Source organism: Plantactinospora sp. B24E8 (assembly GCF_039871735.1).
Classification (GTDB): domain Bacteria; phylum Actinomycetota; class Actinomycetes; order Mycobacteriales; family Micromonosporaceae; genus Plantactinospora.
The window spans coordinates 56,855-114,525 of sequence record NZ_JBDPMH010000021.1 but is presented as its reverse complement, the minus strand read 5'-3'; the positions used below and the strand labels follow the sequence as shown (position 1 = coordinate 114,525).

The 57,671-nt window shown below is 72.7% G+C and carries 47 protein-coding genes and 1 pseudogene (2 of these 48 running past the window's edge); 34 read left to right on the top strand and 14 right to left on the bottom strand.

Annotated features, from left to right (window positions below):
* The 3 genes in view from ABGB21_RS25405 to ABGB21_RS25395 are tightly spaced (at most 55 nt apart) and all read right to left on the bottom strand, a layout consistent with a single transcriptional unit that may run on beyond the window.
* Positions 1 to 280, bottom strand: the beginning of a protein-coding gene (locus ABGB21_RS25405; protein WP_347679874.1) for a DUF3488 and transglutaminase-like domain-containing protein. 2,207 nt of this gene lie to the left of the window's left edge; 280 of the gene's 2,487 nt are visible here — the first part of the coding sequence; the start codon lies at positions 278 to 280; its stop codon lies beyond the left edge, outside the window.
* Positions 281 to 335: 55 nt separating this feature from the next.
* On the bottom strand, positions 336 to 1,634 hold the full coding sequence (locus ABGB21_RS25400; RefSeq protein WP_347656997.1) for a DUF58 domain-containing protein: 1,299 nt from the start codon (positions 1,632 to 1,634) through the stop codon (positions 336 to 338).
* A gap of 2 nt (positions 1,635 to 1,636) precedes the next feature.
* Positions 1,637 to 2,701, bottom strand: coding sequence for a MoxR family ATPase (locus tag ABGB21_RS25395; protein ID WP_347656986.1), 1,065 nt, complete (start codon positions 2,699 to 2,701; stop codon positions 1,637 to 1,639).
* Between the two features lie 416 nt (positions 2,702 to 3,117).
* Here ABGB21_RS25395 and leuS point away from each other — a divergent pair, with 416 nt between their 5' ends.
* On the top strand, positions 3,118 to 5,958 hold the full coding sequence (gene leuS / locus ABGB21_RS25390; protein WP_347679872.1) for a leucine--tRNA ligase: 2,841 nt from the start codon (positions 3,118 to 3,120) through the stop codon (positions 5,956 to 5,958).
* Positions 5,959 to 6,044: 86 nt separating this feature from the next.
* Here leuS and ABGB21_RS25385 read toward each other — a convergent pair whose 3' ends face one another.
* The 3 genes from ABGB21_RS25385 to ABGB21_RS25375 all read right to left on the bottom strand — a co-directional run bounded on the left by ABGB21_RS25385 (position 6,045) and on the right by ABGB21_RS25375 (position 8,146).
* On the bottom strand, positions 6,045 to 6,362 hold the full coding sequence (locus ABGB21_RS25385) for a helix-turn-helix transcriptional regulator (RefSeq protein ID WP_347679870.1): 318 nt from the start codon (positions 6,360 to 6,362) through the stop codon (positions 6,045 to 6,047).
* Positions 6,359 to 6,724 (bottom strand): type II toxin-antitoxin system RelE/ParE family toxin, encoded by a 366-nt coding sequence (locus tag ABGB21_RS25380; RefSeq protein ID WP_347679868.1) that lies wholly within the window; start codon positions 6,722 to 6,724, stop codon positions 6,359 to 6,361. The genes ABGB21_RS25385 and ABGB21_RS25380 overlap by 4 nt, the downstream gene beginning before the upstream one ends.
* 117 nt (positions 6,725 to 6,841) lie before the next feature.
* Positions 6,842 to 8,146 (bottom strand): ThuA domain-containing protein, encoded by a 1,305-nt coding sequence (locus ABGB21_RS25375; RefSeq protein ID WP_347679866.1) that lies wholly within the window; start codon positions 8,144 to 8,146, stop codon positions 6,842 to 6,844.
* Positions 8,147 to 8,507: 361 nt separating this feature from the next.
* Here ABGB21_RS25375 and ABGB21_RS25370 point away from each other — a divergent pair, with 361 nt between their 5' ends.
* Positions 8,508 to 12,377: a S8 family serine peptidase gene (locus tag ABGB21_RS25370; RefSeq protein WP_347679864.1), complete on the top strand. Its 3,870-nt coding sequence runs from the start codon at positions 8,508 to 8,510 to the stop codon at positions 12,375 to 12,377.
* Positions 12,378 to 12,443: 66 nt separating this feature from the next.
* On the opposite strand, the gene ABGB21_RS25365 is transcribed toward ABGB21_RS25370, so the two are convergent.
* The 7 genes and pseudogenes from ABGB21_RS25365 to ABGB21_RS25335 all read right to left on the bottom strand — a co-directional run bounded on the left by ABGB21_RS25365 (position 12,444) and on the right by ABGB21_RS25335 (position 20,335).
* Positions 12,444 to 13,478, bottom strand: a complete 1,035-nt coding sequence (locus tag ABGB21_RS25365; RefSeq protein ID WP_347656981.1) for a helix-turn-helix domain-containing protein — start codon at positions 13,476 to 13,478, stop codon at positions 12,444 to 12,446.
* Positions 13,479 to 13,619: 141 nt separating this feature from the next.
* Positions 13,620 to 15,863: a xanthine dehydrogenase family protein molybdopterin-binding subunit gene (locus tag ABGB21_RS25360; protein WP_347656980.1), complete on the bottom strand. Its 2,244-nt coding sequence runs from the start codon at positions 15,861 to 15,863 to the stop codon at positions 13,620 to 13,622.
* Positions 15,860 to 16,903 carry a xanthine dehydrogenase family protein subunit M gene (locus ABGB21_RS25355; RefSeq protein ID WP_347656979.1) on the bottom strand — a complete coding sequence of 348 codons (1,044 nt, stop codon included), beginning with the start codon at positions 16,901 to 16,903 and terminating at the stop codon, positions 15,860 to 15,862. Before ABGB21_RS25355 ends, ABGB21_RS25360 begins: the two co-directional genes overlap by 4 nt.
* 116 nt (positions 16,904 to 17,019) lie before the next feature.
* Positions 17,020 to 17,472: pseudogene (locus ABGB21_RS25350) on the bottom strand ((2Fe-2S)-binding protein); the annotation flags it as partial.
* A 178-nt stretch (positions 17,473 to 17,650) separates the two neighbouring features.
* Positions 17,651 to 18,349, bottom strand: coding sequence for a VTT domain-containing protein (locus tag ABGB21_RS25345; protein WP_347656978.1), 699 nt, complete (start codon positions 18,347 to 18,349; stop codon positions 17,651 to 17,653).
* Positions 18,346 to 19,074 carry a glutamine amidotransferase gene (locus tag ABGB21_RS25340; protein ID WP_347656996.1) on the bottom strand — a complete coding sequence of 243 codons (729 nt, stop codon included), beginning with the start codon at positions 19,072 to 19,074 and terminating at the stop codon, positions 18,346 to 18,348. The genes ABGB21_RS25345 and ABGB21_RS25340 overlap by 4 nt, the downstream gene beginning before the upstream one ends.
* Positions 19,075 to 19,087: 13 nt before the next feature.
* The gene (locus tag ABGB21_RS25335; protein WP_347656995.1) at positions 19,088 to 20,335 is read right to left on the bottom strand and encodes a MurT ligase domain-containing protein; all 1,248 of its coding nucleotides are present in this window, start codon (positions 20,333 to 20,335) and stop codon (positions 19,088 to 19,090) included.
* Between the two features lie 507 nt (positions 20,336 to 20,842).
* Between ABGB21_RS25335 and mraZ the strand changes: the two genes are divergently transcribed.
* The 26 genes from mraZ (at position 20,843) to ABGB21_RS25205 (ending at position 52,638) form a co-directional block, all read left to right on the top strand.
* Positions 20,843 to 21,274, top strand: coding sequence for a division/cell wall cluster transcriptional repressor MraZ (mraZ, locus tag ABGB21_RS25330; protein ID WP_331215757.1), 432 nt, complete (start codon positions 20,843 to 20,845; stop codon positions 21,272 to 21,274).
* Positions 21,275 to 21,479: 205 nt separating this feature from the next.
* Complete coding sequence (gene rsmH / locus ABGB21_RS25325) at positions 21,480 to 22,601, top strand: 16S rRNA (cytosine(1402)-N(4))-methyltransferase RsmH (RefSeq protein ID WP_347679862.1); 1,122 nt, start codon at positions 21,480 to 21,482, stop codon at positions 22,599 to 22,601.
* Positions 22,598 to 23,281 (top strand): hypothetical protein, encoded by a 684-nt coding sequence (locus tag ABGB21_RS25320; RefSeq protein WP_347656976.1) that lies wholly within the window; start codon positions 22,598 to 22,600, stop codon positions 23,279 to 23,281. The genes rsmH and ABGB21_RS25320 overlap by 4 nt, the downstream gene beginning before the upstream one ends.
* 3 nt (positions 23,282 to 23,284) lie before the next feature.
* Positions 23,285 to 25,555, top strand: coding sequence for a penicillin-binding protein 2 (locus tag ABGB21_RS25315; protein ID WP_347656975.1), 2,271 nt, complete (start codon positions 23,285 to 23,287; stop codon positions 25,553 to 25,555).
* A 52-nt stretch (positions 25,556 to 25,607) separates the two neighbouring features.
* Positions 25,608 to 27,209 (top strand): UDP-N-acetylmuramoyl-L-alanyl-D-glutamate--2,6-diaminopimelate ligase, encoded by a 1,602-nt coding sequence (locus tag ABGB21_RS25310; RefSeq protein WP_347656974.1) that lies wholly within the window; start codon positions 25,608 to 25,610, stop codon positions 27,207 to 27,209.
* Positions 27,206 to 28,612, top strand: coding sequence for a UDP-N-acetylmuramoyl-tripeptide--D-alanyl-D-alanine ligase (gene murF, locus ABGB21_RS25305; RefSeq protein ID WP_347679860.1), 1,407 nt, complete (start codon positions 27,206 to 27,208; stop codon positions 28,610 to 28,612). The genes ABGB21_RS25310 and murF overlap by 4 nt, the downstream gene beginning before the upstream one ends.
* Before the next feature lie 43 nt (positions 28,613 to 28,655).
* Positions 28,656 to 29,759 carry a phospho-N-acetylmuramoyl-pentapeptide-transferase gene (mraY, locus tag ABGB21_RS25300; RefSeq protein ID WP_347656972.1) on the top strand — a complete coding sequence of 368 codons (1,104 nt, stop codon included), beginning with the start codon at positions 28,656 to 28,658 and terminating at the stop codon, positions 29,757 to 29,759.
* A gap of 458 nt (positions 29,760 to 30,217) precedes the next feature.
* Positions 30,218 to 31,627 carry a putative peptidoglycan glycosyltransferase FtsW gene (locus ABGB21_RS25295; RefSeq protein WP_347679882.1) on the top strand — a complete coding sequence of 470 codons (1,410 nt, stop codon included), beginning with the start codon at positions 30,218 to 30,220 and terminating at the stop codon, positions 31,625 to 31,627.
* Positions 31,627 to 32,733, top strand: a complete 1,107-nt coding sequence (gene murG / locus ABGB21_RS25290; protein WP_347656971.1) for an undecaprenyldiphospho-muramoylpentapeptide beta-N-acetylglucosaminyltransferase — start codon at positions 31,627 to 31,629, stop codon at positions 32,731 to 32,733. Before ABGB21_RS25295 ends, murG begins: the two co-directional genes overlap by 1 nt.
* 94 nt (positions 32,734 to 32,827) lie before the next feature.
* Positions 32,828 to 34,288 (top strand): UDP-N-acetylmuramate--L-alanine ligase, encoded by a 1,461-nt coding sequence (murC, locus tag ABGB21_RS25285; RefSeq protein ID WP_347656970.1) that lies wholly within the window; start codon positions 32,828 to 32,830, stop codon positions 34,286 to 34,288.
* A complete protein-coding gene (locus tag ABGB21_RS25280) occupies positions 34,285 to 35,202 on the top strand; it encodes an FtsQ-type POTRA domain-containing protein (protein ID WP_347679858.1) in 918 nt (305 codons plus the stop codon). The genes murC and ABGB21_RS25280 overlap by 4 nt, the downstream gene beginning before the upstream one ends.
* 255 nt (positions 35,203 to 35,457) lie before the next feature.
* Entirely contained in the window at positions 35,458 to 36,570 is a 1,113-nt protein-coding gene (gene ftsZ / locus ABGB21_RS25275; RefSeq protein WP_347656968.1) for a cell division protein FtsZ, read from the top strand.
* A 9-nt stretch (positions 36,571 to 36,579) separates the two neighbouring features.
* Entirely contained in the window at positions 36,580 to 37,332 is a 753-nt protein-coding gene (locus ABGB21_RS25270) for a YggS family pyridoxal phosphate-dependent enzyme (protein ID WP_347656967.1), read from the top strand.
* 192 nt (positions 37,333 to 37,524) lie between these two features.
* Positions 37,525 to 38,244: a cell division protein SepF gene (sepF, locus tag ABGB21_RS25265; protein ID WP_347679856.1), complete on the top strand. Its 720-nt coding sequence runs from the start codon at positions 37,525 to 37,527 to the stop codon at positions 38,242 to 38,244.
* Between the two features lie 18 nt (positions 38,245 to 38,262).
* Positions 38,263 to 38,568, top strand: coding sequence for a YggT family protein (locus ABGB21_RS25260; RefSeq protein WP_347656965.1), 306 nt, complete (start codon positions 38,263 to 38,265; stop codon positions 38,566 to 38,568).
* A gap of 40 nt (positions 38,569 to 38,608) precedes the next feature.
* Positions 38,609 to 39,415, top strand: coding sequence for a DivIVA domain-containing protein (locus tag ABGB21_RS25255; RefSeq protein ID WP_347656964.1), 807 nt, complete (start codon positions 38,609 to 38,611; stop codon positions 39,413 to 39,415).
* 87 nt (positions 39,416 to 39,502) lie between these two features.
* Complete coding sequence (locus ABGB21_RS25250; RefSeq protein ID WP_347679854.1) at positions 39,503 to 40,195, top strand: hypothetical protein; 693 nt, start codon at positions 39,503 to 39,505, stop codon at positions 40,193 to 40,195.
* A 60-nt stretch (positions 40,196 to 40,255) separates the two neighbouring features.
* Positions 40,256 to 40,561, top strand: coding sequence for a DUF167 domain-containing protein (locus tag ABGB21_RS25245; protein WP_347656962.1), 306 nt, complete (start codon positions 40,256 to 40,258; stop codon positions 40,559 to 40,561).
* 25 nt (positions 40,562 to 40,586) lie between these two features.
* Complete coding sequence (locus tag ABGB21_RS25240; protein WP_347679852.1) at positions 40,587 to 42,089, top strand: potassium/proton antiporter; 1,503 nt, start codon at positions 40,587 to 40,589, stop codon at positions 42,087 to 42,089.
* 469 nt (positions 42,090 to 42,558) lie between these two features.
* Positions 42,559 to 42,978: a TraR/DksA C4-type zinc finger protein gene (locus ABGB21_RS25235; protein ID WP_347656960.1), complete on the top strand. Its 420-nt coding sequence runs from the start codon at positions 42,559 to 42,561 to the stop codon at positions 42,976 to 42,978.
* Between the two features lie 42 nt (positions 42,979 to 43,020).
* Positions 43,021 to 43,671, top strand: coding sequence for a signal peptidase II (gene lspA / locus ABGB21_RS25230; RefSeq protein WP_347656993.1), 651 nt, complete (start codon positions 43,021 to 43,023; stop codon positions 43,669 to 43,671).
* Positions 43,668 to 44,627 (top strand): RluA family pseudouridine synthase, encoded by a 960-nt coding sequence (locus tag ABGB21_RS25225; RefSeq protein WP_347679850.1) that lies wholly within the window; start codon positions 43,668 to 43,670, stop codon positions 44,625 to 44,627. Before lspA ends, ABGB21_RS25225 begins: the two co-directional genes overlap by 4 nt.
* 33 nt (positions 44,628 to 44,660) lie before the next feature.
* Positions 44,661 to 45,887, top strand: coding sequence for a hypothetical protein (locus ABGB21_RS25220; RefSeq protein ID WP_347679848.1), 1,227 nt, complete (start codon positions 44,661 to 44,663; stop codon positions 45,885 to 45,887).
* Between the two features lie 131 nt (positions 45,888 to 46,018).
* Positions 46,019 to 47,833, top strand: coding sequence for an AAA family ATPase (locus tag ABGB21_RS25215; protein ID WP_347679846.1), 1,815 nt, complete (start codon positions 46,019 to 46,021; stop codon positions 47,831 to 47,833).
* Positions 47,834 to 48,143: 310 nt separating this feature from the next.
* Positions 48,144 to 51,683, top strand: a complete 3,540-nt coding sequence (gene dnaE / locus ABGB21_RS25210; RefSeq protein ID WP_347679844.1) for a DNA polymerase III subunit alpha — start codon at positions 48,144 to 48,146, stop codon at positions 51,681 to 51,683.
* 112 nt (positions 51,684 to 51,795) lie between these two features.
* Entirely contained in the window at positions 51,796 to 52,638 is an 843-nt protein-coding gene (locus tag ABGB21_RS25205; RefSeq protein ID WP_347656955.1) for a DUF2567 domain-containing protein, read from the top strand.
* Here the strand turns inward: ABGB21_RS25205 and ABGB21_RS25200 are convergent.
* On the bottom strand, positions 52,553 to 53,347 hold the full coding sequence (locus ABGB21_RS25200; RefSeq protein WP_347679842.1) for an LON peptidase substrate-binding domain-containing protein: 795 nt from the start codon (positions 53,345 to 53,347) through the stop codon (positions 52,553 to 52,555). The two genes, ABGB21_RS25205 and ABGB21_RS25200, sit on opposite strands and share 86 nt — an antisense overlap.
* 173 nt (positions 53,348 to 53,520) lie before the next feature.
* Here ABGB21_RS25200 and hisD point away from each other — a divergent pair, with 173 nt between their 5' ends.
* The 6 genes in view from hisD to ABGB21_RS25170 are tightly spaced (at most 60 nt apart) and all read left to right on the top strand, a layout consistent with a single transcriptional unit that may run on beyond the window.
* Positions 53,521 to 54,864 carry a histidinol dehydrogenase gene (hisD, locus tag ABGB21_RS25195; protein ID WP_347679840.1) on the top strand — a complete coding sequence of 448 codons (1,344 nt, stop codon included), beginning with the start codon at positions 53,521 to 53,523 and terminating at the stop codon, positions 54,862 to 54,864.
* A complete protein-coding gene (locus ABGB21_RS25190; RefSeq protein ID WP_347656953.1) occupies positions 54,861 to 55,982 on the top strand; it encodes a histidinol-phosphate transaminase in 1,122 nt (373 codons plus the stop codon). Before hisD ends, ABGB21_RS25190 begins: the two co-directional genes overlap by 4 nt.
* 60 nt (positions 55,983 to 56,042) lie before the next feature.
* Entirely contained in the window at positions 56,043 to 56,654 is a 612-nt protein-coding gene (gene hisB / locus ABGB21_RS25185) for an imidazoleglycerol-phosphate dehydratase HisB (RefSeq protein ID WP_331215783.1), read from the top strand.
* Complete coding sequence (locus ABGB21_RS25180) at positions 56,654 to 56,824, top strand: hypothetical protein (RefSeq protein ID WP_347656952.1); 171 nt, start codon at positions 56,654 to 56,656, stop codon at positions 56,822 to 56,824. Before hisB ends, ABGB21_RS25180 begins: the two co-directional genes overlap by 1 nt.
* Complete coding sequence (gene hisH, locus ABGB21_RS25175; RefSeq protein WP_347656991.1) at positions 56,824 to 57,453, top strand: imidazole glycerol phosphate synthase subunit HisH; 630 nt, start codon at positions 56,824 to 56,826, stop codon at positions 57,451 to 57,453. The genes ABGB21_RS25180 and hisH overlap by 1 nt, the downstream gene beginning before the upstream one ends.
* On the top strand, positions 57,450 to 57,671 hold the 5' portion of the coding sequence (locus ABGB21_RS25170; RefSeq protein WP_347656951.1) for a hypothetical protein. 105 nt of this gene lie beyond the right edge of the window; 222 of the gene's 327 nt are visible here — the first part of the coding sequence; its start codon is at positions 57,450 to 57,452; its stop codon lies beyond the right edge, outside the window. Before hisH ends, ABGB21_RS25170 begins: the two co-directional genes overlap by 4 nt.

Below are 57,671 nucleotides of genomic sequence, written 5' to 3'. Positions count from 1 at the left end.
AGTGCCGCAGCGTGCCCGGGGTGGGGAGCAGGCCGAGCAGCTCGTCGCCGCTCGGGAAGATCCAGGTGAGGCCGAACAGCAGCGCGCCGGCCATGCTGACCGCCTGCGCCCAGATCGGCGCCCGCCACCACCGGGCCAGCGTCGCCGCTCCGGCGACCAGACCCACCAGTACGACGCACTGCACCAGCCAGGTCCACCGCTCGTAGATCGCCGAGAGTGGGGCGGCGGCGAGCAGGGTCGCCACCGCGGCGACGAACCCCAGGTGACGGCGTCCTCTCATGACGTACTCCCGTCCTGGCCGGTTGCTGCCGTGCCGTCGTGTCGGCCCGCCACGGTCACCGGACACCTCCGGTGACCGTCTCGGCCGAGACCGCCCGCCAGGCGAATCCCTGCGAGCCCCGGGCCGCCTGCGGCCAGAGCGCCGGCAGCTTGCTGCCGTGCTCGACGCCGACCACCCGCCAACCGCTCTGCATCAGGCCGAGGGCGGCGGCGCCGTGCGCGTGGTTCGCCTCCTCGCGGGCCTGCGGGGTGAGGTTCAGCCAGGTGGAGCTGTCCACCAGGAAGGCGATGCAGGTCGCCCCGTTGCCGCGCAGTCCGGCCAGCAACTCCGCCTCGGTGCCGGTCAGGGTGCCGAGCAGGGCGATCACCAGCCCGCCGTCGGAGCGCTGCCGGACCCGTTCGACCAGGGTCGCCACGTCGCCGCGCTGGCTGAGCCGCACCTCGGCCAGGTAGTCGAGCAGCAGGCCCTCGCCGCCGGCCTCGTTGGCGTTCACGTCGATCCCGGAGTCGCTGACCAGCCGCAGCTTGTAGCCGGCGGCCCGTAGGTGCACCGCGATGCTGGCGGCCGCCGAGACGGCCCACTCGAAGCTCGCGGTCGGACCCTCGCCCCGGTGGGCGAAGGCGCGGGTGTCCAGCACCACCGTCGCCCGGCTCTCCCAGGGCTGCTCCTCCCGGCGGACCATCAGCTCGCCGGTCCGGGCGGTGGACTTCCAGTGCACCCGGCGCAGGTCGTCGCCGCGCCGGTACTCCCGGGTCGCCGCGTCGTCCTCGCCGTGCACCGCGACCGACCGGGCCCGGCTCTCGCCGGTGCCGGCGTACTCGCCGGTGAGCCGGACCCCGGGCAGCGCGGTGACCTGAGGGATGACGGTGAGCGGGTCGACGCTGGGGAAGGCCCGGGTCAGTTCGCAGAGCCCGAACGGGTCGGTGAGCCGGATCACCAGCGGACCGACCTCGTAGCGGCCCCGGACGTCGGCCCGCACCGTGTACGCCACCGAGCTGGCCTGGTGCGCGCCGAGCCGCTCCAGCACCACCCGGGGCCGGCTGCCGAGCGCGTACGGCAGCCGGTCCTCGAGCAGCAGTGTCCCGGTCGGCAGCCGGGACATGTTCTGCAGCCGCAGCACCACCCGTGAACTGGCGCCGACCGGCACCCGGTGCGGTTGCAGCGACCGGCTGCAGGCCAGCTTGTAGCGGCTGCGCCCGACGTAGAGCGCGGCCAGCAGCGGCAGCACACCGAGCAGGATCGCCACCCGCAGCAGGTCCTTCTCGCCCAGGATCAGGGCGGAGAGCGCGGCCGCGACGGCGGCGGCGAGGAAGGACCGGCCCCGGGTGGTGAGACCGCGCAGCGCCTCGCGCACGGTCATCGCCTCCGTGGCTCGTACTGGGATCGACCGTTGCCGTCGCCGGACTGCGGCCGGGTGTCGTACTCCGACCGCTGCCGCTGCCGTTCGTGCGGCAGGGGCAGCCGGTGCACCAGGTCGGAGATGATCGCGTCGGTGGTCCGGCGGGACAGCTGCGCGTCGGCGGTGGAGATCACCCGGTGGGCGAGCACCGGTACGGCGAGCGCCTGCAGGTCGTCGGGGAGCACGTAGTCCCGGCCCTCCAGGGCGGCGACCGCCCGCGCGGTGCGCAGCAGCTGCAGGGTCGCCCGGGGGGAGGCGCCGAGCCGCAGGTCGGGGGATTCCCGGGTGGCGGTGACCAGGTCGACGGCGTACTGCTTCACCGCGTCGGCGACGTGCACGTCCCGGACCGTCGCGATCAGCTTGCGTACGGTGGCCGCGTCGGCGACCGGCCGCAGCTCGTGCAGCGGGTCGACCCCGGCGTGCACGTCGAGCATCGCCAGCTCGGCACCGGCGTCCGGGTAGCCCATCGCGATCCGGGCGGTGAACCGGTCCCGCTGCGCCTCCGGCAGCGGATAGGTTCCCTCCATCTCGATCGGGTTCTGGGTGGCGATCACCATGAACGGCGTCTGCAGCTCGTAGGTGACCCCGTCGACGGTGACCTGCCGCTCCTCCATGCACTCCAGCAGGGCGGACTGGGTCTTCGGCGAGGCCCGGTTGATCTCGTCGCCGACCACCAGGTTGGCGAAGACCGCCCCGGGGCGGAACTCGAAGTCGTGGGTTTCCTGGTTGTAGACGCTGACCCCGGTGACGTCGCTCGGCAGCAGGTCGGGGGTGAACTGGATGCGGCGGACCGAGCAGTCGATCGAGCGGGCGAGCGCCTTGGCGAGTTTGGTCTTGCCGACCCCGGGTACGTCCTCGATCAGCAGGTGACCCTCGGCGAGGAGAACGGCGAGCGCGAGTCGGACCGTGGCGGTCTTGCCCTCGATGACCTCTTCGATGTTGGCCACGATCGCGTCGCTGGCGGCACGGAACTGGTCGTTCGGCAGTGCGCCGCCCAGCTCGTCCCAGGTCTGTTGTGTCACGGGCCTCCTCCTCGTCGTCCACGGCCGTGTACATAGAGAGTCGATGGGACGGCCGTATGGTTCGCGGGAGAACACGTCCGTCCGGAAATCCGGATCACCCGCATGCCTCAGGCTAGCCGCATTCGGCTGTGGAGCCGAACACACCGACGATGAGGGCACAGACGGGCAGGATTCGACACCGGGCGAATCGGGTACGACAGCCGGCCGGTCGAGGCGGTACAGTAACTCCATGTCCCGGGCCCACCTGCTTCTTAGCGAGCCGTGCTGACGCGACTGACGCGACCAGCACGGCCACCCCTCCTGCGTGAGGGGTTTTTTTGTGCCCGGAGAATGTTCCCCCGGGTCACCTTGACCTGGCCCGCGACAAGGGCGGCCGAAGACCTGTACGGAAGCGACGAACGTACCGAGGAGACGTCATGACCGAGGTGACCGAGCCGGCGGCGGACATTCCGCCGTTCCGCTACACCGCCGAGCTGGCCGGGGAGATCGAGCTCCGCTGGCAGGACCGGTGGGCCGAGCGCGGCACCTTCCGGGCCCCGAACCCGGTCGGCCCGCTGGCCGACCCGGACCACCCGCGGGCCGACGCGGAGAAGCTGTACGTGCTGGACATGTTCCCGTACCCGTCCGGGGCGGGGCTGCACGTCGGCCACCCGCTGGGCTACATCGGCACCGACTGCTTCGCCCGCTACCAGCGGATGGCCGGGCGCAACGTGCTGCACACCATGGGCTTCGACGCCTTCGGTCTGCCGGCCGAGCAGTACGCGGTGCAGACCGGCACCCACCCGCGGACCACCACCGAGGCGAACATCGGCTACTACCGCTCGCAGCTGCGTCGGCTGGGCCTGGGGCACGACGACCGCCGCTCGGTGGCCACCATCGACACCGACTACTACCGGTGGACCCAGTGGATCTTCCTGCAGGTCTTCAACTCCTGGTACGACACGACGGTGCAGAAGGCCCGGCCGATCGGTGAGCTGGTCGCCGAGTTCGAGGCGGGCAGCCGGGCCACCCCGGACGGCCGGGCCTGGGCCGAGCTGTCCGACACCGAGCGGCGGCGGATCGTCGACGACCACCGGCTGGCGTACGTCTCCGAGGCACCGGTGAACTGGTGTCCGGGGCTGGGCACCGTGCTGGCCAACGAGGAGGTCACCGCCGACGGCCGGTCGGAGCGGGGCAACTTCCCGGTCTTCAAGCGCAACCTGAAGCAGTGGATGATGCGGATCACCGCGTACGGTGACCGGCTGCTGGACGACCTGGCGGCGCTGGACTGGCCGGAGCCGATCAAGCTGATGCAGCGGAACTGGATCGGCCGCTCCACCGGCGCGCACATCACCTTCGGCACCGACGCCGAGCCGATCCAAGTTTTCACCACCCGGCCGGACACCGTCTTCGGCGCCACCTACATGGTGCTGGCCCCGGAGCACCCGCTGGTCGAGACGCTGGTGACCGAGGCCTGGCCGGCGGGGACGAAGCCGGTGTGGACCGGTGGGCAGGCGACCCCGCGGGCCGCGGTCGACGCCTACCGGAAGGCGGCCGGGGCCAAGACCGACGTGGAGCGGCAGGCGGAGAACCGGGAGAAGACCGGCGTTTTCATCGGCGCCTACGCCACCAACCCGGTCAACGGGGCACAGATCCCGATCTTCATCGCCGACTACGTCCTGGCCGGCTACGGCACCGGGGCGATCATGGCGGTGCCCGCCCAGGACGAGCGGGACTGGGAGTTCGCCGAGGTCTTCGAGCTGCCGATCGTGCGTACCGTGCAGCCGCCGGAGAACTTCGCCGGCAAGGCGTACACCGGGGAGGGGCCGGCGGTCAACAGCGCCCGGCCGGACAGCGACCTGGACCTGAACGGGCTGGGCGTCGCCGACGCCAAGGCGCGGATCATCGAGTGGCTGGAGGCGACCGGCAACGGCTCCGGCGCGGTCACCTACCGGCTGCGGGACTGGCTGTTCAGCCGGCAGCGGTACTGGGGAGAGCCGTTCCCGATCGTCTACGACGAGGCCGGCAACGCGATCGCGCTGCCGGAGTCGATGCTGCCGGTCGAACTGCCCGAGGTGGACGACTTCTCACCGCGCACCTTCGACCCCGAAGACGCCGACTCCGACCCGGAGACCCCGCTGTCGCGCCGCAAGGACTGGGTCGAGGTCGAGCTGGACCTGGGTGACGGGCCGAAGCGGTACACCCGGGAGACGAACGTGATGCCGCAGTGGGCCGGCTCCTGCTGGTACGAGCTGCGCTACCTGGACCCGACCAACTCGGAGCGGTTCGTCGACCCGGCCAACGAGCGGTACTGGATGGGGCCGCGCGGTGAGGGCGACTGCGGCGGCACCGACCTGTACGTCGGCGGCCAGGAGCACGCCGTGCTGCACCTGCTGTACGCCCGGTTCTGGCACAAGGTCCTGTTCGACCTGGGACACGTCTCGTCGTTCGAGCCGTTCCGGAAGCTGTTCAACCAGGGCATGATCCAGGCGTACGCCTTCACCGACGAGCGGGGTGCCTACGTCGAGGCGGCCGAGGTCGAGGAGGTCGACGGCGCGTACTACTTCGGTGAGCAGCAGGTCAACCGGGTGTACGGCAAGATGGGCAAGTCGCTGAAGAACGTGGTGACCCCGGACGAGATGTGCGCGGCGTACGGCGCGGACACGTTCCGGGTCTACGAGATGTCGATGGGCCCGCTGGAGGTCTCCCGGCCGTGGGAGACCCGGGCGGTGGTCGGGGCGTACCGGTTCCTGCAGCGGGTCTGGCGGGCGCTGGTCGACGAGCAGACCGGCGAGCTGCGGGTCGTCGACACCTCGGCCGACGAGCCGACCCGGCGGCTGCTGCACCGGGCGATCGACGGGATCCGGGCCGACCTGGACGGCATCCGGATGAACACCGCGATCGCCAAGCTGATCGAGCTGACCAACGGCATCACCCGACTGGAGGCGACGCCGCGCGAGGTGGCCGAGCCGCTGGTGCTGATGCTGTCGCCGTTCGCCCCGCACATCGCCGAGGAGCTGTGGCAGCGGCTGGGGCACGTCGGGTCGCTGGCGTACGAGCCGTTCCCGGTCGCCGACCCGAGCCTGCTGGTGGCCGAGTCGGTGACGTACCCGGTGCAGGTCAACGGCAAGGTCCGGGGTCGGGTCGAGGTGGCGGCGGACGCCGCCGAGGACGACGTACGGGCCGCCGCGCTGGCCGCGGTCGCCGACCAGCTGGGTGGTAGGGAGCCGCGGAAGGTGATCGTGATCCCGGGTCGGATGGTCAGCGTCGTCGCCTGACCCCACCCGGCGCGGGCGCCGGGCGGCGGACTGTTCCGCCGCCCGGCACCTCGGCTCGTGCCCGGAGCACCGGCCGGGTGGCGCTGCTACGCGATGGCGGCGATGTCCCCGTCGTCGAAGTAGATGGCCTGGTGGAGGCGGCCACCGAGCGCTGCCGCGTAGCGGGCCAGGACGTCCTGACCGGAGATCCTGCCCTGTTCGATCTGTGAGACGCGTCCCTTGGTGACGCCCATCCGGTCGGCGATCTGCTGTTGGGTCAGGTGGCGGGCCCGGCGGATCTCGGCGAGGCGGTGCCCGATGACGGTGGCGAGCAGTTCCTGCTTACCCGCTTCGACGGCCTCCTCGCCACCGGCCCGCTCGACCTGCTGGCTGCGGATGTCTCCCCATCGCGAGTAGCTGCTCATTGCCGCCCGCCCTCCTCCTCGGCGCGTTCTTTCAGATAGATCTCGTAGCGTTGCTCCGCCAGCGGGATGGCTTCCTGGTACCACTCGTGCCACCGTCCCGCCTTGTCGCCGGCGACGAGCAGAATGCTCGACCGCCACGGGTCGAAGGCGAAGAGGATCCGTACGGTGCTGGGGCGTAGTTCCTTGAGGTTGGCGACCGACGAGCCGTGGATCGTGTCCACGAGCGGTCGGCCGAGCCCCGGCCCGGTTTCGGCCAGCAGATCGATGGCCTGCACGACACGAGCGTGGGTGGGCGCATCGAGGTCGTCGATCCAGTCCCGGACCTCGTCGACGAGGTAGATCTCCCACTCGGCGCCGCTCACAGGCAGAGTATAGCGGACGGTAAACCCCGGTTGCGTGAGCCGGAACGGCAGTCAGGTCGGGCGCCGGGCGGCGGACTGTTCCGCCGCCCGGCGACCCGGCTGCCGCGACCGCCCGTCCTACTGCTGTTGGACGAGGCGGAAGGACTGCGCGGCGGTGCCGTTGCAGGCGTACTGGACGAGTTGGACGCTGTCGGCGGTGGCGGCGCCGGGCACGTCCAGGCACTTGCCGCTGAGCCGGTTGACCAGCCGGTAGTAGCCGCCGCCCTCGGCGACCGCCTGCCACTGCTGGTTGTTCCCGCCGCTGTAGGTCCAGAGCTGGATCGGCGCGTTGTCGGCGGTGGAGACGTTCGTGACGTCGAGGACCCGGGTGCTGTTGTTGCGGTTGTTCACCCGGACGAAGCCGCCGCTGGTCGGCTGGAGCTGGTACTGCTGGGCGAGGCTGCCGTTGCAGGCGTACTGCTGGACGGCGGTGCCGTTGGCGGTGCCGGCGGCGCGGGCGTCCACGCACTTGCCGCTGCCCCGGTTGACCAGGGTGTACCAGGCGGTCGGGGAGACCGGCGGGTCGGTGGGCGGGGGAGTGGTGCCACCGCCGCCGCCGAGCCAGAGCAGCCCGTCGATCAGGAACCGGTTCTGGACCTCGCTGGCGAAGGTGGACGACAGCGGGACGTTGTTGGCGTAGTCCATCGCGTTGTGCCCGAAGTTGGTGTAGAGCATCTTGTAGCTGGTGTTCGTCCAGATGATCGGGTAGTAGCCGCCGTACCAGGTCTGGTTCGGGTCGGTGCCGAGCGGGAAGCTGCTCGGGTCGACCGAGGCCAGGATGTTGATGTTCGGGTTGGTCCGCAGGTCGCGACTCCAGCTGTACCACTCGCTCACCGACGAGGTGAAGGTGGCGGGCAGGCGTCCGGTCGACGGGTGGTCAGGGCCCTCGACCCGAAGTACGGCGGTGGTCGGTCCCCAGGTGTTCGACTGGAACGCGCCGGTGCCGAGGAACTGGTTGTGGTACCAGTCCCAGGCGCCCGGGTTGTCGTTCCACGCCGAGACGTGGAAGCCGAGCCAGCCGCCGCCGCCCCGCATGTACTGCTCGAACGCGGGGCGCTGGGCGGCTGGCGGCAGGTCGTCCAGGAAGATCACCACCTGGTACTGGGCCAGGTTCGCGGTGTTCAGCCGGCTCCAGTCGGTGGTCGCGGTGTAGCTGAAGTTGTGTTGGGCGGCGATCTGCGGGAACCACTGGTTGGCTTCCCGGACGAAGCTGATGTGGGCCGCGTCCCAGGTGCCGTTGTAGAAGGCGATCACGTTGAAGGCCGGGGCGGCGGCCCGGGCCGGGCCGTGGGTGGGTGCGGCGAGGGCGGCCACCAGCGCCAGGCAGAGCGCGAGGAACTGGGCCACCTTCCGGGTCACGGTGGGGCGGGTACGGGCGATCATGGCGCGTCCTCTCGGCTGTCGCCGCGCCGGTGGGGGTGTGGGGATGGCGCGGCGATCGATGACACGCTATGGCGTACCGGACCTTGCGTCAATATCGGACTTAACCGAAGTGTGCAAGTTGCGAACTGTGTGGTAATCCCCGGACTAACTGTAACGAATGTTTACTGATGCTCGCACCGTACCCGTCCGGACCGCAACCCGCGGTGACACGTGGGTGTCCGGCAGGCCGACCGGAGGTGGCGAAGATCCGCCATGTCCGTGCTCCGCCACCGGTCACGGCGGTCAACCGGCCGCCCGGCCGCCGAGAATCTCCGACGGCGGCGCCGGCCTCTCGGCGATCGCCCGGAGGAAGGACTCGTTCATGCTCAGACCCATACCCGGGACATCCCGCGCGGCGGCCGCGGCCGCCGTGGTCCTGGCCGCGCTGCTCGCCGTGCCCGTCGGCGCGGCCACGGCGGCGCCGGTGCCGGACGGCGGCACCACCGATCCACTGCGCAAGGTGGACCCGGGCGTGCTCGCCGCGGCGCGCTCCGGGACAGCCGCCAGCTTCTTCGTCGAGTTGGCCGACGAGGCCAGGCTCGACGACGCGGAGCTGGACCGCGTCGAGCGATCCGCCGCCGGCCGGGCCGGCCGGATCGCCCGCACCACCCGGGTCTACCAGACCAAGGTGGCGCACGCCGAACAGACCCAGCGCGGCCTGCGTACGCTGCTGCGCGACCGGCACGCCGACTTCACCCCGTTCTGGATCACGAACGTCATCGAGGTGACCGGCAACCTGGACCTGCTCACCGAACTGGCCGGCCGTGCGGACGTCGCCCGGATCACGGCGGTCGGCGTGACGAAGCTGACGGAGCCGGTCCGGACCGCTGGCGCGGAGACCGACAGCGACGAACCCCTGCTCTGGAACCTCACCGCGACCGGCGCCGACAAGGTGTGGCGCGAGTACGGCACCCGGGGCGAGGGCGTTGTCGTCGGCAGTGTCGACTCCGGAGTGCAGTACGACCACCCGTCGCTGGTCCGGCAGTACCGGGGCAACAATCGCGACGGCACCTTCACCCACGACTACAACTGGTTCGACCCGACCGGATGGTGCCTGCCCGAGACGCCCTGCGACAACCAGGGGCACGGTACGCACACCGTCGGCTCGATGGTCGGCGACGACGGCGCCGGACACGTCACCGGCGTGGCACCCGGCGCCACCTGGATCGCCGCGAAGGGCTGCGAGGCCAACTACTGCACCAACCCGTCGCTGCTCGCCGCCGGCCAGTGGATGATCGCCCCGACCGACCACAACGGGGAGAACCCCCGCCCGGAGATGTCGCCGGACATCATCAACAACTCCTGGGGCGGTCACGAGGGTGACCCGCACTTCTACGACACGATCATCGACTCCTGGGTCGCCGCCGGCATCTTCCCGGTCTTCGCCGTCGGCAACGAGGCCGAGGACTACCCCGACCCGTGCGGTACGGCCGGCCACCCGGCCACCAACCCGCGGGCGTACGCCGTCGGCGCGACCGACCCGGACGGCGTGATCGCCGACTTCTCCAGCCGTGGCCCCGGCCCGGACGGCGGAGTGCGGCCGGACATCACCGCTCCCGGGGTACGGATTCTCTCCACCCTGCCGGGCAGCACGTACGGATACATGGACGGCACCTCGATGGCGGCCCCGCAGGTCGCCGGCGCGGTCGCGTTGGCCTGGTCGGCGGTGCCGAACCTGCGCCGGGACGTGGCGACCACCCGCGAGTTGCTGGACCGTACCGCGCACGACGTCGACGACCTGCGGTGCGGTGGTACGCCGGCCGACAACAACGTCTACGGCGAGGGCCGGCTGGACGCGTACGACCTGGTGACCGAGGCGTCGACGGCGCAGCTCGGCGGGATCGTGGTGCACGCGGAACGGGACGGTAACCCGCTGGCCGGCTCCCGGGTCACCGTGACCTCCAACCTGGTCACCCGGACGGCGCGCACCGACCCGCGTGGCACCGTCCAGTTGGGTCGCGTCCCGGCCGGGGAGTACACCCTGACCGCGACGTTCTTCGGGCAGCGGACCCAGCGGCGCACCATCACCGTGGCGCAGACCGGCACGGTCAACCTGACCGTCGACCTCTCCGAGGCCGCCCCGTGGCAGCCGGTGCAGGGCCGGGTCACCGACCCGGCCGGCAGGCCGGTCGCCGGCGCCCGGATCACCCTCGCCGACGAGACCTTCCCGGGTTTTGTCACCGACGCCAAGGGCCGCTACACCGGGATGCTGCCCGAGGCCGACTACAACCTGCTTGTCGACTACGGGCGCTGGCTCGCTCCGAAAACGGTCGGGCTGACCGTGGACGGGCCGGAGACGGTGGACGTGACGCTCGCCGCCAAGACCGACAGGTACGGCTACGCCGCCGGGGTCACCGCCGGGAAGTGGGAGAACGGCGGCGCGGTGCTGGCCCTCACCGGCGACACCGCGAGCCGGCAGATCGACCTGCCCTTCCCGATGACCTTCTACGGCACCACGTACGACCAGATCACCGTGCACACCGACGGCTACCTCACCCTCGGCGCCGACAGCGCCGCGTCGGTCGGCGCCAACGGTCCGCTGCCCGCCCCGGCGGTGTCCGCCCCGGCCGTCTACGCCTTCTGGGACGACCTGGTGCTCGACCACGCCGCCACGGTGCGGACGAAGTCCACCGGGTCGGGGACGAACCGGCAACTGGTGGTCAGCTGGACCCGGGCCGCCCTGAAGAGCGACCCGAAGCAGCGGGTCGACGTCCAGGTGCTGCTCGGCGAGCGGGGCACCGTCACCGTCCGGTACCGCAAGCTCGGCACCGGTACGGTGGCGGCCGGCGGCTCCGCGACGGTCGGCATCGAGGACGCCACGGGACAGCACGCGCTGACGTACTCCCGGGACGAGGCGGTGCTCGACGAGGCGACCGCGGTCACCTTCACGGTTCCCGGCCGGGGTTTGCTGCGCGGCACCGTACGGGACGCCAACGACCGTCAGCCGCTGGCCGGCGCGACGGTGCAGGTCGAGTCGCCCGGCGCCCGGCAGCCGGCCACCGCGACCACCGACGCCGACGGCTTCTACCAGCTGGAGGCGCCGGCCGGGGCGGCCACGGTGACCGTGCTGCAGCCCGGGTACGACCTGCCGCCGGCCGCCGTCACGGTGGTCGAGGGCAGGGTGGTCAGACACGACGCGGCACTGCGTACGCCGCTGCTGCTGGCCAACCGGAGCGCGGTGTCGGTGAGTGTCCGGCCCGGACAGACCCGGACCGCGACGGTGACCCTGACCAACAAGGGGGACCTGCCGGCCAGCTGGCTGGCCCGCGAGATCAACTCGGCCACCCCGCCCGCCGGGGTACCCGGCAGGGTGCTGGGCTCCTTCCCGGTGAAGGACTTCTACTACGCATTCGGCGTCGGGTACCGCAACGGTGAGCTGATCGTCTCCAACTCGTACCTCTTCGGTCAGCTGCAGCGCTTCTCCACCGACGGCCGGGTGCTCGGCACGGGGGTACTGGACATCGGCGGCTGGCCCTCGGACATGGCGTACGTGCCGGGGCGGGACCTGATGTGCGCGCCGACGATGTCCTTCGTCGGGGAACTGCCGATCGCCTGCTTCGATCCGGACACCCTGGAGGTCGAGGAGACCGTCACCGGGTCGTGGGCCGGCAAGCTCTACTACGGGCTCGCCTACCGCGCTGCCGACGACACCTTCTATCTCAGCGGGGACGGGGTGATCCGGCACCTCGCCGGCCTGTCGCACCCGCAGCCCGGCGCGGTGCTGGGCGAGTGCACGCCGCCGGTGCCGTGGATGACCGGGCTGGCGCTCAACGAGAAGGAGAACGTGCTCTGGGGCATCAACCAGGACAGCAAGGAGTCGATCTGGGCGATGGACCCGGAGAACTGCCGGGCGCTCGCCTCGGTGCCGGACCCCGACCCGCGCCCGCTGACCGGTGCCGGGCTCGACCTCGACGACCAGGGCAACCTGTGGGTGCTCGGCAGCGGCACCGGCCGCCCCTACGCCAGCTCCGTCTACCACGTCGACGGCTCGCTGCCCGCGTACAGCGACGTGCCGTGGCTCTCCGTCGACGGCTCCGGTGAGGTGGCGGCGGGGGCCAGGCAGGCCCTGACCGTCACGGTCGACTCCACCGGCCTGGCGCCGGGCAGCTACGTCGGCACCGTGCTGGTGAGCAACAACGGTGCCAAGAGCCCGGCCACCCCGATCACCGTCTCGGTGACGGTCACCGGGTGAGTGTCACCACGACGCGGTGAGGACGGGGGGCGTCCGCCGAAACGGCGGGCGCCCCCGCACCGACGCTCAGAGCCAGTCGTGCCGGGCGACGAACCAGCCGAGCTGCATCCGGGTGGCGCTGCCGGTCACGTCCATCAGCTGGCGCAGCCGCCGCTGCACGGTCCGTACCGAGATGCCCAACTGGGAGGCGACCGCCTTGTCCGGCAGTCCGGTCATCATCAGCGACAGGATCCGCCGGTCGGTCGCGGTCGGCACCGTCCACCGGTCGACATCGTCGAGCACCGTGCTGGCCGGGGCGAGCCGCAGCGGCGTGGCCCGGTCCCACACCTCGCCGAAGAGCGCCACCAGCACCTCGACCCAGGTGGCGCCGTGCACCACCAACGCCCACGGCTCGGTGCTCTCGCTCCGGCCGGGAAAGGAGAGCAGAGCCATCCGGCGGTCGGCGACGGCGAGCTTGCCAGGTACGTTCACCGCGACCCGGGCCTGCTCGCCCGCGGCGATGAACTGGCCGATGTGCGCGGAGGCGCCGTCCCGGTCGAGTGCCCGTCGGTCGTAGACCACCCGGAACCGTACGCCCCGGCCCAGCAGTTCCCGCTCGGTCGGGTTGTCGTTGATCCTGGCCGCGTACGGCGGACACTCGAAGCCGAGCACCTCCTCCTGCGCGCCGCGCAGGAACTGCTCGAACGTCTCCATGATCGCGGCGACCCCGACCACCATCCGGACACCCTGGTCGGCCGGCTCCGCCGCGCGTCGCTGTCGCAACCAGTCCCGCAGGCCGGTCCGGGCCTCCTCCAGTTCGCGCACCCGCTGGGTGAGCAGCGCGTCGATCGCCAGGTCGGGCGGGGCGGCGTCGACCCGGTCGCCGGCCCGGCGGACCAGCCCGGCCCGGACCAGTTCGGCGAGCGCCGTCTCGACCTCGTCGACCCCGGTGTCGAGCCGCCGGGCGAGCGCGGCCGTGCTGCCCGGGCTGCCGCCGACCAACTCGAGGTAGACCTTCTCCTCCGGCTCGGTCAGACCGAACGCGCGCAGCACCGTGCCCACCACCCTCGAGGAGCCGGCCGTGACCCGGCCGGGTGGCGCGCCGACCGGGCGTCCGACCACGCCTGAACCACGGCCAAGCAGGGTAACCGGGCAGCCGGAAGCCAGCTCGGCCGGCCCACTGGGTGGTGACGGTCGTCTGGTCGGGTCGCGACGGGTGCGCCCGGCCCCGGGCTGGTCGGCGGCGGTGGCGGCTCCGTTCGTTCAGAGCAGGTCTTCGAGCAGGATCGGGAGTTTGCGGATCCGCCGGCCGGTCGCGTGGTGGATCGCGTTGGCGATCGCGGCCGAGACGCCGACGATGCCGATCTCGCCGACCCCCTTCACCCCGAGCGGGTTCACCACCGCGTCCGGCACCTCGATCATGTCGACGACCACGTCCGGCACGTCGGCGTTGGTCGGTACCAGGTAGTCGGCGAGGTTCTGGTTGGCGTACCGGCCGGTGTGCGGGTCCATCCGGGTCGCCTCCAGCAACGCCTGGCCGACCCCCCAGAGCATGCCGCCCATCAGCTGGCTGTGCGCCGTCCGGCGGTTCAGCACCCGGCCGGGGGCGAAGACACCGACGAGTCGGCGTACCTGGATCCGGCCCAGGTCGGCGTCGACCGCGACCTCGGCGAACTGCGCCCCGAAGGTGTGCATCGCGTGGTCGCTGGTCATCGGCGACACCGGCATCCAGGTGCCGATGGCCTCGACGTCCGGCATGTGGTTGCGGTCCAGCAGCTGGTGGTAGGTCTCGCCGACCTCGGGCCGGTCCCGCCGGCAGAGCCGACCGTCCCGGACCACCACCTCCGCCGGGTCGGCGCCGTGCAGCGGTGAGCCCTGGTCGGCCACCGCCTGGCCGATCAGCTGGTCGCGCAGCTGGGTGCAGGCCAGGTGTACGGCGGCACTGGTCGCGCCGGCCCCGGCCGAGCCGACGGCGGCGGCGATGTTCGGCAGGTCGCTGCTGCCGCCGACGAACCGGACCCGGTCCACCGGCAGGCCGAGCGCGTCCGCGGCGACCTGGGTCATCGCGGTCAGCGCCCCGGTGCCGAACTCGGAGATGCCGGCCTCGACCACGCTGCTGCCGTCGCCGTACATCCGGGCCCGGGCCCGTTGCGGGCTGATCGGCGCGGCGACCGGGTAGGCGGCGGTGGCCACGCCGGTGCCGACCAGCCACTGCCCGTCGCGTCGGACACCGGGCCGCGGGTCGCGGTCGGCCCAGCCGAACAGTTGGGCACCGCGCTGGTAGCACTCCTTCAGGCCCTTGCTCGACCACGGTTTGCCGGTCTCCGGGTCGACGTCGGCGTGGTTGCGCAGCCGCAGCTCCAGCGGGTCGAGACCGACCGCGTACGCCAGCTCGTCCATCGCGGACTCCAGGGCGAACATCCCGGTCGCCTCGCCGGGTGCCCGGGTGAATGTCGGAGTGATGATGTTGCCCCGGACCAGCCGGTATCCACCGGCGTAGTTCGGGCAGGCGTAGGTGACCGCGGCCGACTCCAGGGACATCTCGGCCCAGTCGTCGAAGTGTGAGGTCAGCGAGATCTTGTCGTGGGTGAACGCGGTCAGCCGACCGTCCCGGCCGGCGCCGAGCCGGATCCGCTGCTCCTGCTCCTCCCGGTGCCCGCAGGAGTGGAACTCCTGCTCGCGGCTGAGTGCGAGCCGGACCGGGCGGCCGACCACCCGGGCGGCGAGCGCGGCCACCGTGACGTGCGGCCAGATCAGCGCCTTGGAGCCGAAGCTGCCGCCGACGTAGTGGCTGACCACCCGGACGTCGGTCGGTGGCAGGCCGAGCAGTTCGGCGACGCTGAGCTGGGTCGCCTTCGGCCCCTGGGTGGCGTCGTAGAGGGTGAGCCGGTCGACGTCGTCCCAGACCGCCGTGGTGGTCGACGCCTCGATCGGGTTGTGGTGGTTGACCTCGAACCGGTACGTCAGGTCGAGGGTCACCTCGGCGTCCCGCAGCGCCGCCTCCGGGTCGCCCCGGGGCGGGTTCCGGCCGGGGACCAGCCCACCGAAGATCTTCTCCGGCTCGTACGCCCGGTCCCGTCCGGCGTCCAGCAGGGTCAGCGACGGCGTCTCCGCGTAGCTGACCCGGACCAGGGTGGCGGCGTGCTCGGCGCGTTCCAGGGTGTCGGCGACGACGACCGCGACCGGCTGCCCGGCGTAGTGCACCACGTCGTCCTGCATCGGGAAGAAGCTCTGGCCGTGCGCGATCAGCCCGGCCAGCCCGGGGAAGAGTTTCGGTTGCGCCGCGATCCGGGGCAGGTCCAGATGGGTCAGTACGGCGATCACGCCGTCCGCCACCATCGCGTCGCGGCAGTCGATCCCGATGATCCGTCCACTCGGCACCTGCGCGCCGACCAGTACGGCGTGGGTCAGGTCGGGAAGGTTGACCTCGGCGGAGTAGCGGGCCGCCCCGGTCACCTTGGCCCGTCCGTCGACCCGGTCGAGGGTCGCGCCGATCGCCGGACTCATGACGTACCGCCTCCGTCCCCGCTGAGCATTCCCGGCGCCGTGCCGTCGTGGATCTGCGGGTCGCCGAGGACCATCCGCAGTGCCCGGACGATGGTCCGTCGAGCCAGCTCGATCTTGAAGTCGTTCATCCCGTACCCGACCGCGTCGGCGAGTTCCTCGGCGGCGGCGGCGGTGAAGGTCTCGACGGTGGCGGGGGCGCCGCGCAGCACCGCCTCGGCCCGGTGGGCCCGCCACGGTTTGGTCGCCACCCCGCCGAGGGCCAGCCGTACGTCGCCGATCGTCTGCCCGTCCAGGCTGACCGCGACCGCGGCCGAGGCGAGCGCGAACTCGTACGACTCCCGGTCCCGGACCTTCAGGTAGAGCGAGCGGGTGGCCATCGGGTTCGGCGGCACCTCGATCGCGACCACCAGTTCGCCGTGCGCGGTCGGGTGTTCCCGCTCCGGGGTGTCGCCGGGCAGCGGGAAGAAGTCGTCGACACCGATCCGGCCGGCCCCGCCCGGCCCCTGGGTCAGCACCACCGCGTCGAGCGCGACCAGCGCCACCGCGACGTCGGAGGGGTGGGTGGCGATGCACCGTTCGCTGGTGCCGAGGATCGCGTGGCCCCGGTTGATGCCGTGGACGGCGCTGCACCCGGTCCCCGGTTCGCGCCGGTTGCAGGGCGCCGCCACGTCGCGGAAGTAGCCGCAGCGGACCCGCTGCATGAGGTTGCCGCCCATCGACGCCATGTTCCGCAGTTGCGGGGAGGCGCCGAGCAGCAGGGCCTGGGAGATCACCGGGAACCGGCGGCGGATCGGCAGGGCCTGGGCGACCTCGCTCATCCGGGCCAGCGCGCCGATCCGTACCCCGCCGCCGGGCAGTTCCTCGACCTGGTGCAGCGGCAGGTCGTTGATGTCGACCAGCCGGCGGGCCGGGGAGACGTAGCTGCGTTGCAGGTCGACCTCGGTGGTGCCGCCGGCCAGGAAGGTGCTCGCCGGGTCGGCGGCGACGGTGCCGACCGCGGTGGCGACGTCGGCCACCCGGGAGTAGCGCAGCGGCCTCATCCGACACCCTCCACCGCCGACGGTCCGCCGCCGCCCGGACCGGTGGCGGGCCGGCCGGAGCCGCCCTCCGCCGCGGTTTCCGGGAGCCGGTTCGACGCCTCGTCGCGGACCTGCCGGATCGCGGCCCGGATGTTCGGGTACGCCGCGCACCGGCAGAGGTTCCCGCTCATCCACTCCCGGATCTGGTTGTCGTCGTCGGCGTGCCCCTCGGCCAGGAACGCCACCGCCGACATGATCTGACCCGGGGTGCAGTAGCCGCACTGGAACGCGTCGTTGCTGACGAAGGCCCGTTGCATCGGGTGCAGGTCGACGCCGCCTGCGAGGCCCTCGATGGTGGTCACCTCGCGGGACTCGCAGGTGATCGCCAGGGTCAGGCAGGCCAGCACCCGGCGCTTGTCCACCCAGACCGTGCAGGCCCCGCAGGCACCCTGGTTGCAGCCCTTCTTCGTGCCGGTCAGGTCGAGCCGGTCGCGTAACGCGTCCAGCAGGCTGACCCGGGGTTCGACGAGGACGTTGCGCGGGGTGCCGTTGACGTGCAGCCGGACCACCACCGAGTTCGGGCCCCGCACGACGGCGCTGTCGGCGCTGCGTACCGCGTCGGCGGTCTCCGTGTAGGACTTCACCCGATCACCCCGCTGAGGTTCGACGGTCGGTGCGGGTACGCCGCGCGGACCGGAACGGCCCACCCGGGCGGATCCGGGTGTTGCCCACACGGTACCGCCGATCAGGGCTTATCGGGCATACAACTCAAAAGGGCTGGGGGTTCGCCGGTGCCGTCCCGGCCCTCCGCTCGGCCCGCCACCAGCGGGCCCCGAGCACCGTGGCGGCGACCAGACCGAGCCCGGCCGGTGCCACCGCGAACCAGTTCACCTCGTCGGGCGAGACCACCGCCGCCCCCACCGCGGCGTAGCCGAACGCCGAGGGGGCCGAGGCCAGCACACTGCCGACCAGGAACGGCAGCAACCGGGCGCCGGTGGTGCCGTAGCCGTAGCTGACCAGCCCGAAGCCGCCGACCGGCAGCAGACGTACCGAGACCACCCCGAGCACGCTCTGCCGGGCGAACCAGTGGTCGAGCCGGGCCAGCCGGCCGCGTACCCGTTCGGCGACGAAGTCCCGACCGAGCAGCCGGCCGACCGCGAACCCGGCCCCGGCGGCGAGCAGCGCGGCGGCCAGCGTGTAGCCGGCCCCGCCCAGTGGACCGAAGACCGCTCCCCAGACCACGGTGATCGCGGTCCGGGGGACCAGGGCGAGCATCAGCACCGCGGCCACCGCCACGGCGACCACCGGGGCCAGCGGACCGAGCCGGTCCGCCAGCCCGGGCAGCCCGGCCAGGTCCGGCCGGGGAGCCACCAGCAGGCTCAGCCCGAGCAGCCCGAGCAGGCCGAGCAGCAGGGCGAACCGCGCGACCGACCGCTGTCGCAGCAGCCGTCGGACGCGCCCGATCACGCCCGGGCGGCGGCCAGCGCGGCGGCGCGTTCCGCCCGCAGCCGCTCCGACCAGGTGTCGTCCAGCGGCGGCAGTTGGTGCGCGCCGGTCGCCCAGCGCAGCAGCAGGTCGGCCAGGGCGGGGTTGCGGGCCAGCGCCGGACCGTGCGAGTACGTGCCGAGCAGCTTGCCCCGCCACGCCCCCTCGGTCGCGCCGTCGTTGCCGATGCCGGTGGTGACCCTGGCCAGCGGGGCGACCCCGGAACCCAGGTGGGTACGACCGCCATGGTTCTCGAAGCCGCTCAGCGGCGGCAGCCCGAGCCGGATGTCGATGTCACCGGCGAGCTCGCCGACCGCCCGGCTCGGCCCCCGGTCGGAGTGCAGGTCGAGCAGGTCCAGCCCGGCACACTTGGCGCCCTTGGCGAAGAACGAGCCGCCGAGCAGCTGGTAACCGGCGCAGACCGCGAAGACCACCGACCCCTGGGCGACCGCGCGGTGCAGCCCGCCGTCGGCGAGCAGCCGCTGCGCGCCGAGCGCCTGCGGACCGTCCTCGCCACCACCGATCAGGTAGATGTCGGCAGTGGTGGGCAGCCGCTGGTCGGAGCGGACCTCGATGGTCTCGACCGGCATCCCGCGCAGCTGGGCCCGGCGGGCCAGGATCAGCATGTTGCCCCGGTCGCCGTAGGTGGAGAGCAGGTCCGGGTAGATCCAGACGATGCGCAGCACACTCTCGGAACCGTGGTGCACCGGATATCCCCTGTCAGTTGACACGGTCCAACTCCGCTCGGATGTCCTGGAACGCCGTGTAGTTGGCGATCACCTCTAGCCGGCCCGGCGGCACGCTGGCGACCGCGTCCGCGAAGGCCCGCACGTGCTGGAACGGTACGCCGTTGACGTCGAGCCGGACCGCCAGGTCGTACGCCCGGTCCCCGGTGATCAGCACCTGGCGGCCGCGCAGCGGCGAGAAGTCGACGTCGAAGAGCCAGGAGGTGTCCAGTCCGTCGGGGTCCCGGGCGTTGATCGACAGCAGGGTGGGCGCCTCCTCGGCCATGTCGAACGCCTCGAGCCAGCTCGCCGGGTTCTTCGCCAGCAGCAGCCGGATGGTCCGCCCGTCCCGGTTCACCTGCGCGTACCGGCCGGCGACCGAGGCGACCCCGGCCAGCCGGGAGACCGCGTCGTTGGGGCGTACCCCGAACTCGGCCGCGACGGCGAGCGCGGTGGCCGCGTTGCCGAGGTTGACCCGGCCGGGCAGCTGCAGCACCACCTTGTGCCAGGCGCCGGCGGGGTCGAGCACCCCGTCGTCCTCGACCACCCACTGCGGCTCGGGCCGGCGCAACCAGCAGCCGGTGCACCACCACTGGTCGGACATCCGCTCGATCGGGGAGCCGCACTCGGGGCAGACCCAGGAGTCGTCGTGCCAACGCTGGCCGGCGCTGAACCAGGTGACCGGGGCGGGGCGGACCGCCTCGCTGCGGTTCGCCGGCGGGGTCGCCGCCCAGACCACCATCGGGTCGTCGGCGTTGGCCACCACCCGGACCTGTGGGTGGCGCACCAGCGCGGCCCGCCACAGCTGCGCCATCATCGCCACCTCCTTGGCCCGGTCGAGCTGGTCCCGGGAGAGGTTGAGCAGGGCCACCACCCGCGGCTCGGTCGCCTCCAGGACCTGGGCCAGGTAGTGCTCGTCGACCTCCAGCACCGCGTACGGGGTGCTGCCCGCCTTGGCCAGCGCGGAGGTGTGTCCGGTCGGCATGTTGGCGCCGAACGAGTTCGTGGCGACCGGGCCGAGTACGCCGACCGCGGCGGCGGTCAGCCGGGTGGTGGTGGTCTTGCCGTTGGTGCCCGAGATCAGCGCGATGGCGCGGCCGGCGGCCAGGTGTGCCAGCAGATCAGGATCGATCTTGAGGCCGATCCAGCCGCCGATCACCGAGCCGTCACCCCGGCCGGCGGCCCGGGACAGGGCCGCCGCGGTGCGCGATACGGAGCTGGCCACCTTTGCCCGAAGGGGCATCTTCGCGTCCGTCACGCGAGCGAGGTTACCGGACGGCGCGGCGCGGCCGACCGTCGCACGAGGGACCCGTCCGGGGCGGGCGGCGGGTCGGGGTGCGGGTCGGGATCGGCCACCGGGTGTCGGCGACCGGGGTGGAGTGGGACCGGACGGGCCGTTTCCTCCACCTCGCGCCACCCGTCGGAAATTTTTCCTCCACTTCCCTCCCCGGCGGTCGTCACAGGCGGTCGAGGCGCCTGGGAAAAAAGGGGCGAAGCTGCGCGATTGACGCAGGGCTTGATGGTGTCGGATAACGGACCCGTGGGGCCGGGGTCCCGTTCCCCTCCACCTGACGCCACCCCGTCTGACGTGCGCTTTCATCCGGACATCGGGCGCGTTTCCCGGGCGATTCCGGTTGCGGGTGGAGGGAAGTGGAGTAGAGTGGGGCGCGATGGGGGGCCAGGAGGGCCCGCCGGCCCGGGGGGCAGCGGTGCCGCGAACACCGCTGAAAAGGGCAAGGGGGTTGGGCCGGTGTTTCTCGGCACGCACACCCCGCGCCTGGACGACAAGGGCCGGCTGATCCTTCCGGCCAAGTTCCGGGATGAGCTGGCGGGAGGTGTCGTGATCACCAAAGGGCAGGAGCGCTGCCTCTACGTCTTTCCGATGCCCGAGTTCCAGCGCATCGCCGGTCAGCTGCGCGAGCAGCCGATGACGCACAAGGCCGCCCGGGCCTACAGTCGGGTCTTCTTCGCCAGCGCGCACGACGAGATCCCGGACAAGCAGGGTCGGGTCACCATCCCGATCCACCTCCGGGAATACGCCGCGCTGGACCGGGACCTGGTGGTGATCGGAGCGAGCACCCGGGTCGAGATCTGGGACAAGCGGGCCTGGGAAACCTACCTCGCGGAGAACGAAGAGGAGTTCGCCGACATCGAGGAGGGGGTGCTGCCGGGCGGACTGTAGGGCGGCGCGTGCCGACGCCCGACGTACTGCGAGATCTCCACCCGCTCGAGGTTCCTGGCGCCTCTTCCCCGGTGCCAGGCGCGAACCGCCGGCAGGTCCGAAGGTCGGGCCCGGTGGGCAGAGCGGATGGGGATCTGGCGGTATGACGAGCAGGGGACAGACACCGGGCACGTCCGGACGAGACAGGGGTCAGTGGGGGGTCGACATGGGGGAGCTACGCGGTACGCACGTACCGGTGCTGCTTGAGCGGTGTCTCGAGCTGCTCGCCCCCGCGCTGGACCGTGACGACCGGCCGTCCGTGTACGTCGACGCGACACTCGGGCTGGCCGGGCACGCCGAGGCGGTGCTGGCGGCCCACCCGCGCACCGTCCTGATCGGACTCGACCGGGACACCGAGGCGCTCGCCCACGCGCGGGCCCGACTCGCCCGGTACGCCGACCGGATCCACCTGGTGCACGCGGTCTACGACGAGTTCGCCGAGGTGGTCGAGCGGCTCGGCTACGACGGCGTGGACGGTGTGCTGTTCGACCTCGGTGTCTCCTCGCTCCAACTCGACGCGCCCGACCGCGGGTTCGCCTACGCCCAGGACGCGCCGCTGGACATGCGGATGGACCAGACCACCGGGACCACCGCCGAGGAGGTCCTCAACACCTACTCGCACGGGGAACTCGCCCGGGTGCTGCGGGTGTACGGCGAGGAGCGGTTCGCCGGCCGGATCGCCTCGGCGATCATCCGGGAACGGGAACGGTCCCGGTTGACCTCCTCGGCCCGGCTCGCCGAACTGGTCCGGGAGTCGATCCCGGCACCGGCCCGACGAACGGGCGGACATCCGGCGAAGAGAACGTTTCAGGCTTTGCGGATCGAGGTAAACCGGGAGCTGGCCGCGCTGGAGACGGCGTTGCCGGCCGCTCTGGACGCGCTGTTCCCGGGCGGTCGTGTGGTGGTGCTGTCCTACCACTCGTTGGAGGACCGGATCACCAAACAGGTGTTCGCCGGCCGGGCCCGCAGTACGGGCCCGGTCGACCTTCCGGTCGAGCTGCCCGGCACCGGGCCGATGCTGCGGTTGCTCAGCCGGGGGGCTGAGCTGCCGGGCGAGACGGAGGTCGCGGCCAATCCGCGCGCCGCCTCGGTGCGGCTGCGGGCGGCCGAGCGGATCGACCCGTCCGACGACCGGACCCCGGCGACGACATCGAGGAGGACCGCCCGCGAACGGTCCCGCCGCGGTGCCGTGCCCGGGGCGTCGAACGGCTCGGAGAGAACTGAACGGGACCTGCCGCGATCGCCGGTCGACGGCGACGGCACGACGGTACAGGGGGAGGGAACATGAACGTCAACAAGCGCGAGCGTCGGGTCGAACCCGACGTGACGCGCGGCGCTGGACAGCGCACACCGCGGTCGGGGGGCCGGACCACGGTGCAGCGGGCCGGACGTACGGGTGGCGGCCGGTCCAACGCGGCACCGGCGAGTCGGGTGCGGGGGGAACGGGAGTACCCGACGCAGGGTAGCGCCGCCCTGCGGGCACGGAACTGGGAGCCGTCGGTCGAGCCGGACCGGCCGGTACGGGTCTGGGACAGTTCGGCGGAGCGGCCGGAGCGGCCGGCCGAGTCCGGCTCCGCCACCCGGGCCGGCCGGCGGACCCGGCTGCGGGTCGCGCCACCGCTGCCGGTGGCCCGACCCCGGGTCTCCTTCGTGGCGCTGATCCTGGTGCTGGTGGTCGGCGGGATGCTCGGCATCCTGGTGGTCAACAGCAAGATCAACGAGAACGCGTTCCGTCAGGAACGGCTGCAGCAGCAGCGGTCCGTCCTGGACATCCAGCAGCAGGAACTGCAGCAGAAGATCGACGACGCGGAGGTGCCGGGCAACCTGGCCGCCCGGGCCCGCAAGCTGGGCCTGGTCGACTCGGGTCCACCCGCCTTCATCCAGCTGCCCGACGGCCAGGTGATCGGTGTGCCGCAGCCGGCCGGCGGCGAACCGGCGATCACCAGTCCGCAGGGTGCCGGGGGATAGTCGGTGGCCTCGCGGTCCGACGACCCGCGCCGGGACACCTCGGTGTCCCGGCGCGGCGCGTCACGTACCGGCGACGGCCGCAGAGCCGGCGCCGACGGCCGGGACTCCGGTGACGGATCCGGGCGGGACGGGGCCGGGTTCGCCGGCATCTCCGACGCCCGGGCCTACACCCCGCGCGGCCGGACCGTGCGGGACAACCCGGAACTGTCCCGGCGCTACCGCGGCGGTCCCGACGATCCGGTCGAGGTCACCGGGCGCCGGGGCGCCGCCGACCCGGGGCGGGGCCGGCGTACCCCACGCAGCAGCCGGTCCGGTGATCCGTTCCGGCCGGCGCTGCAGGTGCTCGACGGCGGCCGGGCCGGTACCCGGACCGTCCGCCGGGCCGCGTCCGGCACCGGCCGGACCGTCACCGCCCGGCCGGTCCGTGGTGACACCGAACCGCCGGCGGCACCGGCCCGGCGGCCGCGCGGCGACGGACCGACCCACGGCGGCGGCACCGGCGTACGTCGACCCCGACGCGGTCCCCGCAAGCCGCTGCGGCTGGCCGACTCGCACCGGCGGCTGCGCCTGGGCACCCTGCTCGCACTGGCCATGTTCACCACGATCGGCATCCGGCTGGTCGCGCTGCAGGTCGTCGACGCCCCGGAATACCAGGGCAACGGTCTGCGGGACCGGCTCCGTGAGGTGGTACTGCCGGCGCCGCGCGGCGCCATCTACGACCGCTACGGCGCGCCGCTGGTCCGCAGCGTCGAGGCGCGGTACGTCTTCGCCGACCCCACCCTGATCGAGGATCCGGCCCGGACCGCCGCCGCGCTGTCGCCGCTGCTCGGCATCCCGGTCTCCGAGCTGACCGAGGGGATGAAGCCGAAGAAGCGGCCGGACGGACGGGCCTCCCAGTTCGAGTACCTGGCCCGGGGGGTGGAGACCGCCACCGCCGAGAAGATCCTGGCGCTCGAACTGGACGGCATCGGCACCGGTCGGGACGAGCGCCGCGAGGTGCCCGGCGGTGACCTGGCCGCCAACCTGCTCGGCTTCACCAGCGACGACCTGCACGGCCTGGAGGGGCTCGAGGCGCGTTACGACGACCTGCTGCAGGGGGTCAACGGGAAGCGGGTGTACGAGGTCGGCAAGGGCGCGCTCGCGGCGGAGATCCCCGGTGGCTACAACCGGGTCACCAAAGCCCGGCCGGGCAGCTCGATCCAGCTGACCATCGACCGCGACCTGCAGTACGTCGTGCAGCGGATCCTCGGCCAGCGGATGCAGGAGGTCGACGGCAGCACCGGGGCGGCGCTGGTCCTCGACGTACGGACCGGCGAGGTCCTCGCCCAGGCCAGCTATCCGACGTACAACGCGGCGGACTGGAAGAAGTACAAGGCCGAGGACCGCGACGACGCGGCCACCAGCTTCGTGGTGGATCCCGGCTCGGTGCACAAGGCGATCGTCTTCGGCGCCGGGCTGGAGGAGGGGGTGATCACCCCGCAGACCGCCTGGCCGATCGCCAACGGCATCTGGAAGGGCGACCAGTACTTCGCCGACACCCATCCGGTCGGCGGTCGGAAACTGAGCGTGGCGGGCATGCTCGGCTACTCCTCCAACGTCGGCACCATCAAGATCGCCGACGCCCTCGGGGCCGAGAAGGTCTACCAGTACCAGCTCAAGTTCGGGCTGGGTAAGGCCACCGGGGAGGGGGTGCTCGGCGAGGCCTCCGGGCGGGTGCTGAAGCCGCCGACGGAGTGGAGCGGCTCGACGTACGGGTCGGTGCCGATCGGGCACAGCGTCGACGTCACGCCCCTGCAGATGGCCGCCGTCTACGCGGCGATCGCCAACAACGGCACGTGGGTGCAGCCGCACCTGGTCCGGGAGATCCTCCCGTCGGACGGCTCCCGCCGGGACGGCCCGGCCCCGCAGACCCGGCAGGTGCTCAGCCCGGCCACCGCCGCCGCCCTGCGGCAGCTGATGGAGGCGCCGGTGACCATCGAGGGCGGCACCGCCGGCAAGGCGGCCATCCCCGGTTACCGGGTCGCCGGCAAGACCGGCACCGGCTCCCGGGTGGTGGACGGCCGGTACGCCCCCGGCGAGGTCGCCTCGTTCATCGGGATGGACCAGGCGGACGACCCCCGGTACGTGATCGCGGTCTTCGCGCACACCCCACAGGGCGGCGGCGGGGACATCTCCGCGCCGGCGTTCAAGGAGATGATGGAGTACACCCTGCGCCACTACCGGGTGCCGTCGACCGGCACCGCGCCGCCGAAGTTCGTGGTCTATCCGCGTTGACCAGGCCGAACAGGACATCATCGGTAGGTGCGGGCAAACCACCGGGGCGGCTGTGCGGGGTGGACCCCCCGACGGGGTAGGGTCTGACGCCGTGCCCGGCAATCCCCGTCCCCAGGCCGTGACGCCGATCCGGCTCGCCGATCTTGCCGCGCGGGTCGCCGCCGGCCCCGCCACGCGGGCCGACCTGGCCAGCGCCGAGTTGCCGCCCGGCGGGGCCGAGGTGACGGTCACCGGGATCACCCACGCCAGCGGCGAGGTACGCCCCGGTGACCTGTACGCCGCGTTGCCGGGCGCCCGCCGGCACGGCGCCGAGTTCGTCCCGGCGGTGGCGGCGGCCGGTGCGGTCGCCGTACTCACCGATCCGGCCGGGGCGGCGGCGGCCGCCGAGGCCGGGCTGCCGGCCCTGGTCGTGCCGGACCCCCGGGCGGTGCTCGGCGAACTGGCCAGCGCGATCTACGGCGACCCGACCGCCGGACTGACCGTGATCGGGATCACCGGCACCGCCGGCAAGACCAGCACCAGCTACCTGATCGAGTCGGGGCTGCGGGCCGCCGGCCACGTCACCGGGTTGATCGGCACCGTCGAGTGCCGCCTCGGTGACCTGGTGGTGGACAGCGTCCGGACCACCCCGGAGGCCACCGACCTGCACGCCATGCTGGCCGCCGCCCGGGAGCGCGGGGTCACCGCGGTGGCGATGGAGGTCTCCAGCCACGCGCTGGTGCTGGGCCGGGTCGGCGGGGTGCGGTTCACCGTCGGCGGCTACACCAACTTCGGTCACGACCACCTCGACTTCCACGCCGACGTGGCGGACTACTTCGCGGCCAAGGCGCGGCTCTTCGACGGCCGGTGCGCCGCCGAGGTGCTCAACCACGACGACCCGGCGCTGCGCCCACTGCGTAAGCCGACGACGGTCACCTACTCGGCGGCCGGTGACCCGGACGCGACCTGGCGGGCGGAGCGGATCACCGACGTCGGCTACACCCAGACCTTCACCGCGTACGGCCCGGACGGGGTGGCGGTCGAGGCGGCGGTCGCGCTGCCCGGCCGGCACAACGTCGCCAACGCGCTGCTGGCGATCGCCACCCTGGTCGCCGCCGGGGTGGACCCGGCGGTCGCGGCGGCCGGGGTGGCCGCCTGCCCCGGCGTGCCCGGCCGGCTGGAACTGGTCGACGCGCCCGGCCCGGTCCGGGGCGTGGTCGACTTCGCGCACACCCCGGACGCGACCGTCGCCGCGCTGACCGCGCTGCGGGAGCTGACCGGCGCCGACCACCGGCTGATCTGCGTACTCGGCTCCGGCGGCGACCGGGACCAGGGCAAGCGGGCGTTGATGGGCGCCGCCGCGGCCCGGGGCGCCGACCTGGTGGTGGTGACCGACGACAACCCGCGCAGCGAGGACCCGGCCGTGATCCGGGCCGCGGTGCGCCGGGGGGCCGAGGAAGCCGGCACCCCGGCCCGGATCGTCGAGGTCGGCGGCCGTCGGGCCGCGATCACGGAGGCGGTCCGGCTGGCCGAGCCCGGCGACGTGGTCGCGGTCCTCGGCAAGGGGCACGAGCGGGGCCAGGAGATCGGCAACCGGGTCGAGCCCTTCGACGACCGAGTCGAACTCGCCACCGCGCTCGCCGCCCGGTTCGACACACTGGTGGAGCAGCGATGATCCCGATGACCCTGGCCGAGATCGCCGCCGTCGTCGACGGCCGACCGGTCGCCGACGATCCACGGCTGACCGTCACCGGTCCGGTCGAGTTCGACTCCCGCAAGGTACGCCCCGGTGGGCTCTTCGTGGCGTTCCCCGGGGAGAAGGTCGACGGGCACGACTATGCGGCGGCGGCGGTCGCGCAGCGGGGCGCGGTGGGCGTACTCGGCTCCCGGGCGGTCGACGGCGTGCCGATGGTGCTGGTCGACGACGCCCGGGTGGCGATGGGTCGGCTGGCCCGCGCGGTACTGGACCGGCTGCCCGAGCTGACCGTGATCGGGTTGACCGGCTCGTCGGGCAAGACCACCACCAAGGACCTGGTCGGCCAGCTCACCGCCCGGCTCGGCCCGACGGTGGCGCCGGCCGGATCGTTCAACAACGAGCTGGGGCATCCGTACACCGCGTTGCAGGCCGACGCCGACACCCGCTACCTGGTGCTGGAGAAGGGCGCCCGGGGGATCGGGCACGTCCGGTACCTGTGTGAGATCGCGCCGCCCCGGATCGCGGTGGTGACCAACGTCGGCACGTCGCACATCGGCGAGTTCGGCTCGGTCGAGGCGATCGCCCAGGCGAAGGGGGAGCTGGTCGAGGCGCTGCCGGCCGCCGGGCTGGCGGTGCTCAACGCCGACGACCCCCGGGTGCGGGCGATGGCGGTCCGGACCGCCGCCCGGGTGGTGCTGGTCGGTGAGGCCGGCGACGCCGACGTACGGGCCGAGGACGTCACCCTCGACGAGCGCGGCCGGCCGTCGTACACCCTGGTCACCCCGAACGGTCGGGTGCCGGTACGGCTCGGGGTCAGCGGACGGCACCAGGTCGGCAACACGCTGGCCGCGGCGGCGGTGGCGCTCGACCTCGGCATGCCGTTGGCGGAGCTGCCGGAGGCGCTCGGCGCGCTGGTGCTGCCCTCGACCCGTCGGATGGACGTCTTCGACCGGGCCGACGGGGTGACGGTGATCGACGACTCGTACAACGCGAATCCCGGCTCGATGGCCGCGGCGCTGCACGCGCTGGCCGCGATGGGCCGGGGCCGACGTACGGTCGCGGTGCTCGGCTACATGGCCGAGCTCGGCGAGTTCGAGCGGGACGGTCACGCGCAGGTCGGTCGTCTCGCGGCCGAGCTGGGTGTCGACCGGTTGTTGGTGGTCGGTGAAACGGCCGCCCCGATCCGGGACGGAGCGGTGGCGGTGGCGGATTGGGGAGGAGAGTCGGTGCTGGTTACCGATCAGCAGGCGGCGATCGGGCTGCTGCGGCGCGAGCTGCGGTCGGGCGACGTCGTCCTGGTGAAGGGTTCGCGTTACCGCACCTGGGACGTGGTCGACGCGCTGCGTGAGGCGGCCGTCGGTCCCCAGGGGGGCGCCCGATGAGCCACGTGACGGACGTGTCGGTTCCGGCGGAAGGCGTCGCGGCGTGAGGGCGGTTGTCGTCGCCATCTTCGTGGCGTTCCTGATCTCGCTTTTCACCACACCGATCGCGATCAAGGTCTTCACCCGGTTGAAGGCCGGTCAGCCGATCCGGGCCGAGGGCCCGATCATGCACCAGGGCAAGAAGGGCACCCCGACGATGGGCGGGGTGGTGTTCATCGTCGCCACGGTGATCGCGTACGTCGCCGGTCACCTCGCCCTGACCACCCTGCCCCACCAGCAGATCGCCCAGGTCACCCCGACGATCACCGCGTTGGTGCTGCTGGGTCTGATGGTCTTCTCCGGTGCGGTCGGCTTCCTCGACGACTTCCTGAAGGTCCGCAAGCGCAACAGCGCCGGGCTGAACAAGCGCGGCAAGCTGCTCGGCCAGATGCTGGTCGGCGCGGTCTTCGGGGTGGTGGCGCTCTACTTCCCGAGCACCGCCGGGGTGACCGTCGGCAGCACCGCGCTCTCCTTCATCCGCGACATCAACGCGCTGGAGGTCGGCAAGATCGCCTCGGTGGTCATCTTCATCTTCGTGGTGATGGCGACGACCAACGGCGTGAACCTCACCGACGGTCTGGACGGCCTGGCCACCGGCGCGTCGGTGATGGTGCTCGCCGCGTACGCCCTGATCGCGTTCTGGCAGTACCGGCACTGGTGCGCGGACGAGGCGTACGCCGCCGGCGGGGCGTACTGCTACGTGGTCCGGGACCCGTTGGAGATCGCCCTGATCGCCGGGGCGGCGGCCGGCGCCTGTGTCGGCTTCCTCTGGTGGAACACCTCACCGGCCCGGATCTTCATGGGTGACACCGGCGCGCTCGGCCTGGGCGGGCTGATCGCCGGCATGGCGATGGCCACCCGGACACTGTTCCTCCTGATCATCCTCGGCGGGCTCTTCGTGATCATCACGATGTCCGTGGTGATCCAGATCATCTCGTTCCGGACCACCGGCAAGCGGGTCTTCCGGATGTCTCCGCTGCAGCACCACTTCGAGTTGGCCGGCTGGAGCGAGGTCAACATCGTCGTCCGATTCTGGATCATCGCCGGGATCGGGGTGGCGATCGCCCTGGCCCTCTTCTACAGCGAGTTCCTCACCGCGGTCAGCTGATCCTCCGGCCACTCCGGCCAGCGGACCGGCACCCCGCCGGCCGGACGCCCCCTCTCCGGTGCCCGGTGCCCGCCCGCCGGTCGGCGTCCCGTTCGTGGCCCGGCGCCGACACGCCGGTCGGGTGATTACCCGGCGGCGGGCCCGGGCAGCGTCGATGATGGGCGGAACCGGGAGGACGAAGGGGTGGCGCGGTGACGGACGAGGCGCCACGGCGACCGGCGGGGAACGGCGGCCCCGGCGGTGGGCGTGCGGGTGCGGGCGGCCCTGACAGCGGACGTGCGGGACCGGTCGGTGCCGACGCCGCAGCACCGTCGGCCGACGGCGGCGGCCCCGACGGCGGCGGAGGACGGGCGGGCGCCGGTGCGCGTACCGCCGGTGGCGTTGCGGACCCGGCCCGGGCGGGCGGCGGCGATCCGCCGTACCCGCCGGTCGGCTCCGGCGTCGGCCTGGCCGGCGGCCTGGCCGCGCTGCGTGGGCTGCTGGCCCGACCGCTCGCCTCCTACTACCTGCTGATCTCCAGCTCCGGGCTGCTGCTGCTGATCGGCCTGACCATGGTCTTCTCGGCCACCAGCGTCCAGGCGCTCGCCACCGACGGCAACCCGTTCACGATGTTCGCCAAGCAGGCGCTGTTCGCGTTGATCGGGCTCGGCGCCTTCTGGGCCTGCCAACGGCTGCCGGCCAGCACCTTCCGGTCCATCGCGTTGCCGACCCTCGGCGTCGCGGTGGTGCTGCTGGTCCTGCTCGACGCGCTGCACGCGCTCGGCAGGCTCACCGGCAACGCCAGCTTCGGGCCCTTCGAGGCGGAACTGCTCTGGCTGATCATCGGCCCGATCCAGGTGCAGCCCTCCGAGCTGGCGAAGTTCGGCCTGGTCCTCTGGGGTGCCGACATGATCGCCCGGAAGGGGGCGGCGCTGGGCTGGTGGCGGGAACTCGCCACCCCGCTCTTCCCCGCCGTGGGTCTGCTCTTCGTCCTGGTCGGCTACAACGACCTCGGCACCATGCTCTGCCTGCTCGCGATCGTCGTCGGTCTGCTCTGGGCGGCCGGGGTCCGCAAGCGGGTCTTCGCCGTGCTGTCGCTGCTCGGACTGGTCGGCGTCGGCCTGCTGGTCGCCGCCGCCTCGCTTGGCGCCGGCTCCGGCGAACAGGGCGAGCGGAACTACCGGCTGGCCCGGCTGACCATGTTCATCAACCCGCCGCCGCCCGACGAATGCGGCCTCGACGGCTGCTACCAGTACCTGCAGGCCCGGTACGCGATCGACAACGGCGGCTGGTTCGGCGTCGGACTCGGCAAGAGTGTGCTCAAGTGGGACTGGCTGCCCGCCGCGCACAACGACTTCATCTTCGCCATCCTCGCCGAGGAACTCGGGGTGGTCGGCTGTGCGGTGGTACTCAGCCTCTTCGCCGTGTTGACGTACACCGGGCTGCGGATCGCCCGCCGGGTCGCCGACCCGTTCCGGCGGCTCGCCGCCACCGCCGCCACCGCCTGGCTGGTCGGCCAGGCCGTGATCAACATCGGCGGGGTGGTCGGCCTGCTGCCGATCACCGGCCTGCCGCTGCCGTTCATCTCCGACGGCGGAAGCGCCCTGGTCGTGACGATGGCCGCGGTCGGCATGCTGGCCTCCTTCGCCCGCGCCGAACCGGAGGCGGCGCGAGCCCTGCACGCCCGTCCGGCGCCGCGATGGGTCCGACTAGTCTGGGCCCCGTTGCCGCCGCTTCCCTCGGCGCGCCGACGCGGGCCGCTGCCCGCCCAGGCCCGCCGGGAACCCGGATCCGAGACCGGAAAGCGGCGGGAGACCGGGGCCGGGCCAACGGGTGGCCGGGCGAGGAGAGGGCGCGCCGGTACGACGGCGGCCGAGAGGAGACGCTGATGGGTTCGCTGCGGTCGGTGGTGCTCGCGGGAGGCGGCACGGGTGGGCACGTCTACCCGCTGCTGGCGTTTGCCGACTGCCTGCGCCGACACGACCCGGGGGTACGCGTCACCTGCCTCGGTACGCCGAAGGGAATGGAGAACGACCTGATTCCCCCGCACGGCTACGATCTGCGGCAGATTCCGGCGTATCAGCTGCCCCGGTCCGTCAACATGAACCTGATGCGTACTCCGGACCGGATGTGGAAAGCTGCCCGGGCCGCCGGAAAGGTGATCGACGAGGTACGCGCCGACGTCGTCATCGGGTTCGGCGGCTACGTCTCGGTGCCCGCCTACCTCGCCGCCTGGCGTCGTGAACTGCCGATCGTGATCCACGAGGTGAACGTGCCGCCGGGCATCGCCAACCGGCTCGGCATGCGGTTCACCAAGAACCTCGCGCTCGGCTTTCCGCACCAGCCGCAGCAGGCCGAGTCGCTGCGCAACGGCCGGGTGGTCGGAGTGCCGCTGCGGCGCGGCATCACCGGACTGGACCGGATGGCCCAGCGGGCCGCCGCCCGGCAGCATTTCGGCCTCCACCCGGACCTGCCGACCCTCTTCGTGGCCGGCGGCTCGTCGGGGGCCCGGTCGATCAACCTGGCGCTCGCCGGGGCGGCCAAGTCGCTCGCCTACGCCGGAATCCAGGTGCTGCACGTGATCGGCGCCCGCAACGAGCCGGTCAGCATCCCCCGTGACCTGCCGGTGCCGTACGTGACGCTGCCGTACCTCTCCCAGATCGAACTGGGCTACGCCGCCGCCGACCTGATGCTGGCCCGGGGCGGCGCGATGACCTGTGCCGAGGTGGCGGCGGTCGGCCTGCCCACGGTCTACGTGCCGTACCCGCACAGCAACCAGGAGCAGCGACGCAACGCGTTGCCGGTCGTCGAGGCCGGCGGTGGCGTGCTGGTCGACGACTCCGAGATGACCCCCGCCTGGGTGGAGCAGAACATCATCCCGCTGATCCGGGACCCGCGGCGGCTCTACGCGATGGGTAATGCCGCCGCGGCGTACGGCCGGCGCGACGGCGACGAGGCACTGCTCGACTTCGTCTACGAGGCGGTGACCCGGTGAGGCGACACGACGACGTCACGGTGGGACGGATCCGGTCCCGGCGCGCTGACCCGATGCCCGGGTCCGACCGGCCGACGAGTGGAAGGCTGGGGTCATGAACACCGCGCAGTTCAGTCCGGTCGGCACCCTGGCCGCCGAGGACCTGGGCACCGTACACCTGATCGGGGTCGGCGGGGTCGGGATGAGCGGGTTGGCCCGCCTGCTGCTGACCCGGGGCATCCGGGTCTCCGGCAGCGAGCTGCGGGAGTGGCCCGCGCTGGCCGGGCTGCGGGCCCTTGGCGGCACCATCCACATGAGTCACGACGCGACCAACCTGGACGGCGTCGACACCGTGGTCTACTCGACCGCGATCCCGCAGGACCATCTGGAGCTGGTCACCGCCCGGGAACGTGGGCTGCGGGTGCTGCACCGGTCGGAGGCGCTGGCCGCGGCGATGACCGGCCGGCGGACCATCGCGGTCGCCGGCACCCACGGCAAGACCACCACCACGTCGATGGCGACGCTGATCCTGCAGCGGGCCGGCCTGGACCCGTCGTTCGTGATCGGCGGGGAGATCTCCGAGGTGGGCTCCAACGCCCACCACGGCAGCGGCGAGTACTTCGTCGCCGAGGCCGACGAGAGCGACCGCTCCTTCCTGCTCTACCGGCCGTTCGTCTCGATCATCACCAACATCGACGAGGATCACCTCAACACGTACGGGGACTACGCCGGTCTGGAGGCGGCCTTCGCCGACTTCGCCCGGCTGACCGACCCGGACGGGTTCGTGGTGACCTGCGCCGACGACCCGGGCACCCGGCGGATGGCCGAGGTGCTGCGCGCCGAGGGTCGGACGGTCTACACCTACGGCACGGCGGACGACGCGGACCTGCGGCTGACCGACCTCGCCTCCTCGGCCGCCGGGCTGCGCTACCGGGCGACGATGGACGGGGAGTCGCTGGGCGAGATCCGCCTCCCGGTCCCCGGCAGCCACCTCGGGCTGAACAGCGCCGCCGCGGTGCTCACCGCCCGCAAGCTCGGGATCGGGCTGGACTGCGTGGTCTCCAGCCTCGCCGCCTTCCCCGGGGTACGCCGTCGCTTCGAGCGCAAGGGCGCCGTCGACGGGGTCCAGGTCTACGACGAGTACGCGTACCACCCGACCTCGATGACCGCCGCGCTGAAGACGCTGCGGGAGGTGGCCGGCGACGGGCGGCTGATCGTGGTCTTCCAGCCGTACCGGGTCTACCGCACCCGGGACCTGCAGGCGGAGCTGGCCGAGGCGCTGGCCATCGCCGACGAGGTGCTGGTGCTGGAGGTCTTCGGCCCGGGTGAGGTCCGGGCGCCGGGCGAGGGCGGGGTCGCGTTGACCGACGCGATCGCCCTGCCGCCGGAGCGCAAGATGTTCGTGCCGTCCTGGGAGGACGTGCCGGCCGAGGTGGCCCGGCGGGCCGCCCAGGGTGACGTGGTGGTGACGATGGGCGCGCCACCGATCTCGCTGATGGGTGACGAGCTGCTGGCCGCGCTCGCCGACCGGCCGGCGGGCACCGGCCCGGACGTGGCGACCCCGCACGCCGGATGAGTCCTGGTTCGGGCGGCCGGTCCGGCGGCGCCGGTTCGTCCCGGGACCGGTCGGGGACCCCGTCGGCCCGACGCGGCGGTCCGGCCCCGGCCGGCCGGGCGCCGCGCCCCCGGGCCACCGGCGGCCGGGGCGGGTCGGCCAGGTCCGGTGCCCGGGGTGCCGAGCGGGGCTGGCGGCTGGTCCGGGCCGGTAGCGACGCCGTACCGCCGTCGGTGCGCCGGTTCACCCAGCGGGCCCGGCAGCGGCGGTTGCGTGCCGCGCTGCCGTGGACGGTGCTCGCCGGGGTGCTGGTGCTCGTCCTGGCCGGCGCCTGGCTGGTGTACGGGACGGCGGTCTTCGGGGTCCGCAACGTCCGGGTGGTCGGGGTCGCCCTGCTGACGCCGGAGCAGGTCCGGCAGGCGGTCGGGGTGAGCGGCGACACGCCGTTGGCCCGGGTCGACCTCGCGGCGGTCCGGGCCCGGGTCGCCCAACTGCCGCCGGTGGCCCGGGTGACGGTCTCCCGGGGCTGGCCGGGCACGCTGGTGGTCGAGGTGGTCGAGCGGACCCCGGTCGCGGTGGTGCCGCAGGACCGGCGGTTCCTGGTGGTCGACGGTTCCGGGGTGGTGTTCCAGACCCGGGCCGACCGACCGGCGGAGCTGCCGGTGGCCCGGGTCGCCAGGCCCGGACCGGAGGACGTCTCGACCCGGGCGGCGCTGGAGGTGCTGGCCGCGTTGACCCCGGAACTGCGGGAGCGGCTCGCCGAGGTGGTGGTGGAGGCGCCGGCCCGGATCACGGTCCGACTGCAGCGCGGTCGTACGCTGCTGTGGGGCGACTCGTCGCGCAGCGACACCAAGGCCCAGGTGGCCACGTCGTTGCTGGGTGAGAAGGGCGACACCATCGACGTCCGTACCCCGGACGTGGTGACGATCCGCTGATCCCGCGACGCGCCGGGGTGGCCGCCCCGGGGGTGGATTGTGGGCGGGCGCGCCGACACGCCGCGCAGGTCCTTGGCTCCCGCCGCGCGTACGCATACGTTGCCCGGAGAGGATCAATGGTTGACATAACTGTAGACCTCTAGTAGAGGGTGAGGGTTACCCTTCGCCTCCTCGTACCGAAGGTTGTCGGCCTCGCCCCGGCCGGATCGCCGGGCGGGGTGGCGCCCCCCGCCGAGATCGAAGGAAAGGACCCCGATGACACCTCCGCACAACTACCTGGCGGTCATCAAGGTCGTCGGCATTGGTGGCGGCGGAGTCAACGCCGTCAACCGGATGATCGAGGTCGGGCTCAAGGGCGTCGAGTTCATCGCGATCAACACCGACGCCCAGGCACTGCTGATGAGCGACGCCGACGTCAAGCTCGACGTGGGCCGGGAGCTGACCCGGGGGCTGGGCGCCGGCGCCAACCCCGACGTCGGCAAGAACGCCGCCGAGGACCACCGCGACGAGATCGAGGAGGTACTCAAGGGCGCCGACATGGTTTTCGTCACCTGTGGCGAGGGTGGCGGCACCGGCACCGGCGGTGCGCCGGTGGTGGCCAACATCGCCCGTAAGCTCGGCGCGCTGACCATCGGTGTGGTCACCCGGCCGTTCTCCTTCGAGGGCAAGCGGCGTCAGGTCCAGGCCGAGGCCGGTATCGACGAGCTGCGCAACCAGTGCGACACGCTGATCGTGATCCCCAACGATCGGCTGCTCGCCCTCGGCGACCGGGGGATCAGCATGATGGACGCCTTCCGGCAGGCGGACCAGGTGTTGCTCTCCGGTGTGCAGGGCATCACCGACCTGATCACCACCCCTGGTCTGATCAACCTGGACTTCGCCGACGTGAAGAGCGTGATGAGCGGCGCCGGCAGCGCGCTGATGGGGATCGGCAGCGCCAGGGGGGACAACCGGGCGGTGGAGGCGGCCGAAGCGGCCATCTCCAGCCCGCTGCTGGAGCAGAGCATGGACGGGGCCCGGGGCGTGCTGCTCTCCATCGCCGGCGGCTCCGACCTCGGTCTCTTCGAGATCAACGACGCCGCCCAGTTGGTCACCGACGCGGCTCACCCGGACGCCAACATCATCTTCGGTGCGGTCATCGACGACGCGCTCGGCGACGAGGTGCGGGTGACCGTGATCGCGGCCGGCTTCGACGGCGGCGCCCCGGCGTACAAGCCGGTCGACGCGGCGCGTAAGCCCGGGCAGCCGGCCGTGCCGCATGCGGCGACCCCGGTGTCGTCGCCGCCCGTCGCGACGCCGAGTCCGCAGCCGCGCCGGGTCCTCTTCGACGACGTGGACGTCCCCGACTTTCTCAAGAACGGCTCCTGACCACACGCGATGGCCCCACCACCCCTTCCGGCGCCGGACGCGCGCCGGGCGCAACTCGCGGAGAACCTGACCTCGGTACGGGCCCGGATCGACCGGGCCTGCGTCGCCGCCGGCCGGGATCCGGCCGAGGTCACCATGGTCGCGGTGACCAAAACGTACCCGGCTGACGACGTCGTGTCACTGGCCGGGCTCGGGGTCACCGACGTGGGAGAGAACCGGGACCAGGAGGCGGCCCCGAAGGCTGCCGAGGTCTCGGCGGCCGGGGTGGACGTCCGGTGGCACTTCGTCGGCCAGGTGCAGCGCAACAAGGCCCGTTCGGTGGTGCGGTACGCCGACCTGGTCCATTCGGTCGACAGCGTCCGGCTGGCGGTCGCCCTCGGTGAGGCGGCGGACCGGCACCGGGACCGGGACCGGCCGCTGGCGGCGCTGGTCCAGGTCAACCTGGACGGTGCCGCCGACCGGGGCGGGGCGCTGGTCGGCGGCGGTGACCGGGACCGGGAGGTCGGGGCGGTGGCCGCCGCGCTCGCCGGCCGTCCGGAGCTGCGACTGTCCGGGGTGATGGCGGTCGCGCCGCTGGACTGGGAACCGGAGCGGGCGTTTGCCCGGCTGGCCGAGGTGGCCGCCGGGCTGCGGGCCGACCATCCGGACGCCGTCGTGGTCTCGGCGGGGATGAGTGGTGACCTGGAGGCGGCGATCCGCCACGGCGCGACACATGTGCGGATCGGTAGCGCGTTGCTCGGAATGCGTAGCACGCTGCGGTAGCCTGACAACCGGACACCAAACTACATCAGTGTTGTTTGAGGCGGCATCCCCACTGTCGGGGGGCTGGGTGTGGCCGGATCAACGGCCGTGCCGGGGTTGACGTCTCAGGCCGGTGGGCACTGCAGTGTTCACGCGCGTGACAGTGGCACGGCACGGGGGTGTGTCGCAGGCGGCGGACGGAGGGGCGCGGCGATGGGTGCACTGCGCAAGGCGGGGGTCTGGCTCGGACTCGTGGAGGAGGACGACGAGCGGACCTACGACGACGGTGGTTACGAGAAGGGTGGCTACCGCGAGTCGCGCTACCGGCAGAGTCGGTACGCCGACGAGTTCGCCGACGACGACGACGAGCAGGACAGCCCGCCGCCGCCCCGGTCCCGGGTCGGTGAGCGCGGCCGGCTCTCCGAGCGCGGTGTGGGCCGCGGCGCCGACCACGACCGGTCGGAGTCGGACCGTCCGGAGCGGACCGAGCGCGCCGAGCGATCGGAACGGACCGAGCGGGCCAGCGTCCGCTCGATCAGCCGCTCCGGTTCGACCGACGGGTCGAGCGGACTGACGTACCCCACCCGGGACAACCTCGCCCTTGCTCCGCAGGCCCAGGTGCGGGAGCGGGTGGTGCCGCCGGAGCCGGAGCAGCGCTACCAGATCACCACTCTGCACGTCACCACGTACCGGGAGGGGCGCACCATCGGTGAGCACTTCCGGGACGGTGTCCCAGTGATCATCAACCTCACCGAGATGGACGAGGCGGATGCCCGCCGATTGGTCGATTTCGCGGCCGGCCTGGCCTTCGGGCTGCGGGGTACGATCGAGCGCGTGACCAACCGGGTGTTCCTGCTCTCACCGGCCAATGTCCAGGTCACCGCGGAGGACAAGGCCAAGATCGCTGAGGGCGGGTTTTTCAGCCTGAGTTAGCCCAACCGAGGGATCACGTTGCTGAACATCCTGTTTCAGGTTCTCTACCTGGTTCTGTACGTCTTCCTTGTGGTGCTTTTGGCCCGTTTTGTCTTAAGTGCCGTCCTGCAGTACGGTCGCCGTTGGCAGCCGGGCCGGGGTGCGTCGGCCGGAATGGAGTCGGTGTGGAGCGTCACTGATCCGCCCCTCAAGGCGTTGAGGCGTGTGATCCCTCCATTGCGAATTGGTACCGTGAGCATCGACCTGGCCTCCCTTGTGCTCCTGGTTATCCTGTTCGTGCTGATGAGATTCGTGCTAGAGCCGCTGATCAGGTCCACGATTTGACCAGCGCGCTACGCGGCCGCAACTGACCCGAGGAGTTTCGATGCCGCTGACCCCGGCCGACGTCCACAACGTCGCCTTCAAGAAGCCGCCGATCGGCAAGCGGGGGTATGACGAGGAAGAAGTCGACGCTTTTCTGGACGAGGTCGAGCGCGAGCTCGCCCGTCTGATCGAGGAGAACAACGAGCTTCGCGCCCAGGTGGAGCGCGGCGGCCGCGGCGGCGCGCCAGCCGGGCCGGGCGCCGACCCGCGACTGGCCGCCGAGCTCAACGACGTCAAGGCCCAGCTCGACCGGGTGCAGCGCGACAAGGCGGCGGCCGAGCAGGCGGCCCGGGCGATGCAGGCCGAACTGGAGCAGGTGCGGGCCCAGGGCGGTCCGGCGGTGACCGGCGACGGCGAGCAGCAGGCCCTGCGGGTGCTGATGATGGCCCAGCGGACCGCTGACGACCATGTCTCGGACGCCCGCCGGGAGGCCGACAAGCTGCTCTCCGACGCCCGGACCAAGGCCGAGGAGGTCACCCGGGAGGCGCGGGCCAAGGCCGACGCGCTGGAGCGGGACGCCCGCCAGCGGCACCAGGAGGCGATGGGTGGCCTCGACGCCAAGCGGACCGCGCTGCAGAAGCACATCGAGGAGCTGAAGCAGTTCGAGCGGGAGTACCGCACCCGCCTCAAGGCGTACCTGGAGAGCCAGCTGCGGGACCTCGATGGTCGCGGCCAGGGCCTCGAGGTGGAGATGACCCGGACCGACGGCAATCGGTCCGGCGGCTCCACCCCGGGTCTGGCCACCGCGGGCCTGGCCAACTCCTACGGCGCGGGTGGACGCTCCGGCGCGCTCGAGGCCGGTCGCTGACCCCGGTCGGCACCATGGTTGATTCCGGGTCGACAGCAGGGGCGTCGTCCCGTATGACAACTGGAAACGATGTGTCGGGGGTGAGCGGTGATAGTCGGCAGTCTGTTGCTCATCCTCGTCGCCGTCACGTTGCTCGTGCTCGGCCTGGCGATCGGGTCGAGTGGGCTGCTGATCAGCTCGATCGCGGCGAGTCTGCTGGCCGCGGTCGCGCTGGTGGTGGGGGCCCGGCAGGCCGCGACGGGTCGGGGCGGACTTGTCGGTGACGACGGAATGGCGGTGGGTGGCGACGGCGAGGTGCCCGGCGGGGCCCGCCCTCGCCGGCCCCCGACCAACACCCGGGTCGCGCCGACCGACGCCCGGGTGGCTGGCGGTCACTCCACCGGCCCGGCCGCGACGGTGCTGACCGAGCCACTACAGGTTCCGGTGCCCGCCCAGACGATCCGGTCCGGCGCGGCGCTCGACGACTCCGGCTGGCGGCAACCGGCCGGCGGGTCGGCGCCGACCGGCACCGGACCGGACGGGCAGTCGGCGGAGGACGATCCCGGCGACGAGCCGGCGGCACAGCAGGTCTCGCCGGTTGACGCGGCAGCGGTGGCGACGCTGACCGCCGAGGTGTACGTCGTCGACGGCCGGCCCCGCTACCACCTGGCGGACTGCCCCCACCTGGACGGCCGGCAGAGCGAACCACTGCCGGTGGGTGAGGCGGCCGAGCTGGGATTCACCCCGTGCGGCCGCTGCGAGCCGGCCAGCACGTTGCTCGCCGACGCGCCGCCACGCTGAGCCGGACGGAACGTCGATGGCCGAGGTGTCGACCACCGGTACGACCCTGGCCGGGCCGCCGTGACGGCGGCCGGCCCGCGCACCGTCGCGGTACGGGTCAAACCCGGTTCGTCCCGGGCCCGGGTCGGTGGCCGCTTCGACGGTCCGTACGGTCCGGCCCTGGTGATCGCGGTGAATCAGCCCGCGGTCGACGGCCGGGCCACCGAGGCGGCCCGGCGGGCGTTGGCCGAGGCGCTGCGGCTGCGCCCGGCCGCGGTGACGCTGCGCACCGGCGCGGCGAGTCGCGACAAACTCTTCGTGGTGGACGGGCCGGCCCAGGAGGTCGACGCGCGACTGCGCGAACTCCGGGACGGATCCGTTCGGTGACGGCGGGGCCCCGGGTGGGGCAGCCGTGACCGAGCGGCTCGACGCCGCCCTGCTGATCGGTGCGGCGGTGCTGCTCGTCGCGGTCGGCGCGGTCCGGGTCTCCACCCGGCTCGGGGTACCCAGCCTGCTGGTCTACCTCGCGATCGGGGTGGCCATCGGCGAGGACGGCCTGGGGATCCGTTTCGACGACGCCGAACTGACCCGGGCCCTGGGCTTCTGCGCGCTGATCGTGATCATCGCCGAGGGCGGGCTGACCTCCCGGTGGAGTGCGCTGCGACCGGTGCTCGGCGTCGCCGGCCTACTGGCGACGCTCGGCGTGGTGGTCAGCATCGCAGTCGTGGGCGTGGTGGTCCATTTCCTGCTCGGGGTGGACTGGCGGCTCGCGTTGCTCTACGGCGCGGTGCTCTCCTCCACCGACGCGGCGGCGGTTTTCGCCACCCTGCGCTGGTTGCGGCTGCCACCCCGACTGGTGGCGACGCTGGAGGCCGAGTCGGGGATGAACGACGCCCCGGCGGTGCTGCTTGTCGTCCTGCTCTCCACCTCGACGTTCAGCGGACACGCCTGGTGGCAGGACGCTCTGCTGCTCGGCTACGAACTGGTGGTCGGGGTCGGCTTCGGGTTCGGTGTCGGGATGCTCGGCCGGTGGACCCTGCGCCGGGCCGCGCTGCCGTCCTCCGGGCTCTACCCGATCGCCGCGGTGGGACTGACCGTGCTCGCGTACGGGGTCGCCACGGTGCTGCACGCCTCCGGCTTCATCGCGGTCTACGTCGCCGGGGTGATCCTCGGCAACTCCCGGTTGCCGCACCGGCAGGCGATCCTCGGCTTTGCCGACGGCCTGGCCTGGATCGCGCAGATCGGGCTCTTCGTGCTGCTCGGCCTGCTGAGTGCGCCGTCCCGGCTGGCGGACGCGGTGTGGCCGGCGGTGGTCACCGGCCTGGCACTGGTCCTGCTGGCCCGACCGCTGGCGGTGCTGGCCTGCACGGTCTGGTTCCGGGCCGGTCCCCGGCAGCAGGCGTTCCTCTCCTGGGCGGGACTGCGCGGTGCGGTGCCGATCGTGCTGGCCACCATCCCGCTCTCCGAGGGGGTGCCCGGGGCGGTGCCGCTCTTCGACGCGGTTTTTGTCCTCGTGGTGATCTTCACGTTGTTGCAGACCGGTACGCTCGCCCCGGCGGCCCGCTGGCTGCGACTCACCGCCGCGGCCGAGCCTGCGGAACTGCGGGTGGAGACGGCGCCGTTGGAGCGGATGCAGGCCGATCTGTTGCAGTTGGAGATTCCGGCCGGGTCCCGGCTGGTCGGGGTGCACCTCGACGAGCTGCGGCTGCCGGTGGGGGCGTCGGTGACGCTGGTCGCCCGGGACGGGGTGGGATTCGTGCCGGCGCCGGACACCCGGTTGAAGGTCGGGGACAGCCTGTTGATCGTCGCCACCGCCCGGGTACGGGACGAGGTCGAGCGCCGGCTGCGGGCGATCAGCCGACGGGGTCGACTGGCCCGCTGGCTCGGCGAGTACGGCGAGGAGCGCGACGACTAACCCGCTGTACCTTTTGCCTGGTTGGTGGGTTATTTCCGGTGGAAAAGCGTAACATCGGTGCGGCATGTTGTCGGACGCCTGTACGTTCCGTATTCTTGCCAACCTCCGGAGTGTGCGGCGGGTCCGCCGCGCGCCCGTTTCTGCACTGGGGGACGCCATGGCCGAGCGGGCGAGGGCCGCAGGCGATATGACCGGTACATCCGGTTTGTCGTCGGTGGCCGGTGGCCCGAATCCGGCCGGTGGCCGCCAGCACACTCCCGGCGCTCCGGCGCCGGACGTGCCGGCGGCCTCGCCACCCGGCGTTTGTGCAGTCCGGCGTTGGCGACCTGTGCTGCCGACAGCATCCCACTGGTCGCACCCGCCGGAGCGACCGCACCGAACAGGTCCACCGGCTCCGTCGGGGTGACGGCGCGACGAACCTGTCCAGGCACGGCCGACCGCCGCGGGGTCCGCGGCTGAGGGAGCGACGATGGCAAAGCCAGCCGACACCAGGACCGCCGGCCGTAAGTCGGCACCGAAGACCGCGCGCAGCAGCGCCGAGACCGAGAAGATCCGGGCGGCCCTGGCAGCCCGCCGCGACGAACTGCGCGGCGAGTACGATCAGACGCTGAGCGAGATCACCGAGCTGCAGCGCGAACGGCTGACCGACTCGGCCGGGGACGACCAGGCCGACACCGGCACCAAGACGTTCGAGCGGGAGCAGGAGATCTCCCTCGCCAACAGCATCCTGGAACGCATCACCCAGGTGGAGCGCGCTCTGGAGCGGCTTGACGAGGGCAGTTACGGCTGGTGCGAGCGGTGCGGCAACCCGATCCCGGTGGAGCGGCTCGCCGCGTTCCCGTCGGCCACCCTCTGCGTCGCCTGCAAGCAACTGGAGGAGCGCCGGTGAGCGGTCCGGGGTCGTGACCGGAGGAAGGGACTCCTGCTGAACATCGACGACGAGCGGACGACCGAGGCGCGGCCGGCCGGGGCCGACCCGGAGGGACCGAACCGACCGCGCGTACGGCGGCTCGCCGTCTCGGTACTGGTCGGTGCCGCCGTACTGGCCTGGCTCGCCGACCTCGGCACGAAGCACCTCGCCCTGGCGACGCTCGCCGACCGGGAGCCGGTACGCCTGCTCGGCGGCGCCGTCTACCTCACCCTCACCCGCAACAGCGGCGCGGCGTTCAGCCTCGCCTCCGACCACACCTGGGTCTTCCCCCTGGTCACCGCCGTGGTGATCGGCTGGATCGGCTGGCTGGCCGGCAGACTGCGTTCGCTGCCCTGGGCGATCGCGCTGGGACTGGTGCTCGGTGGTGCGATCGGCAACCTGACCGACCGGATCTTCCGGGCCCCCGGCGTGTTCGTCGGGCACGTGGTCGACATGGTCAGCCTCTTCGACCCGTACGGGCGGGTGTGGCCGATCTTCAACCTCGCGGACAGCGCCCTGGTCACCGGGGTCTGCCTGGCGGTCCTGCTGGAACTGACCGGTCGGCAGCGCGACGGGACCCGGATCCGGGCCCGCCGGGCTGCCCCGGAGAACGCCCCGGACGCGGCCGTGGCCCCGGGAACCGACGCCGACCGACGGGACGACCAGGCATGACCTTTGCGTACAACGCCGGACAGGTACGTCCGGCCGGGGAGACCCGTACCCTGCCGGTGCCGGAGGGACTTGACGGGATGCGGCTGGACCAGGCGGTCTCCCGACTGCTCGGGCTCTCCCGGACGACCGCGGCGGCGCTGGTCGAGGCGGGCGACGTAACCGTCGACGGGACCGCCCGGCCCAAGTCCGACCGGGTGGCCGCCGGTTCCTGGCTCGAGGTGGTGCTGCCCGCACCGGCCGCGCCGCCGACGGTCATCGCCGAGACGGTCCCCGGACTGCGGGTGATCCACGCCGACGACGACATCGTGGTGGTCGACAAGCCGGTCGGGGTGGCCGCCCACCCGAGCCCGGGCTGGACCGGCCCGACCGTCATCGGCGGGCTTGCCGCCCTCGGCCACACCATCGCGACCAGCGGTGCGGCCGAGCGGCAGGGGGTCGTGCACCGACTGGACGTCGGGACCACCGGGGTGATGGCGGTGGCCAAGAGCGAACGGGCGTACAGCCTGCTCAAGCGGGCCTTCAAGCTCCGCGAGGTGGAGAAGCGGTACCACGCGGTGGTGCAGGGACACCTCGACCCGCTGCGCGGCACCGTCGACGCGCCGATCGACCGGCACCCGACCCACGACTACCGGTGGGCGGTGATGGCGAGCGGGAAACCGAGCATCACCCACTACGACACGTTGGAGGCGTTCCCGGCGGCGAGCCTGCTCGACGTACGACTGGAGACCGGCCGGACCCACCAGATCCGGGTGCACCTGTCCACCCTGCGGCATCCGTGTGTCGGTGATCTGACGTACGGGGCGGATCCCACCCTGGCCACCCGGCTCGGCCTCAGCCGACAGTGGCTGCACGCCCGCGAGTTGGCGTTCGCACACCCCGGGACGGGTGAGCCGGTTCGGTTCGTGAGCGACTACCCTGACGACCTGGCACATGCACTTCGCATCTTGCGCGATTGACCGCCAGCCAGCCGACGAGGGGAAGTTCCGCCCGTGCGCCCCGGTGACCTGTTGCGTCAGTTGGACCGGCAGCTGCTGCCGCCGCTGGCCCGTGGCCTGACCCGGCTCGGACAGGGGCCGCTGCGCCTGCGGCTGCGGCTGTTGACCAGTGTCGCGCTGCTCTGCTCGGTGGCCGTACTGGTCACCGCGGTCTGGGCGGCGGACCGGCCGCCGGCGATCGACCCCACGCTCGGCGACGTCGCCCGGGTCGGGGTGGTGCAGGGCGAGTCCATCCCCGGCTACGTCGCGGCCAGCCGCGGCGAGCTGGCCGCGCTGATCGCGGCACCGCCGGCCGGCGCGGCGCCGCGGCCGTACGCGCTGGTGACCCTCGCCGCCTACCTGGCTCCGGACCGGTTGCCGCCGGTCCTGGCCGGGGTGGAGATCTCCGAGGTGTACGCCCGGCTGTGGCGGCCGGGCAGCCAGACCCAGATCGTGCGTATTCCGGCGCTCCGCCTGCCCGACGACGTGACCGCAGGGATGCTGGAGGTCGCCGAGCGCAAGGACCAGGAGGTCCGGGACTACCAGGAGCGCAGTGCGGCGGTGGTCGGCGACAGCCCGGACGCGCAGGAGCTGCGCCGGTTCTACGACAGCGGCGCCCGGGTCGCCTCGGACGAGGCGATCGCCTACCGGTCCGGCTGCTCGTGCGTGTACGCGGCGGTGGTCCGGGGCGAGCCGGCGGCCCTGGGGCGGGTCGCCGCCCGGGCGGGTGTACGGGCGGTGGACCCGGCGCCGGAGGTGCGCCGACTGGACCGGACCGTCTTCACCCCGCCCCTGCCGGAGCAGGAGGACGTGGTACGTCCGCCCGCCGACTCGAGCATGCCACCGGCGCCGACCGCCCCGGGCGATCCGACCGGCCCGGTGTTGCCACCGGCCGGTTCGGCGGCCTCGGACGGCGTGCCCGGGACACCGGGCGGTGCGCTGGATCCGTCGGCGAGCGGTGCTCCGGCCTCCGGCCCGCGACCCGCCCCGTCGTCCACCGCGCCAGCCCCTGACCCGGTCCACACCCCGCCGGCCAGCCCGGAGGGCGGGACCGGCACGACCGGGCCGGAGGAGCCGGCCACCGTCCCCAGGGACGGCGGCAGTCCGGGCACCCCACCCGACGGGTCGCCGGGCAACCCGGAGAACGGGTCCTCGCCGGACAGCGCCGGACCGGCCGGGGATTCGCCGGCTCCGCGGCTGGGTGACGCGCCGAGTGGGAACGCACCGAGCGGGGAACCGTGAGCCGGTGACGGCCAGCGGGGCTCCGGCGGCGACGGCCACACCGATGAATGGGTGCGTGCCGCCGGTGGCCCGAATAGGGTTTGCTTCGTAGCCTGTCAGGGCGGGGACCGAGGGCGCTGGGAGGGCGAGCCGTGGACGGCACGGAGACCGGCTGGGGCCGGCCGGCGGAATCAGCACCGCGGTGGCGGGCGCTGCTCGACCGGGCCCTGCACGGCAGCCGCACCGACGAGCACCAGGTCCTCGACGAGCGGTCCGGGCCGGGGGCGGCCGGCGGTGGGTTGACCGGCGGAGGTGGGGCGGGCGGCCCCGGCCGGTCCGGCCGCACAGCACCGCCGGGCGATCCCGGCTATCCGTCCGGTTACGGTCCGCACGGCGGACCGGAACGGCCCGGAGAGTCGCGGTACGCCGCGTTGGAGAACGGCTACCGGCACGACTCCTTCTTCGGACCGGAGCCGGGGCGACCGGCCGAGGCCGGTTGGTCCGACCCGGGGTACCACCCGGAGCCCGGCTATCCGGCCGCCCCGGCTCAGCGCCCCGATCCCGGATACCGGCCCGAGCCGGGCCGGCCGGCCGACGGCGGTCACCCCGGTGAGTCCCGGTATGCCGCGCTCGGCACCGGCTGGCGGCCGCCCGCTCCACCGCCGCCGCCGGTCAACCCGCCGAGCGGTCCGCCGCCCCTGCCCCGCCGCCCGCCGCCGCAGTCGGCCGCGCCGGCCCTGCCGTACCGCGGCCGGCCGGACGAGGCGGGCCTGCCGCACCGGGGCGTACCCGAGGATCCGGGTCCGGCCCGACGGAGCGCGCCCGAGGTCGCGGCCCCGCCCGGCCGGGTCGTCCCGGCGCCCCGGGCCGCCCTGACCCCACCGCCGGCTGCCCTGACCCCACCGCCGGCTGCCCTGACCCCACCGCCGGCTGCCCTGACCCCACCGCCGGCTGTCCCGGTCGAGCCGGCGTTCCGGCCGGCTCCGACCGAACCGGCGTTCCGGCCCACGCCCGCCCGTCCGGCGCCCGGTGCGGCCCCGGTCGACCCCCCGGCCCGCTACGGAACGCCGGAGACCGGCTACGCCAGGTCGCCGGTACGGCCCGCCGTCGACCCGGCGCCACCGGCCCGGGCCGGATGGCCGCGTCGGCAGCCCGACGCCGAGGTGGAACGGGCGATCGGCGTCCTCAAACGCGACCTCGGCTCGCCCCGGGTGCTGGCCTTCGCCAACCCCAAGGGCGGTGTGCACAAGACCACCGCGACCGTGCTCGCCGCGGCCACCATCGGCGGGGTACGCGGCCGGGGCGTGCTGGCCTGGGACGACAACGAACTGCGGGGCACCCTCGGCCTGCGCGCCGGCAGCGCCCGGCACGCCCGGACGATCCGGCACCTGGTCGCCGAGCTGATGGAGATCGAGGTCCTGCCCGGCAACCAGCTGACCGAGCGACTCGACGACTACCTGCGGCACGCCTCGGACGGCTCGTACGACGTCCTGGCCGGCGAGGAGAGCCCCCGGTTCGCCCAGCGGCTCGACCAGCACACCGTGAAACGGGTGCTCGAACTGCTGCGCCGCAGCCACGACGTGATCTGCGTCGACACCGGCAACAACGTGGAGAGCTCGAACTGGCAGACCGTGCTGCGCGCGGCGGACCAGCTGGTGGTCACCACGGTGCCCCGGGAGGACGCGGCGTTCACCGCCGACTGGATGCTCGACCTGCTGCACGAGATCGGGATGGGCGAGCTGGTGGAGAACGCGGTGACCCTGCTCTCCTGCCCGACGCCGGGGCAGTCGCCGCTGCTGGAGGACCTGAAGCGGCACTTCGCCACCCGGACCAGGGCGGTGGCGGTGGTGCCGTACGACCCGGCGCTGGAGACCGGTTCGTCGATCGAGTACGCCCAGCTGCAGCAGGAGACCCGGGACGCCTGGCTGCAGGCCGCCTCGATGATGATCGAGCCGTTCGCCCGCTGATCCGCCCACCGGGCGAGTCGGTCTGGAGGCGGGGAGATCAACGGACTAGGCTCGGGGACCGGCGGTCGCGCCGTCGGGGGGACCCGCCGGGCTGGTGGGCACCGGGCCGTCGCCGGCTGCAAGGGGGGCATCGGAGCTGCGCCGACGCGGGTGCGTGGGCGCGGTTGCCGTACCGTGCCCGCAGCCGGGGAACGTGTCCTGACGGGTGCCCGCCGTACGACCGACGGTCGCCGGGTGACCGGAGACCCGGTCGGCTGATCGGCCGATGCCGGGCCGGCCGGTGGCCGCGCGAGGGGAAGGGGGGCCCTGGGTGTCTGACTCGTTCGTGCACCTGCACAACCACACCGAGTATTCGATGCTCGACGGTGCGGCGCGGCTCAAGGAGCTGTTCGCCGAGACCGGTCGGCTGGGCATGCCAGCGCTGGCGATGACCGACCACGGCAACCTGTACGGCGCGTACGACTTCTTCAAGCAGGCCACCGGAGCCGGGGTCAAGCCGATCATCGGAGTCGAGGCCTACCTCACGCCGGGGACGGACCGGCGGGACCGGACCCGGGTGCGCTGGGCCGATGGCGGCGGGAACGACGTCTCCGGCGGTGGCGCGTACACCCACATGACCATGTGGGCCGCCGACGCCGAGGGACTGCGCAACCTGTTCCGGCTGAACTCCCGGTCGAGCCTGGAGGGCTACTTCTACAAGCCGCGCGCCGACCGGGAACTGCTGCACGAGTACGGCAGGGGGCTGATCGCCACCACCGGCTGCCCCTCCGGCGAGGTGCAGACCTGGCTGCGGATCGGCAACTTCGACAAGGCGTGCGAGTCGGCGGCCGAGTTCCGGGACATCTTCGGGACGGACAACTTCTACCTCGAGTTGATGGACCACGGTCTCGACATCGAGCAGCAGGTCCGGCAGGACCTGATCCGGCTCGGCAAGCGGCTCAACCTGAAGCCGGTGGCCACCAACGACCTGCACTACACGTACGCCAAGGACGCGGACGCGCACGAGGTGCTGCTCTGTGTCCAGTCCGGGTCGACGCTGGCCGACCCGAAGCGGTTCAAGTTCGACTCCCAGGGCTACTACCTCAAGTCGCCGGCCGAGATGCGCGCGCTCTGGGACGCCGAGGTGCCCGGCGCCTGCGACAACACCCTGGAGATCGCCGAGCGGATCGGCGACTACTCCGAGGTCTTCGCCTCCCGCAACCTGATGCCGCAGTTCCCGATCCCCGAGGGGGAGACCGAGGAGTCGTGGCTGCGCAAGGAGGTCGCACGCGGGCTGGAGCGGCGCTTCCCGAACGGGGTGCCGGACGACCGCCGGCGGCAGGCCGAGTACGAGCTCGACGTGATCATCAAGATGGGCTTCCCCGGCTACTTCCTGGTCACCGCCGACCTGATCGCGTACGCCAAGCGGGAGGGGATCCGGGTCGGGCCGGGTCGTGGCTCGGCGGCCGGCGCGCTGATCGCGTACGCACTCGGCATCACCGAACTCGACCCGATGCAGCACGGTCTGCTCTTCGAACGGTTCCTCAACCCCGACCGCGTCTCGATGCCTGACATCGACATGGACTTCGACGAGCGTCGGCGCGGCGAGATGATCCGCTACGCCACCGAGAAGTACGGCGACGCGCGGGTCGCCCAGATCATCACGTACGGCACGATCAAGGCGAAGGCGGCGATCAAGGACGCGGCCCGGGTGCTCGGCTACCCGTTTGCGATGGGTGACCGGATCACCAAGGCGATGCCGCCGGCGGTGATGGGCAAGGACATCCCGCTCGGCGGCATCTTCGACCCGTCGCACCCGCGTTACCCGGAGGCGGTGGAGTTCCGCCAGCTCTACGAGGGCGACGGCGAGGTCCGCAAGGTCGTCGACACGGCCAAGGGCCTGGAGGGGCTCAAACGGCAGTGGGGTGTGCACGCGGCCGGGGTCATCCTGTCCCGGGACCCGCTGGTCGACGTCCTGCCGATCCACAAGCGGGAGCAGGACGGCGCGATCATCACCCAGTGGGACATGGGTGCCTGCGAGACCATCGGCCTGCTGAAGATGGACTTCCTGGGCCTGCGCAACCTCACCATCATGGACGACGCGCTGGACGCGATCCGGGAGAACCGGGGCGAGGAACTCGTCCTGGAGGACCTGCCGCTGGACGACAAGGCCACCTACGACCTGCTGGCCCGGGGTGACACCCTCGGGGTGTTCCAGTTCGACGGCGGGCCGATGCGGGCGCTGCTGCGCTCGATGGCGCCGGACAACTTCGAGGACATCTCCGCGGTCGGTGCGCTCTACCGGCCCGGTCCGATGGGCGCCAACGCGCACAACGAGTACGCCGACCGCAAGAACAACCGCAAGCCGGTGGTGCCGATCCATCCGGAGCTCGCCGAGCCGTTGAAGGAGATCCTGGGCGACACCTACGGGTTGATCGTCTACCAGGAGCAGGTCATGGCGATCGCGCAGAAGGTCGCCGGGTACTCGCTCGGCGCCGCGGACCTGCTCCGCCGGGCGATGGGTAAGAAGAAGAAGGAGATCCTCGACAAGGAGTTCAAGCCGTTCTCCGCCGGCATGAAGGAGAAGGGGTTCTCCGACGCGGCGATCAAGACGCTCTGGGACATCCTCGTCCCGTTCTCCGACTACGCGTTCAACAAGGCGCACAGCGCCGCGTACGGGGTGGTCTCCTACTGGACCGCGTACCTGAAGGCGAACTATCCGGCCGAGTACATGAGCGCCCTGCTCACCTCCGTCGGTGACGACAAGGACAAGTCGGCGGTCTACCTCGCCGAGTGCCGCCGGATGGGCATCAAGGTGCTGCCGCCGGACGTCAACGAGTCCAACGCCCGGTTCGCCGCCGTCGGCACCGACATCCGGTTCGGTCTGGCCGCGGTCCGCAACGTCGGTGCCAACGTGGTCGAGTCGATCCGCCGGTCCCGCAAGGAGAAGGGCGCGTTCACCGACTTCTACGACTACCTGCGCAAGGTCGACGCGGTGGCCTGCAACAAGAAGACGATCGAATCGCTGATCAAGGCGGGGGCGTTCGACTCCCTCGGGCACACCCGCAAGGGGCTGCTGGCCGTGCACGCCGACGCGATCGACTCGTTCATCGCGCTCAAGCGCAACGAGGCGGTCGGCCAGTACGACCTCTTCGGTGACGCGTTCGGCGGCGGGGGCGAGGCCGCCGGCGGTGGCGGCATGGTGGTGACGCCGCCGATCCCGGACGGCGAGTGGGACAAGACCGACCTGCTCACCTTCGAGCGGGAGATGCTCGGCCTGTACGTCTCCGACCATCCGCTGTTCGGGGTGGAGCACGTGCTGGCCAACGCCGCCGATATGCCGCTCTCCGCGCTCGCCGAGGAGGGGAACGTCTCCGACGGCCAGGTGGTCACCCTGGCCGGCATCCTCTCCGGGGTGCAGCGCCGGATCACCAAGCAGGGTCGGGCCTGGGCCTCGGCCACCCTGGAGGACCTCGGCGGCGCGGTCGAGGTGCTCTTCTTCCCGAACACCTACGAACTCGTCGGGCAGTACATCGCCGAGGACGCGATCGTGGTGGTCAAGGGTCGGGTCGACCGGCGCGACGACCAGCCCCGGCTGATGGCGATGGACCTGTCGATGCCGGAGATCACCGCCGCCGACGAGGTCAAGCCGGTGGTCCTCGCCCTGCCTCCGTCCCGCTGCACCCCGCCCCTGGTAGAGCGGCTCCGCGAGGTGCTGACCAGCCACCCCGGCTCGGCGGAGGTGCACGTCAAACTGGTCAACGGCTCCCGGGCCACCCTGCTGCGGCTCAGCCCGATGCGGGTGGCGCCGACCACCGCCCTGATGGCCGACCTCAAGGCCCTGCTCGGCCCGAGCGCCGTCGCCGGCTGAGGGTGTCAGGGAACGGCCGCTCCGCGCAGCGGGGCGGCCGGGACTGACACCCTCGGGTCGGTTTCGCCGGACCGGACCGCCGACGGTCGGTCGTGCCTGAGAGGATCATCGGGTGAGTCCGGCAACCTCTCATCCCGCCGACCGGTCCGGCGGCGACGACGACCGTCCCGCCGCCGCTGCGGCTCCGTCCGCCTCATCCGCACCGCCGGCCGGTGGCGACGGTGTGACCGGCGGCGAGCCGTCCGACGGGCCGCCCACCACCGAACTGTCCGACGCCCCGCCGGCCGCCGAGCCGTCCCGGCGGCGGTTGCGCGGCGTCGCCGTCAACCTCGGGGTGTTCCTGGTGCTGATCCTGCTGGGCCTGCCGTTCGGGCTGGTCTGGTCGGCGGTGTCGCCCGGGGTGCCGGTGCTGCAGACCGAGGACGGTGCGATCCTCGCCGAGCCGTCACCGGAGGGGTTCATCGCCGCCGACGGGTGGTTCACCCTGCTCGGCTTCGGGCTCGGTGTCCTGGTGACGATCGCTGTCTGGGTGCTGCTCCGCCGGCACCGGGGACCGCTCGGCATGGTCGTGGTGGTGCTCGGCATGCTCGGTGCCGCCCTCGTCGCCTGGCAGGTGGGGCGGCACATCGGGCTGGCCGGGTACGAGCGGATGCTGGAGACCGCGCCGGCCGGCACGAACTTCACCAAGCCGCCGGACCTGCAGGCCGGTCAGTTCTACGAGGCGCTCGGTTTCATCCCGGCGATCCAGGACCTGCTGGTGCCGGCGTTCGGCGCGGTGCTGGTCTACACCCTGCTGGCCGGCTGGTCGCGCTATCCGGGTCTGCGACCCGAGGAGGAGCCGCCGCCGTGGACGCCGGACCTGTCGCCGGTCAGTTCGGGCTCAGCGGTACCGCCAGCTCCGCCAGCGGCACCGGGACCGCCCGGACCTGACGCAGCAGAGCCGCCTCGCGGTTGAGCAGGCGCAGTTCGGCGCGGAGCCGTCCGGCCGTGTCCGGGGTCGCCAGCAGCCGCTGCCGGTCGCCGAGGGTCAGCGCGGCGGTGGCCGCCACCAGGTGGGACAGCACGGTCGGGTCGTCCGGCAGCTGTTCGGCGATCTCCTCCGGGTCGTCCCGGACCAGGGCGAGGTACTGCCGGAAGACCGCGAGGACCCGGGGAGCGAGTTGGTCGGCGGCCTGTTCCTGACCGGTCGGTTCGGGCAGCCAGTCGACCTCGGCGGTCAGGTACGGCGTTTCCCCCTGGGTGACGTCGTTGATCCGGAACCGGCGTCGTCCCACCGTCACCACGTCGAGCCGGCCGTCCGGCAGCTCGGTCACCTGACGCAGTTCCGCCGTACAGCCGATGTCGTGCAGGGTGACCAGCGACGTCCGGCCGCCCGGTTCGGCGGCCGCCCGGTCCGCCGGGGTCCCACCCCCGAAGCCGGGAGCGACGGCTCCGCCCGGGCCGACCCCGCCCAGGCCGACGGTGCCGGGGCCCGGGCCACCGGCGACCGGTGCCGGGCCGCCGCCGCGGATGGCGACCACACCGAACTCCCGGGGCGTACCCTCCGGAAGGTCGGTCAGGTGTCGGATCAGTGCGAGATAGCGCGGCTCGAATATGTGCAGCGGCAGCACCAGACCGGGAAAGAGCACCGTCTCGAGCGGAAACACCGGTAGCCGCGCACCCACCGGACGAGCCTAACCGGTCCCGGGCGCCCTCGACCGTACGTGGTTCGGCTGATCCGGACCCGGCTTCGGCTGACCACATCGCCGGCCGAACGGCGGGTACGTGGTCCGGCTCACCGTCCCGCCCGCTGGACGCAGCCGCTGCGCCGGCCGGTGCGACGAATAGACTGCCAAGGGTGTTGAACCGGATCGACCTGCGCGGCGGGTGGCGTGATCCACGCGCCCTGCTGCCCCGTGCCCAGCTTGACGTCTCCGTCGCGGTGGAGAAGATCCGCCCGCTCGTCGAGGCGGTCCGCGAGCATGGGTTCACCGCGATCCGGGACGCCACCCAGCGCTTCGACGGCCTGCTGCTGGACCGGCTGCGGGTGCCGGCCGAGACCATCGCCGGAGCCGAGTCGACGCTGGAGCCGGAGGTCCGGGAGGCACTGGTCGAGAGCATCAGCCGGGCCCGGCGGGTGCACGCCGACCAGCGGCGGACCGACGTGGTCACCGAGGTCGTGCCGGGCGGCGTCGTCACCGAACGCTGGGTGCCGGTCGACCGGGTCGGGCTGTACGTCCCGGGTGGCCTGGCCATGTACCCGTCGACCGTGGTGATGAACGTGGTGCCGGCCCAGGCCGCCGGGGTCCGGTCGCTGGTGGTGGTGAGCCCGCCGCAGCCGGAGAACAACGGCCTGCCCGACGCCCGGGTGCTGGCCGCCTGCGCGCTGCTCGGCGTCGACGAGGTCTACGCGGTCGGCGGGGCCCAGGCGGTGGCGATGCTCGCCTACGGGGCGGCGACCGACGCCGACGGCACCGGGCACTGCGAACCGGTCGACATGATCACCGGCCCGGGCAACATCTGGGTCACCGCCGCCAAACGGCTGCTGCGGGGTGTGGTCGGGATCGACGCCGAGGCGGGTCCGACCGAGATTGCCGTACTGGCCGACGAGACGGCCGACCCGGTGCACGTCGCCGCCGACCTGATCAGCCAGGCCGAGCACGACCCGCTGGCGGCGAGCGTGCTGGTCACCCCGTCGGTCGAGCTGGCCGACGCGGTCGACCGGGAGCTGGCCCGGCAGGTTCCGGAGACCAAACACACCGACCGGATCAACACCGCGCTCACCGGCCCGCAGAGCGGGGTGGTGCTGGTCGACGACCTGGCGGCCGGGCTGCGGGTGGTCGACCTCTACGCCGCCGAGCACCTGGAGATCCAGACCCGGGACGCCCGCGAGTGGGCACTCCGGGTACGCAACGCCGGGGCGATCTTCGTCGGGCCGTACGCGCCGGTGTCGCTCGGCGACTACTGCGCCGGTTCCAACCACGTGCTGCCCACCGGCGGCTGCGCCCGGCACTCCTCCGGGCTGTCGGTGCAGTCGTTCCTGCGCGGCATCCACATCGTGGAGTACACCGAGGCGGCGCTGCGGGACACCGCCCGGCACGTGGTGACCCTGGCCGGGGTGGAGGACCTGCCCGCGCACGGCCAGGCGGTCGCCGTCCGGTTCGCCGCGCCCCCGCCGGCCGCCGAGGGGGCACCGGCGTGACCTCGCTCGACGACCTGCCGATCCGCGACGACCTGCGGGGGCGCAGCCCGTACGGCGCGCCGCAGCTGGACGTGCCGGTGCGGCTGAACACCAACGAGAACTCGTACCCGCTGCCCGAGTCGGTGGTGGACGCGATCGGCAAGGCGGTCGCCGCCGAGTTGCGTGACCTCAACCGCTATCCGGACCGGGACGCGGTGGCGCTCCGCGCCGACCTGGCCGACTATCTCGGGCACGGGCTCGGCGTCGGCAACGTCTGGGTGGCCAACGGCTCCAACGAGGTGCAGCAGCAGCTGTTCCAGGTCTTCGGTGGTCCGGGACGGACCGCGCTCGGCTTCACCCCGGCGTACTCGATGCATCCGCTGCTCGCCACCGCGACCGGCACCGCCTGGCGGGACGGTCGGCGGGACGCCGACTTCGGGCTGACCGTCGCGCACGCCGTGGCGCAGGTCCGGGAGCACCGCCCTGACCTGGTCTTCCTCTGCTCGCCGAACAACCCGACCGGGACGGCGCTGGATCCGGCGGTGCTGGACGCGGTGCTGGCCGAGGCGCCCGGCATGGTGGTGGTCGACGAGGCGTACGCGGAGTTCGCCCGGCCCGGCACGCCGACCGCGCTCGCCCTGCTGCCCGGCCAGCCGCGGCTGGTGGTGACCCGGACGATGAGCAAGGCGTTCGGTTTCGCCGGCGGACGGCTCGGTTACCTCGCCGCCGACCCGGCGGTGGTCGACGCGGTGCAGCTGGTCCGGTTGCCGTACCACCTGTCGGCGCTCACCCAGGCCGCCGCCCGGGCGGCGCTGGCCCACCGCGACACCCTGCTCGGCACCGTCCAGGCGATCAAGGAGCAGCGGGACGGGATCGTCTCCGGCCTGCGGGCCCGGGGCCGGACGGTGGCCGACAGCGACGCGAACTTCGTGCTCTTCGAGGTCGGCGCCGACCAGCGGACCGCCTGGCGGGCGCTGCTCGACCACGGTGTGCTGGTCCGGGATGTCGGCCTGGCCGGCTGGCTGCGGGTCACCGCCGGCACCCCGGAGGAGACCGACGCCTTCCTCGCCGCCCTGGACGCCTGGGCGGCCGCGCCGGCCGGATCCGGTGTGGGGGCCGGTGCCGGCGGTCCCGAATGACGCCGAGCCGGCCCGTCCTGTCATGCTGAAGCCGCGCAGTCGCGAACGAAAGGTCCTACCGTGAGCAGAACCGCCCGGGTCGAGCGGACCACGGCCGAGACCAAGGTCCTCGTCGAGCTGGACCTCGACGGCACCGGTAAGGCCGAGATCAACACGGGGGTCGGGTTCTACGACCACATGCTGAACCAGATCGCCCGGCACGGCGGCTTCGACCTGACCGTGCAGACCGTCGGCGACCTGGAGATCGACGCCCACCACACCGTCGAGGACACCGCGCTCGCCCTGGGGACCGCGTTCGACCAGGCGCTCGGCGACAAGGCCGGCATCCGGCGGTACGGTTCGGCCACCATCCCGATGGACGAGGTGCTGGTCCGGGCCGCGGTCGACCTCTCCGGCCGCCCGTACGTGGTGCACGACGAGCCGGCGCTGGCCCCGTACATCGGGCCGGTCTATCCGACCAGCATGACCCGGCACATCTGGGAGTCGTTCGGCCAGTCGGCCCGGCTCACCCTGCACGTCTCGGTGCTGCGGGCGGCCCGCCCGGGCGGCCACCCGGACGCGCACCACGTGGTGGAGGCACAGTTCAAGGCCGTCTCCCGGGCGCTGCGCGAGGCGGTGTCGATCGACGTACGCGCCGGTGGCGCGATTCCCAGCACCAAGGGGCTGCTCTGATGGGCGCCGTACTGCCGGTGCTGCTGTTCGCCCTGGGCGGGGTGCTGATCGGCGGGGCGTGGTCGATGCACCGCCAGGGCGCGTCCCGGGGCGCTCTCCTGCTGGTCGGCACGCTCGCGGTCCTCGCCACCGCCGGTGGGGTGCTGTGGCTGATCCCCGGGGGCACCTGATGGCTCCCGCGCCGAACGTCGTGGTGTTGGACTACGGCTCCGGCAACCTGCGCTCCGCACAGCGCGCGGTGGCCCGGGCCGGTGCCGAGGTCACCGTCACCGCCGACCTGGCCGCGGCCTCGGCCGCGGACGGTCTGGTGGTGCCCGGGGTGGGCGCCTTCGCCGCCTGCATGGCCGGGATCGAGGCACTACGGGCCGGTCCGGTGATCGCCGAACGGGTCGCGGCCGGCCGCCCGGTGCTGGGCATCTGCGTCGGCATGCAGATCCTCTTCGAGTACGGCGAGGAGCACGGCGTGGTCACCAAGGGGCTCGGGCTGCTGCCCGGCGCGGTGACCCGGCTCGCCGCCCGGCGGGTCCCGCACATGGGCTGGAACACCGTACGCACGCCGGCCGACTCGACGCTGTTCGCCGGACTGCCGACCGACTCGCGCTTCTACTTCGTCCACTCGTACGCCGCCACCGAACTGTCCGCCCTGACCGGGGCCGGGGCGCTGGTGACGACGGCCGAGCACGAGACCCGGTTCGTGGCGGCGGTGGAGCGGGGGCCGCTGTCGGCGGCGCAGTTCCACCCGGAGAAGTCCGCCGACACCGGCCGGGTACTGCTGACCAACTGGCTGGGGACCCTGTGAGCCGGGAACGGGCCCGCCGCCGGGCCGAACGGGAGGCCGAGGCCGAGCGGGCCCGGGCCAGACGGGCCCGGGTGGTGGCCCGGCGCCAGCGTCGTCGGGCGCTGCTGCGCCGCCTCACCCCGCGGCTGCCGGACCGGCGTACGGGTCGGCTGTACGCCCGGCGCAGCCGGGGCGAACGGGCCGGGGTGGTGGTCCTCGCCCTTATCGCGATCGGTGCC

Bases quoted from the DNA above. Each gene is read 5' to 3' on its own strand.
- ABGB21_RS25255 (WP_347656964.1), top strand. From the start codon at position 38,609: ATGCCGCTGACCCCGGCCGACGTCCACAACGTCGCCTTCAAGAAGCCG.
- ABGB21_RS25180 (WP_347656952.1), top strand. From the start codon at position 56,654: ATGGGCGCCGTACTGCCGGTGCTGCTGTTCGCCCTGGGCGGGGTGCTG.
- ABGB21_RS25370 (WP_347679864.1), top strand. From the start codon at position 8,508: ATGCTCAGACCCATACCCGGGACATCCCGCGCGGCGGCCGCGGCCGCC.
- ABGB21_RS25375 (WP_347679866.1), bottom strand. From the start codon at position 8,146: ATGATCGCCCGTACCCGCCCCACCGTGACCCGGAAGGTGGCCCAGTTC.
- ABGB21_RS25320 (WP_347656976.1), top strand. From the start codon at position 22,598: ATGAACGTCAACAAGCGCGAGCGTCGGGTCGAACCCGACGTGACGCGC.
- ABGB21_RS25270 (WP_347656967.1), top strand. From the start codon at position 36,580: ATGGCCCCACCACCCCTTCCGGCGCCGGACGCGCGCCGGGCGCAACTC.
- leuS (WP_347679872.1), top strand. From the start codon at position 3,118: ATGACCGAGGTGACCGAGCCGGCGGCGGACATTCCGCCGTTCCGCTAC.
- ABGB21_RS25355 (WP_347656979.1), bottom strand. From the start codon at position 16,903: ATGAGGCCGCTGCGCTACTCCCGGGTGGCCGACGTCGCCACCGCGGTC.
- sepF (WP_347679856.1), top strand. From the start codon at position 37,525: ATGGGTGCACTGCGCAAGGCGGGGGTCTGGCTCGGACTCGTGGAGGAG.
- ABGB21_RS25235 (WP_347656960.1), top strand. From the start codon at position 42,559: ATGGCAAAGCCAGCCGACACCAGGACCGCCGGCCGTAAGTCGGCACCG.
- murF (WP_347679860.1), top strand. From the start codon at position 27,206: ATGATCCCGATGACCCTGGCCGAGATCGCCGCCGTCGTCGACGGCCGA.
- hisH (WP_347656991.1), top strand. From the start codon at position 56,824: ATGGCTCCCGCGCCGAACGTCGTGGTGTTGGACTACGGCTCCGGCAAC.
- murC (WP_347656970.1), top strand. From the start codon at position 32,828: ATGAACACCGCGCAGTTCAGTCCGGTCGGCACCCTGGCCGCCGAGGAC.
- rsmH (WP_347679862.1), top strand. From the start codon at position 21,480: ATGGGGGAGCTACGCGGTACGCACGTACCGGTGCTGCTTGAGCGGTGT.
- murG (WP_347656971.1), top strand. From the start codon at position 31,627: ATGGGTTCGCTGCGGTCGGTGGTGCTCGCGGGAGGCGGCACGGGTGGG.
- ABGB21_RS25360 (WP_347656980.1), bottom strand. From the start codon at position 15,863: ATGAGTCCGGCGATCGGCGCGACCCTCGACCGGGTCGACGGACGGGCC.
- ftsZ (WP_347656968.1), top strand. From the start codon at position 35,458: ATGACACCTCCGCACAACTACCTGGCGGTCATCAAGGTCGTCGGCATT.
- ABGB21_RS25225 (WP_347679850.1), top strand. From the start codon at position 43,668: ATGACCTTTGCGTACAACGCCGGACAGGTACGTCCGGCCGGGGAGACC.
- ABGB21_RS25335 (WP_347656995.1), bottom strand. From the start codon at position 20,335: ATGCCCCTTCGGGCAAAGGTGGCCAGCTCCGTATCGCGCACCGCGGCG.
- ABGB21_RS25385 (WP_347679870.1), bottom strand. From the start codon at position 6,362: ATGAGCAGCTACTCGCGATGGGGAGACATCCGCAGCCAGCAGGTCGAG.
- ABGB21_RS25280 (WP_347679858.1), top strand. From the start codon at position 34,285: ATGAGTCCTGGTTCGGGCGGCCGGTCCGGCGGCGCCGGTTCGTCCCGG.